Below are 57,671 nucleotides of genomic sequence, written 5' to 3'. Positions count from 1 at the left end.
CCGGGCACGAACCGCTGCACGCCGGGTTCGTCGGCCGCGGCATGCTCGACGTCGCCGTCCCCGGTGCCGTGTTCGCCAGCCCCACCGCCCTGCAGGTCCACGAGGGCACGCTGGCCGCCGACAGCGGCCGTGGCGTGGTCCAGATCGTGAAGAACTACACCGGTGACGTCCTGAACTTCACCATCGCCGGCGAACTGGCCGGCGACCACGCCGTCGACACCGAGATGGTGCTGGTCGACGACGACCTCGCCACCGACACCGACACCGACGGCGACGCCGACGGACCGGGCCGCCGCGGCACCGCGGCGGTGGTCGCGGTGGAGAAGATCGCCGGAGCCCGCGCCGAACTCGGCGGATCACTGACCGAGGTGGCCGACGCCGCCCGCCGCGTCGCCCGCACGTCCCGGACGATGAGCCTGGCCCTGCAGGCGGGAACCCACCCCGGCGAGGACCGCCCGGCGTTCGACCTGGCCGCCGACGAGGTCGAACTCGGCGTGGGTATCCACGGCGAACGCGGCATCTCCCGCGCCCGGTACGCCTCCGCCGACGAACTGAGCGAAATGCTGGTCACCCCGCTGGTCCGGGATCTGGGGCTGGGGCGCGGCTCCGCCGTCCTGGCCATCGTCAACGGGCTCGGCGGCGCCTACCCGCTGGAGTTGTCGATCGCCGCCCGCGCCGTGCACCGGCTCCTGGGCGCGCAGGGCATCACCGTCGCACGCACTCTGGTGGGCACCTACGTGACCTCCCTCGACATGCACGGTTTCTCGGTCACCCTGACCCTCGTCGACGCCGACCTACTGAAACTGTGGGACGCCCCTGTACGGACCCCCGCGCTGAATTGGTAAGGAGCCCAACACATGAACTCGACGACCGCAACGGCACTGCCGACCACCTTCGCGCCCCGCTGGGTGGCCGCGATGCTGACCACGGTGCTGGGCACCTCCACCGGTGGCGGCGCGGCCACCGCCCTCGGTGAACTCGACCGCCAGGCCGGGGACGGCGACTTCGGCACCAACCTCACCTCCGCGTTCACCCGGGTCCAGGACGAGATCGCCGCGACGTCGCCGCAGACGTTCACCGCGTGGCTCACCGCCGTCTCGCGCGGGTTCCTCGGCACCGGCGGCACCAGCGGCCCGCTGTTCGGAATGTTCTTCCGGGACATCGCCCGCTGCGCGACCGGGGACACCCCGACCCTGACCGAACTCGCCGACGGACTGGCCGCGGCGGTGGCGACCGTGCAGCGGTACGGGAAGGCGCAGGTCGGGCACAAGACGATGGTCGACGCCCTGGTTCCCGCCGCACAGGCACTGAGCGAGCAGGCGGCCGCCGACGCGGACCCGGTCCGCGCGCTGGACGTTGCCGCCGAGGCCGCGCGAGTGGGCGCCCTGACCACCCGCGACATCGTGGCCCGCCGCGGCCGCGCGTCGTACGTCGGCGAGGTCGCCCGCGGCGTGCTCGACCCCGGCGCCGTCGCCGTCGCCCTCTTGATCCAGTGCGCGGCGGCCGCGGTGGGCGGTCACGACGGACCGGTCGACGCAGCCTGGACGCACTAGCCGCTTTGTACCTGAAAACCATTCGAACAAACCCACGAAGGAAAGTGAACCGAAAATGAGCATGGAATACCGGATGCGCCGCACACTGCCGAACGACCGGGCGGCGATCATCATGCCGGTCGATCACGGACTGATCTTCGACCGCATCAAGGGCCTCGAAACCCCCTCCGCACCGTTCGCCGCCTGGGCCGACACCGACGTCACCGGATTCATGATGACCCCCGGACAGGTCAAACAAACCGAAAAATTCTTCGCCGAACACCCACACCTGAGCCGCGTACTCACCATCGACACCTACTACGACGTCACCACCCTCGACGGCGGCGGCTCCCACGAACTGATCACCACCGTCGAAGAAGCCGTCCGCATGGGCGTCGACGCCGTCAAAATGCTCTTCCCCTGGAACATCTCCCGCAGCGAACGCGCCACCATGTGCGCCCGCGTCGGCAAGATCGTCACCGCCTGCGACGCCTGGGACATCCCCCTCGTCCTCGAGCCGGTCATCATGGGCGCACCCCGCACCGACGACGTCGTCGTCGAAGAGGAGAAGGTCGCCCGCATCGCCTACGACCTCGGCGCCCACATCATCAAGATCGCCTTCCCCGGCGAGGAACGCACCGCCCGCCTCGTCGACGAACTCCGCGTCCCCCTCGTCATCGCCGGCGGACCCCTCGCCGGCGACGTCAACGACACCGTCGACGCCATCGGGCAGACCCTGCGCGCCGGCGCCCGCGGAATCATCGTCGGCCGCAACATCTGGCAACGCGAACGCAGCGAAGGCGAACGCGTGCTCAAGGAGATCGGCACCCTGACCCGGAAGGTGAGTTTCCCCGCCTGAGCGGGTACTCCAACGGCAGACGACGAGGACAGTACAGATGACACGAGACCGCAGCGGGCGCTCACCGGTGGTGTGCGGAGTCGATATCGGGAGCACGAACACGAAGGTCGTGGCGCTCACACCTCAGGGGGCGGTCGTCGCCAGGCGTCGGCGCACCACTCCCCGAGGTGCGGTCGACCTGTCCGTCGACGCACAGCATCTGCTGTTCGCGATCGAGGAGATGATCCTCGACATCTGCTCGGACACGTACCGGGTGCACGCGGTGAGCGTGGCCGGGGTCGGCGAGGACGGTGTGCTCGTCGACGACGCCCTGACCCCGCTCACCCCGGCACTGGCCTGGTTCGACACCCGGCGCGCCGACGTGTTCGCCGACCTGGCCCCGCGGCTCCGGCCGGACGCGGCACTCTGCGCCGCCGACGACGCCGCACGCACCCTCGTCGGATGGCGTTGGGCAACAGACCAACCCGGCGCCTCGCAGGCCCGGTCGTGGGTCGCGCTCACCGACTATCCGTCGAGTGTGTGGACCGGCACCCCGTTCTTCAGCGACACCCTCGCCGCCCGCACCGCCGCGTGGGACGGTCACAGCCGGCGGTGGATCGACGACCGGGTGGCCGCCGGTATCGGCACGGCCGCCCTACTGCCACCGGTGCGCCGGGCCGGTGACGTCATCGGCGGGTTCCTCTCCGACCGCCTCGTCACCGCGGGTGTCATCGACCCCGACGCCGTCGTCGTCGCCGGCGGCCACGATCACCCGATCGGCGGCTGGGGAGTGCATGCGATGGACCCCGGTGCCGTCCTCGACTCGATGGGCACCGCCGAGGTCGTCGTCGCCCAGGCTCCCGAGGCAGGCATACCCCGCAGCGACGACCTCGATGTCGCACCCGGAATCCTTTCTGCCGGAACCACTGTGCTGTCCGTGGAGGAACTCGCCCGCAACGTCGAATGGGCCTCCCAGGACGCCGCCGTCGGTGCCCGCCTGCAGGAGATGATCTCCGGCGACACCCCACCCGACGACTACCTGCACGCGCCGGTGTTCGTCCCCGGCAGCCGAGGCGGCGCGCTGCCCCGTTACACCCCCGACGCCCCCACGTCACCGCTCTCCCGTGCCTCCGCGGTTCTCGGCGCCCTCGCGCGGATCGGTGCCCGCGCACAGGACGCAGTCGCGGCATGCCTACCCGGGCAGCCTGCCGTCTACGCCGCAGGTGGTTGGTCCCGATCCCCCGGATGGGTCGAGACCAAGAAGGCGGTCACCGGCCGCGACCTTACCGTGATCCCCGAACCCCAGGTCACCGCGACCGCGGCAGCACTGCTCGCGGCGACCGCCATCGGATGGGATACCGATCCCGCCACCGCGATGGGCATGACGGCGCACCTCGACCACGTCGGCGCACACGCGTAGGCGTCGACGAAGTCCCGCTTCGTGCCTCAGTCGCGGTGCGCCGACAGCAGCCACGCCGGCAGCATGGCCCGGCCCTTGTCGTCGCGCTGCCAGTTCGCGGCCTCCTCCGGCCCGAGCAGCGCGTGAATGAAGGCCGGGCGGAGGTCGTCGATGATCCAGTATTCGGCGACAGCCTCCCGCAGTTCGTCGTCGGTCACCGGGTTCGGTCCCTGCCCCTCGGGGAAGGCGCCCTTCGCGAACACCAAGATGTAATAGGACGCGCCGGGTGCGGCCGCCCGGGCCACAGCCTGCAGGTAGTCGCGCCGCCGGTCCACGGGCAGCGAATGGAAGAGGGTGCTGTCCACGATCGTGGCGAATCGGCCGTCGAAACCCGTGAACGAGCTGATGTCCGCCACCTGGTACGTGGCCGTCGTCAGGCCACGATCGGCCGCTGCCGCCTGAGCTGCCGCGATGGCAGTCGGCGACAGGTCCAGACCGACCACTGTGTACCCCTGCGCCGCCAGCTGCAGGGACGTTTCAGCGTGTCCGCACCCCGCGTCCAGTACGTCGCTGCGGAATTTGCCTTCCGCGATCAGCGCGGCGATCTCGGGCTGCGGCTCACCGATGTTCCACGGCACCGGCCCCGAAAATTCCTTCGCATCGCCTCGGTAGATGTCGTCCCACGGCGCAACCTGGTTGTCCTCGGTCATGACCTCGACCGTACGCCCGCGGCGCCTGTCGCCACCACGCATCCGCACGCCGTTCCATCCGGTGTAACGATCCGGGCACTTCCGGACACTGTGGCAATAGCCGCAGACGCTGGGTCGGCGGGACTCAGGAGGCACTCCCGTGAAGGAATCGAAACGAACGATGGACTGTCAGGAACTCGTCGAACTCGTCACCGTCTACCTCGAGGATGCGTTCGCCGCGCAGACCAAGGCCAGGTTCGAGACGCACGTGGGCGAATGCGGCGGCTGCGCCCACTACGTCGACCAGATGAAACAGACGGTGCACACCCTCGGCGAACTGTCGATCGAAGAACTCGATCCGGCACTGCGGGACCGCATCCTCACCGACTTCCGGCGACAATGCTGAAACCTCACGGGAAACCGTTTCGTGACAGACGAATTCACCGATTCCGGGATGCGTCCTCTCGGCGGCTCACGACGGACGGCGGCATGCCGAACTCGTGACTGAACGCGTACGAGAAACATGCGAGGCGCACCCGAGGGTCGACAGCTCGAACAGCAGCAGCGCCGCGATGGCGTCGTCGCGCCGCGGCGACCCACAACGTCATGCCCCGCAGCTCCTAGTCCTGCGTTCGCTCGACGACCCAGGCCGCGACCTGGGTGCGGGAGGTGAAGCCCAGCTTCGCCAGGATGTGCTCCACATGTCCTTGCGCGGTGCGGGGTGAGGTCACCAGGCGGTCGGCGATGGCCTGATTGGTCAGGCCTTCGGCGATCAGGCCGGCGACCTGGCGTTCCCTCTTCGTCAGTCGTGCCGGCGCGTCGGCCAGCTCGTCGGCGGCCCTCAGCAGCACAGCGGCCCGGTGTGAGCCTCCCCATTTAGACAACTAAATTGATCAATTGGGTTGTACGCTTCGCTCATGATCACCGATCAGTCCACCGCGCAGGTTCTTCGCGAAGCCCTACGCCCGATCTGGCGACAACTCACCGCGGGCAGGACGATCTCCGTCGGCAAGATAGGTGTGCTCGCGTATCTGTCGAAGCACGGACGGACGTCGGCCTCGACGCTCGCGTCGGCCGAGAGGATCACTCCGCAGGCAATTGCGACGGCCGTGCGCGAACTCGAAGGTCTCGGCCTGGTGGCGCGCACCCCCGACGAGCAAGACCGGCGCCGGATCTGGATCGAACTCACCGATGCCGGTCGCGAGAGGCTGGCGCAGGAGCGGTCGAAGGGCCTGGAGTGGCTGGAACACGCCATCGCGGAGCGGTTGACGGCGGAGGAGAAAACGACTCTGGACTCTCTGGTCCCGATTCTGCGCAAGTTGGTGGACGATGCACCCACCGACTGACTCCGCGACACGTCCCCGGTTACTGCCTGCCCTCGCCTATGCCGCCCTGACCACCGCGGTCGTCAGTTCCCTCGGCATGCTGCTGGTGCCCACGATCTCCGAGGACATGCACGTCGAGGTGAGCACGGGACAGTGGATGCTCACCGTCAACCTCCTGGTCGGGGCGATCGCCACGCCGATCATGGGCCGGCTGAGCGACGGACCCCACAAGAAGCGCCTGCTCCTGTGCTCCCTGGCGACGATCCTCGTCGGCTCGATCATCGCCGCGTCGGCTCCCAACTTCACCGTCTTCCTGATCGGACGCGCTCTGCAGGGACTCACGTACGGGATCGTTCCGGTGACGATCGCGCTCGCCCGCCGCTACCTCCCCGACAGCGAGGCCCGCGTCGGCATCTCCAGCCTGTCGGTGACGGTGACCACCGGCCTCGGGCTCGGATACCCCCTGACCGGCATCCTCGCCGACCTTCTCGGGTTCCGCTTCGCATTCTGGTTCGCCGCTCTGTTCCTGATCACCACCATCGTCGTCGTCTGGCGGGTGATTCCCGCGGGACCGGACGAGCGGGCACCTCGGTGCACTCTCGACGTCCCCGGCGCGCTGCTGGTCGGAACGGGTCTCGCGTCACTGCTCGTCGGCGTCAGCGAGGGATCGCGGTGGGGATGGGCCTCTCCGTGGACCGTCGGATTCTTCGCCGCGGCAGCGATTCTGCTGACGCTGTGGTGCGTCGTGGAACTGCGCACCGCGAATCCGCTGATCAACCTTCGGGTGCTGCGCAATGGCGACGTACTGGTCGCGAACAGCACTGCGATCGGTCTCGGCGCCACGATGTATATCGGACTCTCGATCGGCAGCCTCATCGCGCAGGCGCCCGCCTCCACCGGATACGGCATCGCGCTGCCGCTGTTCTGGGCCGGATTCGTGATGCTTCCGCTGTCGGTGGCGAGTTTCGGCGCGAACCGACTCGTGCGCGCGCTCTCGCAGCGGGTGCGCATGCGGACGCTGCTGCTCTCCGGCGCGGGCCTCGTGACGGCCTCGAGCGTGCTCCTGTGGTTCGCCCACGACGAACTGTGGGAAATCCTGACCGGCATGTTCGGGTTCGGGATGGGCATGGGCATGACGTACGCGGCGATGCCCGCCCTGATCGCCCGTAGCGTCGCGGACACCGAACTCGGCAGCGCCGCAAGCTTCAACCAGGTGCTGCGCACCGTGGGTGGTTCGTTCGGCAGCGCCGTCGCGGGTGCGGTGCTCGCCGCGAACCTGGCACCGGACCTGCACCCCACCGAGGGTGGGATCAAGACGGCTCTCGCCGTCGGCGCCATCGGGTGCGCGGTGGTCTTCGCGGCGCTGCTCGTCAACAACGTGATGTCGCGTCCACCGGCCCCGGCATCGGAGCCGGCGGACGCCCGGGCCGGTCGGGGCTAGACACCCTCGACGACGGCGGCCATTCCCTGCCCACCGCCGATGCACATCGTGACGAGCGCCTTGCCGCCGCCCCGCCGCTTCAACTCGTGCAGCGCGGTGGTCGTCATCCGTGCACCCGTGGCGCCGATCGGGTGTCCGAGCGAGATGCCGGACCCGTTGACGTTGAGGCGGTCCCGGTCCTCGAAACCCCACTCCTTCAGGACCCCGAGCACCTGGCAGGCGAACGCCTCGTTCAGCTCGATCAGCGTGAAGTCGTCGAAACTCGCACCGGTGCGGCGGAACAGCTTCGACGCGGCCGCGACCGGGCCGAGTCCCATCAGTCCCGGTTCACACCCGGCGGCGGCCCACCCGGTGAGGAAACCCATCGGCTCGAGCCCGAGTTCGTCGAGTTTGTCCTCGGCGACGACGAGCATCGACGACGCCGCGTCGTTCTGCTGACTCGCGTTGCCCGCGGTGACGACACCGTCCTTGACGACACTGCGCAGCCGCGCCAGCGACTCGGCGGTGGTGTCCGGGCGGATGCCCTCGTCACGCGCCACCACGGAGACGTTGCCCTTGCGGTCGGTGATCTTCACTTCGATCACCTCGTCGTCGAACTTGCCTGCCTCCCAAGCGGCATGGGCCTTGGCGTGACTGTCGGCGGCGAACGCGTCGGATTCCTCGCGGCCGATTCCGCACCGTGCCGCGACGTTCTCGGCGGTCTCGATCATTCCGCTGATCTTCCCGAACCGCCATTCCGGCTGGGAGCGCTCCCGGCCGCGGTCCAGGCGGTCGTAGAGGTTCAGCGACCCGGCGCGGGTGCCCCACCGGGCCCCGGTGGTGTAGTGCTCGATGTTGCTCATCGACTCGACACCGCCGGCGAGGACGACGTCCGCGGCCCCGGTCTGCACCATCATCGACGCGGTCACGAGGGCCTGCAGCCCGGTGCCGCAGCGGCGGTCGGTCTGCAGTCCGGCGACGGAGATCGGCAGTCCCGCTTCGAGTGCGGCCCACCGTCCGATGCACGGGGCCTCGGAGTTGGCGTACGACTGCCCCATCGCGACGTCCTCGATGAGTTCTGGGTCGATGCCCGACCGCGCGACGGTCTCCTTGATGACGGCCGCCGCAAGGCTCTCCGCGGGTACGTCGCGCAGTCCGCCGCCGAAGCGGCCGACGGCGGTGCGGACGGGGGCGACCAGTGCTGCTCTTCGCATGTTGTTCCTCGTTTCAGGCGACCAGGACGCGGACGGTCTCGGCGACGCACGCCGGCTTGTCCTCGCCCTTGATCTCGATGGTGTACTTGACGACGACCTGCGCGCCCTGCTTCGTGTGCTCGAACCCCGCGATCTCACCGCCGACCCGGATCGACGCTCCCACCTTCACCGGCTTCGGGAAGCGAACCTTGTTGAGTCCGTAGTTGATCACCAGCTTGGTGCCCTCGACCCGCATCAGGTCGGCCCCGAGCTTCGGCAGCAACGACAGCGTGAGGTAGCCGTGGGCGATGGGGGCGCCGAACGGACCCTCGGCGGCCCGCTCGGGGTCGACGTGGATCCACTGGTGGTCGCCGGTGGCGTCGGCGAACACGTTCACGCGGTCCTGCGTGATCTCGAACCAGTCACTGTGGCCGAGATGTTCACCGACTGCGGCTTCGACGTCGTCGATGTTCTGAAATACGCGCATGAGCTCTCTTCGGGTCGGCCCGGTACCGGGCAGGGTGGAGACGGTCAGATGTTCACGTTCTCGAATACGGCCGCAATGCCCTGCCCACCGCCGATGCACATCGTCTCGATGCCGTAGCGGGCCTGGCGGCGGTCCAGTTCGCGGAGCAGGTTGGCCAGAATGCGGCCACCGGTGGCGCCGACGGGGTGACCGAGGGAGATGCCGGATCCGTTGACGTTGAACCGGTCTCGCATATCGGACTCGTCGAACTTCCACTCCCGTGCGCACGCCAGCACCTGCGCCGCGAACGCCTCGTTGATCTCGAGGAGATCGATGTCGTTCAGAGTGAGCTTCGCCCGGGTGAGGGCCTTGTCCACGGCCGGAACCGGGCCGATGCCCATCCGGTTCGGCTCCACGCCGGCGACGCCCCAGCTGACGAGCCGGGCGAACGGGCGCAGGCCGAGACGTTCCGCGTTCTCGGGGGTGGTGACGATCGCGGCCGCGGCAGCGTCGTTCTGGCCGCACGCGTTGCCCGCGGTGACGGTCGCCTCCGGGTCGACGCGCGACCGGATGGGCCGCAGCGCCGACAGCGATTCGACGGTGACGTCGCGACGCGCGTGCTCGTCGGTGGTGTGGACGACAGGGTCCTTGCCGCGCTTGCCGGGCACCGTCACCGGGATCGTCTCGGCGTCGAACAGACCGCCGTCCTGCGCGCGGATCGCACGCGCATGGGATTCGGCGGCGTACGCGTCCTGCTCCTCACGGCTGATCGAGTACTCGCGGCGGAGGTTCTCCGCGGTTTCGATCATGCCACCCTCGACGGGGAAGTTCACGCCGCCGGAGTTGGTGCGGGGCTTGGCCAACCGATCGTGGAACTCCACCGACGCTCCCTTGACGCCCCAGCGCATCCCGGTGCTGTAGAACTCGGTCTGGCTCATCGACTCGGCGCCGCCCGCGATCACCAGATCGCTCATCCCGGTCTGCACCTGCATGGCCGCGTAGATCACCGCCTGGAGTCCGGAGCCGCACCGGCGGTCGAGCTGGATGCCGGGCACGGTGACGTCGAGACCGGCGTCGAGCGCAGCGATCCGGCCGATGGCCGCCGCCTCACCGTTGGCGTAGCCCTGACCGAAGATGACGTCGTCGATGTCCTCGGACGTCAGCGACGTCCGCTCGATCAGGCCCTTCAGCACCGTCGACGCGAGGGTGGTGACGGGGATGTCGCGGTAGATGCCGCCGAATCCCCCGACGGGGGTGCGGACAGGTTCACAGATCACTGCGTGGTACATGGCTCAGAGTGCTTTCTTGGCTTCGCGGACGAGGCCGCCGCCGATGATCAGGCGCTGGATCTCGCTGGTGCCCTCGTACAGGCGCAGCAGCCGGACCTCACGGTAGATCCGTTCCACCGGAACGTCTCTCATGTACCCGGATCCGCCGTGGACCTGCACCGCCAGATCGGCGACCTTGCCGACCATTTCCGTGCAGTACAGCTTCGCGACGGACGGGGAGATCCGGCGGTCCTCGCCGCTGACGTACTTCTGCGCCGCGTCCCGGACCAGCGCGCGGCCCGTGGACACGCCCACCTGCTGGTCGGCGAGCATGGCCTGCACCAGCTGGAAGTCGCCGATCGGGGTGCCGCCCTGCTTCGTCACCGCCGCGAACGCGACGGACTCGTCGAGCGCACGCTGGGCGCTGCCCACCGCGAGCGCCGCGATGTGGACGCGGCCGCGGGCGAGCGACGTCATGGCGGCGCGGTAGCCGGCTTCCTCACTGCCGCCGACCAGCGCGGACTCGGCGACGACGACGTCGTCGAACGCCACCTCGGACGTCCAGGCACCCTCCTGGCCCATCTTCTTGTCCTTCGGCCCGACCACCACACCGGCGGTGTCGGCGGGGACGAGGAACACCGCGATGCCGGTGCCGGTCTCGTCGGCGGGACGGGTGCGCGCGAACACGACGAACAGATCGGCCAGCGGCGCGTTGGTGATGAACCGTTTGGTGCCGTTGATCGTCCACTTGCCGTCCTTCAGGACGGCGCGCGTGGTCAGGCCCGCCGGGTTCGATCCGGCCTCCGGCTCGGTCAGCGCGAACGAGGCGACCACGTCGCCGGACGCGATGCGCTCGAGCCATTCCGACTTCTGCTCGTCCGTACCGAAGTTCACCAGCACCTGGCCGGCGATCCCGTTGTTGGTGCCGAACATCGACCGCAACGCCAGGCTCGTGTACCCGAACTCCATCGCCATTTCCACGTCCTGCGTGAGGTCGAGCCCGAGCCCGCCCCACTGCTGCGGGATGGCGTACCCGAACAGACCCATCTCCGCCGCCTTGCGGCGAATGTCGTCCGGAATCAGATCCTTTTCCGCGATTTCATTTTCCCGGGGAATTACTTCCTTCTGAATAAAGGTCCTCGTCTGCGCGAGAATATCCTTGAAGTCTTCGTCACTCACTTCGCGTTCAGCCATGAGGTGAATATCCAGCAACCGGGCCGCGCTGTCAAGCGCGCCCTCCGAACGAGAACTCGCAGCGCAGAGGCTGTTTACGACCCATAGGAAGAAGGCAACTGTCGGTTTCCTTCCGCGTCTTTGACCACGGCGGTCCGAGGCACTTGAATAGATGTCGACCCGCCCGGATTTCAATTCGGGCATATTCGCGGACAAACAAACTCCCGGCGAGATGGAATTCGATATTCGACATGGTTGGCAGACCCGAGGATGCACTCCTCTACAAGGGCTACACCGTCGATCCGCAGGAACTCGAACAGTTGCTGCTGTCACGGCGGGGCGTTCACGACGCCGTGGTGGTCGGCCGCTCCGTCCCCGGGGTCGGGGAGATGCCGGTCGCGTTCGTGGTGGCCGACGCCGCGCACCCGACCGCCGAGGAACTGATCGAGTTCGTGGCTGCCGCGGTGCCGCCGTACAAGAAGGTGCGGGAAGTCGTGTTCGTCGACGAGTTGCCCCTGTCCCCGCGGGGTGCGGTCCTGCGGTCCGCGCTGCGCGACCGCCTGAACCCGCACGCCGAACACGTTCGTACAACTGAGGAAGGAACACACACATGACACTTCTCGAGGGACGGGTCGCCGTCGTCACGGGCGCAGCCCAGGGCATCGGTTTCGAGATGGCCAGGAAGTTCGCAAGCGAGGGCGCATCGGTCGTCCTCGGCGACATGCACGCCGACAACGTGAAGGGCGCCGCCGCCAAGCTCGAGGCCGACGGCTTCCAGGCCGTCGCCGTGGCCTGTGACGTGACCGACCCGGACCAGATGCAGAACCTGGGCAAGACGGCGCTCGACAGTTTCGGCGCGATGGATGTGTGGGTCAACAACGCCGGCATCACCCGCGACGCAACGCTGCGCAAGATGTCGCTCGCCGATTTCCGCTCCGTCATCGACGTGCACCTGCAGGGCGCGTGGCTGGGCACCCAGATCGCGTCGATCGCGATGCGGGAGGCAGGCAAGGGCTCGATCGTCAACATCTCGTCGATCTCCGGCAAGGTCGGCATGGTCGGGCAGACCAACTACAGCGCCGCGAAGGCCGGCATGGTGGGCCTGACCAAGGCCGCCGCGAAGGAGGTCGCCCACCTCGGCGTCCGGGTCAACGCGATCCAGCCCGGCGTGGTGAACACCGACATGATCCGGGCCCTGCGCGCCGACATCATCGAGGCGAAGCTCAAGGAGGTCCCGATGGGCCGCGGCGCCGAGCCCGAGGAGATCGCGAACGTTGCGCTGTTCCTCGCGTCCGACCTGTCCAGCTACATGACGGGCACCGTCCTCGAAGTCACCGGCGGACGTCACATCTGACAGCCGGCGCGACTTCACGCAGTAGTCTTCACTGGTGGAGTCGCGTCACGTGGAGTACTTTCTCGCCACCGTCGACAACGACGGCCTCGCGCTCGCGGCCGAGGCCCTGGGCGTCACGAAGCCGTCGTTGTCGAAGGGGCTGCGCAATCTCGAGCGTGACCTCGGTGTCGACCTGTTCCACCGCGTGGGCCGCGGCCTCGTGCTGAGCGCGGCGGGAAAGGCGTTCGTCGGTCCTGCGCGGCAGATCGTGCGAGACCTGGTGGCCGCCGAGAGCTCATTGGTCGATGTCTCGGGTCTGCCGCGCGGACGCCTCGACATCTGTGCGTCGGCGCACGTCGCGGAAGGCCCTGTCACGGAACTGATCGGGTCCTTCCGCAAGCAGTATCCGGGTGTCGTCGTCCGGCTCGCCGACCTGCGTCCGGTCGACGTCGTCGCATCGCTGATCCGGGACGGGCACTGCGAGATCGCCTTCAGTCATTTTCCTTTTTCCGCACCAGGATTGACGACCCGCGTCCTCGGAATCCACGAATACTGGCTGGTGGTTCCGCACGACGCCGAGATCGTGTGGCGGGATCCGTTCCCGCTCGACGACCTTCCGGACATTCCCGTGGTGGGGCTGCCCAAGGAATCGTCTTCGCGCACCGTCATCGAGAAGGCGCTGCAGGCCGCGGGGAGGCGGACCACCCTGTCGGCCGTCGTCGAGCAGCGGGAAGCAGTCGGCGCGTTCGTCGTCGAGGGTGTCGGAATGTCGTTCATGGAACGCACCCTTGCGGAGCGGGCCGCCGGCGGCGGAGCACGAATCTGCCCACTCGACCCGCCGATCACCGCCCCGTACGGGGTGATCTACGACGAGGCCAGGCTGTCGCCCGCCGGCCGCGCGTTCCTCGGCACGCTCGCGCCGTGAGTCTCGTCGAGCGCAGTGATGAACGCCGCCGCTGCGGGCGGAAGCGGATCCGGCCGGTGGACGATCCCGACGGTGCGCACCTCGGGCGGCGCGAGCGAGCGGACCACGACGCCCGGTAGTTCCTGCTCGGCGACGCGCCGCGGGAGCAGGGTCGCCCCCGCCCCCTGGACCACCAGTTCCCACATCGACTGGCGATGCGCACATTCGACGGCGATGTTGTTCACCGGCAGTCGTGGGCGCGACCCGATCTCGACGATCATCGGAATGTCGGCGAGCAGGCCGACGGGCACCGGATCGGGGAGTTCGATCGCCAGATCTGCGTGCAGTGCGAGCACGATCTCCTGGTCCCCCACCGTCCGGACCTCGAGGCCCTGCTGGTCGACGAGCAGTTCGGTGAGCCCGAGGTCGCACTCCCCCGACCGGACCGCGCGGCCGACGCCGTCGGGACCGTCCGCCGACACCGTGGACAGGACCACACTCGGAAACTGCCGGTGGAACCGGCCGACTAGGCGCGGAAGCGGATCGGCGGCAAGCGAATTGAGAACGGCGATCGTGAGCGTACCGGACCGCAGTTCGGCGACGTCGTGCACGACGGCTCGAGCCCGCGCGACGTCCGCGAGCACCTGCCGCGCCGCATGCGCGAACGACGCGCCCGCCGGGGTGATCCGCAGTTTCCGTCCCCCGCGATCGAACAGTTCGACACCCAGATCGCGTTCGAGAGTGCGGATCGCCTGCGACAGCGACGGCTGCGCGATGAACAGCGCCCGCGCAGCCTCGGTGACGCTGCCGTGATCGGCCACGGCGACCAGGTATTCGGCGTCCCGGATGTCCACCACCCGAGTCTAGCGACCACGCGGTCCGGGGCGCGCGCATGGGCGCCCCATCCGGCAGCACCTTCCGCCCTATCGACCTCGATGTGGGTCCGTTCAGCCGTCAACCGCCCGGACCGCCTGTTCGGCAGTGATGCGGGTATGTGCTCGCCAAATTTCGTATCTCGTCTTGCCCACAATTCGACGCGGGGAGGACTTGCCACAACCGCTCGATGAACCGGCGCTTCGTCATGCCGAAGTGCACAAGGATCTCCTCTTCGGTAGCGCCCCCGAATGGCACCCACATACCGGCGAACACGATGAGGTGCTCCGCCTCGGTGTCAGGATGGACGCGTACGCGGTTGGCTTGGCTCCGAGCGGCGCGACGTCGCCCGCGAAATTGGCGATACTCACGAGAGTTCATGGGAATTCACACATCTAATCGAGAGGGTTGAAGCGCGAAAGCTTCCGCGCTGGATCGTTCGTGTCGATCACTCCGGCCGGGACGACATCGTCAGCACTTGCGCGGCTAAGCTGGAATTTCCGTACCCAGCTTCATCGGCGATCTCCAGGTTCTGCTGTGCCGCAGCCATAATGCTGTCGCGCTGACCAGCGGCCAGCATGGTGCTTCGCCACTGTCGTACTGCGGCACGGTACACGGCAAGTGTCGCCTCTGACGTGGCGAAGTCTTCTTTGTCACCATAATCCACGAACTGCATCGCTTGCGCCTGAAGAGCTCGAACCAGTAGTCGAGCGCGACCTCGGGGCGTGTGGGGTCGATGTTGCCGTCCCGAAGGAACGCGAGCGCTTCACAGAACGCCCCCAGTCCGGCGGTGTAGAACGTGCCGGCGAGTGCGGGCGTACCCGACATCAGATTGATGACCGCTTTGCCGTCAAGTGCGGCGAAGTGACCGTCAAGGATCTTCAGGGCCGAGTCGAGATCCAAAACCGTGAGAACAACGGCGTCGCTGGCATCGAGTGCCGAGCCGACATCGGCGTGTACCGACACGCCGGCCTCCTCGAGTGGCTCTGCTCGGGAGATTGTTCGATTCCACACGGCCTGTTCCAAGGATGAGTAACGCATTCCACCTCCACCTAACTGATTCATTGCCGGCAGCGTGAGCAGCGTCACGAAGCATAGGGTCGACTCGTGCGCACCGGATATGCCCAGTGCGACAACAATTGGCGCTTGTCGATGAAGTCCTGCTGTCAGCGCCGCCATGGAAGCGTCCGCTCGCCGTGAACCGGCGCTATCGCGGCGACAATACGGTTTGACGCTGTTCACCCAGGTGGGTAATTCCCAATTCCATGACATCGCCCGGCTGTAGCCAGATCGGCGGAGTGAATCCCATACCGACGCCGGCCGGGGTACCCGTATTGATCAGGTCGCCCGGCTCCAGCACCATGAACTGGCTCAGATGATGAACGATATGGAATGGATCGAACACCATTCTTGACGTGGACCCGAACTGGCGGCGGGTATTATTGACGTCCAACCACATATCCAGGTTTTTCACGTCGGGGATCTCGTCCGGTGTCACCAACCACGGGCCCGCTGGGTTGAATGTCTCGGCAGATTTGCCTTTACTCCATTGACCACCTCGTTCCATCTGGAAGCCGCGTTCACTGACATCGTTGACCAGCACATAGCCGGCGATAGCGTCACAGGCGTCGTCGATCGAATCCAGGTAGCTGATGCGTTTTCCGATTACGACGCCGAGTTCCACTTCCCAGTCCAGCTTGGATGATCCACGAGGACTCCGGACGTGATCGTCAGGGCCGACGAGGGTGTTCGGGGCCTTGGTGAACAGAACAGGTTCTGACGGAACAGCATGGCCGGCCTCGGCTGCGTGGTCACTGTAATTCAGCCCAATGCAGAGGATCTGATGTGGTCTGGCTATCGGCGCCCCGATGCGTTCCCCTGCAAAACGGGTTAGTCGGTGGGTACGATTGTCGACGAGCGCTCGAAGCGTGGTTAGTCCGCCGTCTGCGAAGAATGCTTCGTTGAAATCCTCGACGACGTCGGAAACGTCGACGTAATGCTCGTCGTCGATGTGCACGACCGGACGTTCCTGCCCGATTGCACCAATTCTCATTAGGCGCATGAAGTCCTTTCCAATGGAACTGCCAGCACAGGCGGGGCATCGAGTCACCGTCCACCCGAATAGCCCGCAAGTCCCCCAATAGGAGGTCAGCCGCACAATTCGGCTATGCCGACATCCCTGAGCTTGGTCGAACAACCCCGTCGTGGCATTAGCCCTGGAGCACAAGTTCGACACTCAGCTTTGGTCCCCTGCGTAGACCACTACGCCTCCTCGAGCTCCTATGTTTGGTCCTATGGCTCCCGATCCACGACACGCCCCGCTCTTCGAGCCCATCCGCGTCGGCAACAAGTTGTTCCGCAACCGTTTCTACGTCGCGCCCCATTGCTCCGGTCTCGGGGTCGAGTACCCCGGCGCACAGGCCTACCTACGGGGAATGCGAGCCGAGGGAGGTTGGGCCGCGGTCAACACCGAGTACTGCGCCGTCGACGCCGAGAGCGACGATGCCCCCTGGGTGCAGGCGAGACTGATCGATCAGCGCGACCAAGCCAATCTCAGACTGATGGTCGAGCGGGTGCATCAGTTCAATGCACTCGCGGGTGTTCAGCTGGTCTACATGGGGGCCGACCACACGGGCTTCGTCACGCGACTTCCTGCTGGTGGACCATCACAGGTCACCAGCGCCATGTCCGGACATTCCTGTTACGCGCTGGACAAGCGCGACATTCGACGAATCCAGCGATCCTATGTCGATGCAGCGATCCGGGCACGTGATATCGGTTTCGATCTCGTGCAAATCGCAGCTCGCGAAGGATTCTCACTCCCCTTGCAATTTCTGTGGAAGTACTGGAACCACAGAACAGACGAATACGGTGGTTCGATCGAGAATCGCACACGATTCTGGCGTGAAACGATCGAGCAGGTGCGCGAAGCGGTCGGCGACGATTGCGCAATCGTCGCCGGATTCTGTCTCGATTCATTCAACGACGAATCCGACCGCGCATTCAAGGTAAGCGATGACGGCATTGCCGTCGTCGAACTTCTCGACGACATGGTGGACCTCTGGGACATGCAGGTGGGGCACCTCGAGGACGACGTGAGCTCCTCGCGATTCTTCGAGCCGTTCTGGCAGCGGTCATACATCGAGCAGGTAAGGCCGTACGCGAAAAAGCCAATCGCTGCCGTCGGACGATTCACGGATCCGGAACTGATGGCTAAGGCAATCAAGGATGGCGTCATCGACATCATCGGGGCCGCGCGGCCGGCGATTGCCGATCCCTTCATCCCGACAAAGATCTTCGAAGGTCGCGGTGACGATATCCGCGAATGCATCGGATGCAATATCTGCGTCTCGCGATTCAACAACGGCGGGGGCCGGATAGTCTGCACCCAGAATGCAACCGTCGGTGAGGAATACCGGCGAGGATGGCATCCCGAACGCTTCAACGAATCCGAGATGGCGGAGGAGCCGATCCTGATCATCGGCGCAGGACCGGCGGGAATGGAATGTGCCCGGGTTCTCGGTGAGCGAGGATTCGCGAACGTCCACTTGGTCGAACGCGACGACCACATCGGTGGACACGTCAACTGGATTTCTGAGCTCCCAGGACTGCGCACGTGGAGGCGCGTAGTCGAGTACCGCGAGTCCCAGCTTCGAAAGCTCGAGAACGTGGCAGTGTTGACCGGACGGAATCTGTCAGCCAACGATGTTCTCGACTACGGCGCATCAACGGTGATCGTGGCAACCGGCGCCGAGTGGGATCCACTCGGCGCGAACCTCATCACACATGCACCGATACCCGGAGCCGACGCCGACTTCGTCTATACACCTGAGCAGATCATGCTTGACGGTATCGAGGTACCCGGAGACCGTGTTCTGGTCTACGACTGCGACGGCTACTTCATGGGATCGAGCCTCGCGGAGAAACTTGCTTCCGAGGGAAAGACGGTCACACTGGTCTCGCCCAGTGACCAAATCGGCAGCTACCTGTTCTTCACCGATGAAGGTGGCCACGTCCACCACAATCTCCTGAAGTTGGACGTCGAATTGGTTCCGAGCCACGTCGTCACGTCGATCGAACGTGGACTGGTACGCGGGCACAACAGCTACCACTCGGGCAAGGTGAGCGAATGGCACGTAGACAGTATTGTCCTGGTTACGCAACGGCTCTCCCGCTCAACGCTTTATGATGAGCTGACCGTGAGTCCCGAGCTGCTCGAAGAGAACGGCATCACTCGCGTTCTGCGGATCGGTGACTGTCTCGAGCCCCGGGTGATCGCGGAATCCGTCTTTGACGGCCACCGGCTTGCACGCGAGATCGACACCAGCGACCCCGCGGTTCCCCTCCCCTTCATCCGCGAGCAACGAATACTCGGTTGGGACGCTGACGCGTACGACAGTGAACTCACGCACACATTGCCGCTCGAAGTTTCATCGCAGACCACCGCGACCGTGCAGAGCAGGCATGATCGTTGTGCCGACGCGTTCAACAGCATCAGGCACGGATAGCTGGGTAACGTCTCGCCGATGGGCTCCGTCGCCGGCGAGGCCCGCCGGGCCATCTCACACGTCGAAGACGATGAGAACACCGGAAGCTCCGCGCCGCCTGCATTTCCGGACCCTCGAGCGAGACTCTGCTGCACCGTATCTCGTCAACAACGACGAAGAGGACATCGGGGGTTCAAGGGTCCGATGGCACATCGAGGGCGGATCAAGCTTCGAAGCCAGGCATCCGACCTTGTTCATCGAGGGACAAGAACCGCGAGCGCTTTCTCAACTGATGTATATGGTGCAACGTCCCGCCGAGGCCGATAGTTGGACCACCGCACCCCAGCTACCCCGAACGGGAGATTAAATGACCGAGATGAATCCCGGAGATCACCCAGTCAATGAAGTGACAGGACTGGAAGAGGGAACCCTGAGCGGGAGAAAAGCTCTTGGGCTCGCAGTAGTTGTTTTCAGCCCGGTCTTGACTGCTGCGACTGTCGGGGCGTTCGTGATGAGCGTGTCAGGCTCGTCGGCGTGGCTCTCGGTCCTAGTCGGCGCAGTGATCATGGCGTGCGTCTCTGTGACTATCGCGCCGTTCGCATCCCGGTTCGTCGTATCCGGCGCCCTCTACTCGTACATTGGGCACGCGCTCGGCCCATTCCCGAAACTCGTCTCGGGCGCCTCGCTCGCGGTGGGCTATGTCGTCGGAATGATGGCCGCATTGGGTGCCCTCGCGTTGTACACCGGTAGCTTGCTCAGCACGTCGTTTGGAATTTCCGGCGCGAACGAACTGCCCGGACAGATCGTGATATTCGCGGTAGCTCTTCTTGGAGCGGCCGTTCTTGCCTATCGGGGACTGGACACCTCCGCGCGTCTGAGCATCGGTCTGATGGCCATCACCGCACCTGTCGTCGCGGTGATTCTGTTGGCTAACCTCTTCAGCGGCGACTTCGACTTGAAGATCCAATTCTCGTTCGACGACTTCACTTTCACCGGCTTCACGATGGGTGTGGTTCTGACCGCGACCTTCCTGGTGGGTATCGAGGCGAGCGCCGCGACCGCAGCCGAAACTGCAGATCCCAAACGAACCGTTCCGCGGGTCATCATTGCTGTTCCGCTGATCGTGGGTGGTATCGGCCTCGTTGCGACGGTTCTGTCGGTTCCGGCGCTCGCAACCGATGAGGTTCAGAGTGCCATGACGGCCGGCGAGTCGCCGATCGCCGCACTCGCCGATCATGCTGGGCTCAGTTTCCTCGGGGGCATCGCTGACCTTGCGCTGGTGTTGACATGTTTGGCTGTCCTCATCGGATTCATGAACTACGCGCCACGTGTGCTCGCGACTATGGCAACCGACGGGCTTCTTCCCAGCACCCTCGGCAAGGTGAGTCCGCGCACGCACACCCCCGTGACAGCGATCGTCGCCATCGCGGTCTTGACCTTCCTCTTCCCCACGATCCTGGCAGCTGTCACCGGTGGGAGCACACTCCAGATCTACACCGCGGTAGCCACGCTCTTCCCCTACATGTGGGTCCTTCCGTACATCTTGATCGCTGTCGGCGGCGCAATATTCCTGGCGAGGACAAAGGAATTGACCGTCGGAGTCATGTTTTCAGCGGCAGTCGGAGCTGCTGGTTTTACCTGGGTGTACGTGAACGCGATCGTCCATCCACAGCCGGGAGTGGCGATCTACATGACGTGGGCGGCTCCGATCTCGATCCTCATTGTGCTCGCGGGGATGGTCGTGTTCCGTTGGGCACGGACGGGGCGAAAGAGTAGTGGATCCGCGCGGCACGGCGCCGGCTTCGAGCGGGCAAGCTGAGTGCGGTAGTACAGAGGAAGCGACAATTCTGTTGCCGTGGTTCAGTGCCGGACGGATCAAGCAGGTCTTTGCGATCGTTCCACGCCCGGCAACAGAGCACCGTCGGCATTGCCGTCATCACTAGGACTTGGTGCGGGTCGACGAGGAAGCGTCGACCCGCACCATTGCTCGCGTGGCTTCATGGGCTTCCCGACCGGTCGGTCGCCCCCTCTGAGCCTCGTTCAATCCAGACAAAATCGGTTGACGACCGGCTTTCAACCGTCGGTAGTGTGCACTCATGAGCACATCTCAAAGATTCGTTCTCCGCCCGTGCGAGGGCGAGGCGGAGTGGCCGGCACTCGTACGCATCTGGCGAAGCGCCGTTGAGGCAACCCACGACTTTCTCACCCCGGAGGATGTTGCCTTCTACGAGTCACGGATGCTCAGCGACTATTTCCCCGCCGTCGAACTGACGGTCGCGGAGATCGAGGAGACGCCGGTGGCATTCTCGGGGCTGGCGGGGAACTCACTCGAGATGTTGTTCGTCGACAGTACCTACCGCGGGCATGGTGTCGGTTCGGCGCTTCTGTTGCGCGCGATCGAGTACCACCCCGATCTGCGCCTGGACGTCAACGAGCAGAACCCGCAGGCTGTCGGCTTCTACCAACACTACGGTTTCGTCGTTCTGAGTCGATCGGCGACTGATGGAGACGGGCGCCCGTTCCCGATCCTCCACATGGGGCGGTCGGCGGTCGGGGCTGCTGACACCTCGATCGGACTCAGCTAGAGCGCGTCTCCTGACCCGCGAGCTGTTTGAGCCAGATGCACACCAGTAGTCCGCCCGTGTGTGTGCATGGGTGTGCTACGCGGACAACGGCATCGCGAGGCGTTGCTCGAAGTCGTCACCCATTGTGCGCCATAACCGCTTTGCGAGTTGCCGTTTGAGGCATCGCATGGCCTCGCGTGAGGTCTTGCCCTCGGCCATCTTGCGCTGGCGGTAGGGGGTCGGTACCGATCACGATCACCGTGGCGTGTCTCCGTGGTGGAACGGGCCGGCTCACGTCGCTTCGAGATGTCGTCGCCTCCCCGACTTTCCGTCACCGGGCTAGCGCCCGATGACCCGGATTCGGAAGAACTGCACGCACTCTGGCATCTGCGCTACCGACCTTGCCGCCGGTATCGGAAACTCAACTCGACTCGCTGCATGCGGATCGCGGGCAACCACGGTCCGCATGCAGCAATTCGGTCGGAGCGAACCGAACCTTGTTTGCGGATACAGACTCCCAGTGCCGAACCCGTCACCAGGTCGATCCGCGGCGCGACCTACCCCCAGTCCGCAGCCTCGGCGAGCGGACCCGCCAGCAGGCCGCCGTCGATGACGAAGTCCGCGCCGGTGCAGTAGCTGCTCTCATCGGAAACGAGGAAGGCCACCAGCCGCGCGACCTCTTCCGGCTCCCCGATCCTGCCCATCGGCACCGTGGCGCCCGAATGCCCCTTGTTGAGCCGGAGGCTCTCTCGCTGATCCGCGCCCTGACCGCCCATCATCGTGTCGATGAACCCGGGCAGGACGGTGTTCACCCGGATGCCACTGTCGGCGAGCTCGCTCGCGGCTTGTCGGGTGATGCCGCGCACGGCCCACTTCGCCGCGCTGTACGCCCCGAGACATGGCTGCCCCACGGCACCCGCCACGGAGGAGATGTTGACGATCGAACCACCACCGGCAGACCGCATCGAGGGTGCGACGGCGCGGATCCCCAGCCAGACGCCGATCTGGTCGATGGCGATTACCCGGTCGTGGTCGGTCATCGGTGTGGACTCGATGGTTCCATCCAGCGCGATCCCAGCGCAGGAGACCAGGGCGGTCACGTTGCCGAACCGATCGATGACCGCATCCATCAGGGACGCCCAGTCGGCTTCGCTGCTGACGTCGAGGTGCCGATAGATGAGGTTGTGACCGAGCTCCGCCTCGAGCGCCTGTCCGGCGTCGTCCTGGACGTCCCCCACCACTACATGGGCACCCCGGGCGACGAGAAGCCGAGCGGTGGCACGCCCGATCCCGTGGGCGGAGGCTCCCCCGGTCACGACTGCGACCGTGCCCTTCAGCGACCCGACGGCTGCGTCCTCAGTCACTGGTCCTCCTCGTTGTCGGCTTCGGTCGCGATTCCGGCGTACACCTGCGGCCGGTTCACCTTGATCCAGATCCCGTAGATCACGCCGATGAACGCGATGCCGACCAGAACCCAGGGCAGCGCGTCGATGAGTGGCGAGGAGACGCCGGTGAGGGTGTCGAAGTTCTTGACGATCAGCACCACCAGCAGGGCCAGGCTCACAAATGCGGCGGCCGTCGCGGCGAGGGTGCCGACCAGTCGCTCCCCACGGCGCACGAAGTAGGCACCGATGGCCGCCGAGGCTGCAAGCTGGAGCAGCACGACGCCCAAGGTGCCGAGCCCGGTCATCGCCGTGACGACATCGAGGTAGGGATCCAACCCGCCGCTCACCGCGACGATCACGGCGATCAGGTTGACCGTCGTCTGCACCAAGCTGGCACGGGACGGTGTCCCGTGGGCAGGGTGCACGGTGCCGATCCAGCGCGGAAGCAGACCCTCGCGACCGGCCACAAACAGATAGCGGTTGGACGCATTGTGGAGGGCGAGGAGCGACGCCAACAGGCTCGTCAGGTAGGTGAACTCCAAGACGGTCGTGAGCGACGAGGAGGCGAAGGCGTCGCTGAGGTTGAAGAACGTGGTCACCAACTGCTCCGACGCGACCGCCTGGACGTGGTCCGGCCCGATGGCGCCGACAGCGATCCAGGACGACAGGAAGTAGAAGACCGAGATGACGGTGACGGAGAGGTACGTCGCGCGCGGCACCGTCTTCCTGGGGTCCCGGGTCTCCTCGCCGTAGAGAGCGGCGGACTCGAAACCGATGAAGGACAGCAGGGCGAACATGAGCCCGAGGCCGAGGGAACCGGTGTTGATCACGTTGTCGGGCGTGAAGATCGACAGCGGGAACGCATCGGCGCCCTTCTCGAACACAATCGCGACGTCGAGGATGACCACCATCGCGACCTCCGCGGCCAGCAGGAACACCAGGACGCGTGCAGCGATGTCGATTTCGCGGTAGCCGAGGAACCCGACCAGGACCACCGCGACCACGGAGAGGACCGCCCAATTGACCGTCCACCCGAAGGCCGAGTCCAGAAGGACGCTTCCGAAGTAGCCGATCCCGGCCACACAGGTCAGGGCCACGGCGTTGTACGCGACGATCGCGACGAACGACGCCGCGACCGCCGGCGGCTTGCCCAGCCCGCGAGCGATGTACTGGTAGAAGCCGCCTGCGCTGCTCATCCTCCTGCTCATCGCCGCGTAGCCGACCGAGAAGAGCAGCAGTACCACGCCCGCGATGACGAACGCAGCGGGCGTGGACGCACCGCTACCGATCGCGAAGCTGAGAGGGATGATCCCGGCGATGCAGGAGATCGGAGCTGCCGCAGCCACCACCATAACGGTGATCTTGGGGGTGGTGAGTGTGCCTCGGAGATCCCCGGATGGGGTGGGCAACGTTGTTTTCGACTTCGTCGGCGTCATCTGATCACGTACTTCCGTTGTTGGGGCGCACCTCGGTGCGTGCCTCCGACGCTCTTCGGCTGTCGTGTCCCGCACCGACGACGGTCACGTTCTGTGAGCCGCGTCATGATCTTGGTCCGCCGCGCCTCGACCCGGATATACCGATCGCAACAAAGACAGACTCCCGTTTGCCCTATTCCGATAGCTCTGATCGACTGGCATCCGCGACGGATTCGATCAACGTTGGATCCCTTCGAAATCCGAGCGTAGGAAAGCGAGCTGCTCGTCGCTCAACCTCAGCCGATAGGACATACTCGTGTCCCAAAGCTCCACCGCGGTGACTGCCTCGGCGATCACTCGCTGGGTGTTGCTGTTCTGCACGATCTCGCGCAGGACGGCACCGGTGCGGCCTGCCCGAAGTACGATGAAGCGCACTCGCACGCGGCGTTCGTCGGGCTGTAGCGCTGTCCGGTAGTCGATTTCGAGTCGGGTCGGAACGAACCGTCCTGACGACGCCGGAATCCGTTGCCCGAGCCACCGTGCACGTGCCTCGTCGAGGGTTGAGATCAGGGTTCCGTTCGGGGTGTGCGGAGCCTTCTGACCGTGGAGCGATCCGGTCACGACTTCTATCGATCCGAAGGAATCAGTCGGCCGGCCTACTCCGTGAATACTGCCTCCGACCGCACCGCGCCGAAATACCTCGAGTGCCTTCACACCCATGACGTCGGGTCCAGTTTGGTGATGGCTGTGGTGACGAGGTCGACCTGCTTACCCGAAGACCTGGCGTTGTCTGCGCGGGTCAGGGCGGCGCGTACCAATTGTCCGCCGACGAATCGGATCGGTTCGGGAGGAAGCCACCCGCGCGGGAGCCGGGTCAATCCCGATCGGCTCCACTCGTCGTCGGCTCCGAGGGCCAAGCTGGGCCAGGATCTTGCCGCCCAAGCAGGCGGGGCCGACACCGTCTCCCGAGTATCCGGCGCCCACGAAAACTCGTGGTTGACCAGAAACCGGCACGAAAAAGGGCAGCGAGTTGATCGAGTATTCGACGGGGGCCCGCCAGGTAGCGGCAATCGGGACATCGGCGAGGTCGGGGAAAGTCGCGCGAAACTGGCGTTCGAGGTCACGCGGTCTCGGCGCGGCTCCGTACAGCGAGCTGGCCCCGCGATGGCCGAAGCCCAGTCCGACTCCGCCCTTCCCGAAGAGGGCGGATCCGTCGCTCGTGGTGCGCCAGTAGTTCAGCAGTCGTCGCGAGTCGGACGTGCCGACCCCATCGGTTCCGAGGGCGGCCAGTTGCCCTTCTGCGAGTGGTGCCGTGATCAGGTTGTCACTGGCGGTGAGCACTAGCCGCCGACGGATCTCGGGGATCGCACTTGCCCAGGCGTTGATGGCGAGTACCGCGGATCGGGAGGTGACCTGTCCGTCGATCGTCTCGATGGATACTTCGCCACTGCTGCCGATTCCCGTTACTGGCGTGTTCTCGAAAACCCGGACACCCATTTCTATCGCGACACGTCTCAATCCTCGTGCCAGTGCCGCGGGCTGCAGCGTCGCAGCCGTGGGATCGAGCGCGCCTCCGCGGGCTGCGTGTCCTGACAGTTCGGTTGCCGCATCTGGATCGACAAGTCGCAGCGGGTTGCCCTGGGCGTCCGCGATTGCTTGCAACGTATCGTTCCACGCGCCGTCCTGATCCTCGGTTGTGGACGTCCATAACCATCCGATGCGGCTGATCTTCGCGTCGATGTGATGTTCGGAGCAGAAGGCAACGATGTGTTCGATCGCGTCGGAGGTAGCCTGCGCGATTCGGATGGCCTCGGCTCTGCCGACGTGCGCGACGAGTGCCGGGAATTTCGGCCACAGATTCATGAGGAAACCCGCGTTCGTTCCGCTCGCGCCGCTGCCACAGACACGGGCTTCGAGAAGTACGACGTCGAGTGAGGGGTCGCGGTGTTTGAGTTCGATCGCGGTCCACAGCCCGGTGTACCCGCCGCCCACGATGCAGACGTCAGCGGTTGTCGCCGACATCAGCGGTGCACTGAGGGAAGAATCGGCGGCCAGGGTGTGTGACAGCCAGGGGGAAGCCTGGCTGGCAGAGGTCGGTAAACTGTTCAGACGCATTGGTATTTGCCCTTCAGCGAGTTTCCAAGGGAATCTAGTTCTCCATTTTTCTCGGGGATCCATCTCACATCCGAATCGGCTGTGCGGGATGAATTCTGTTGCTTGTCAGAGCTAGTCGCTTTCCAGAGCCACCACGCATCATCTGAATGAGCTCGGCCATGATCGACACCGCGGTTTCCTCCGGTGTACTCGCTCCGAGGTCGAGTCCGATAGGGCTCGCGAGCCTGCCCATCTCATCATCGGTCAGTCCTGTTTCCGTCAAACTCACAACCCGTTGCTCGTGGGTTCGGCGTGATCCCATCGCTCCGATGTATCCGGCGGGACAGTCGCGAAGTGCCCGCCGGAGAAGGGGGATGTCGAATTTCGGATCGTGCGTGAGAACGCAGAGAGCGGTGCGACCGTCGATTCGCCCTGCGCGGATCTCGCCGTCGAGATAGCGGTGCGGCCAGTCGACGACGACCTCGGCGGCGGCCGGATACCGTTCTGTCGTGGCGAACAGCGGCCGGGCATCGCAGAGAGTGACGGAATACCTTTGTAGTCGAGCTTGATCGATCAGCGAGGACGCAAACGCATTGGCACCGAACACGACCATCCGTGGTGCGGGGGCAAAGACGGAAACGAAAATCCGCACGTCGTCTGCGTCGCACGAACCGTCGACACCGAACTCGAGCGTGGAGTTGCGCCCTGATGCCAAGAGGGCGCGGGCGTCGCGGGCGACCGCATGATCGAGCTGATCCGATCCGAGGCCTCCCTCCGTCGAATCGCCGCGTACAACGAGCTTCTTCCCCACCGCATGTGCGGCAGGGTGACTGATCGTGGTTGCTACGGCCACCGGCGCTCCGGCGCAGACATCGTCGTAGAGACCCGAGAATGCCGGGAAGGTATCCTGCGAGATGGCCTCGACGAAGACTTCGATGGTTCCACCGCAGGTCAGGCCGACGGCGAAGGCCGAGTCGTCGCTGACCCCGAACTCGGCAACGCCGGAACGGCGGGTCCCTATGGCATCGATGCAATAGTCGTAGACTGCGCCATCGATGCAGCCCCCGGAGACGGAACCTACGGCCTGACCCTGCATCGTCGTGAGCATCGCACTACCGGGAAGTCTCGGTGCAGAACGAAAGGTCGATATCACGGTCGCCAGACCAACGGATTGACCAGTGCGCCACACTCGCATGATGTCGTCGAGGATGTCCCGCATTCTCGCTTCTCCTGTCTCGACGGCGTCCGGCGCCGCGGCGGCCGTGGTCGCGATGTTTCCGCTATCGCAGCCGCCGGTCGGCGAGCACCGGGAAAGTGCGCCGCAACTCTCGCAAGCTTTCCAATTCCACTGTTGCGCTGATTATTTCCGCGGAATCTCCGGCGGAGGCGACGACGGTTCCATCGGGGGCCACGATCTGGCTGCGGCCGCCGAGCGTGACATCGCCGTCGACACCCGCCAAGTTGCACTGAACGACATACGTCTGGTTCTCGATCGCACGTGCACGACCGAGTGTCGTCCAGTGTTCGACTCGTGCTCTCGGCCACGCGGCGGGAATCACAAGCACCTCGGTACCGGTCCCGACGAGTTCCCGGTAGAGCTCGGGAAAACGAAGGTCGTAACACGTCGACAACCCCACGACTGTTTCCGCTCCCGCTGCGGTGGTGATGCCCATGCTGACGGATTCGGTTCCGGCCGTGAGCAGTCGTGGCTCTCCGTCGCTGAAGCCGAAGCGGTGAATCTTCCGATACGTCGCGCGGATCTCCCCGTCCGGATCGAGGACTATCGACGTATTCCACAACCGCGCACCGGCAGTGTCGTTCTCCCGCTCGATGATCGAGCCGGCGTGGAGCCAGATGCTGTTACGTTTCGCGGCGCGTGACATCGTATCGAGGAAGGTGCCGTCGAGCGGTTCGGCACGATCGGTCCAGGCGTCGTAGTCGAACCCGCCGTGCGCCCACAGTTCCGGCAGCACCACCAGGTCTGCGCCCGCCGTATCGTCGATGAGGCCGTCGACGCGGCGGATGCGTGAGCTGTTTGGCTCGGATCGGTCGTACTCGAGCTGGATCGCGACAACGTTGAGCGAATCCCGAGCGGGGTCGGGTCGGGAGCCGATCATTTGCTCTTGTTCTTCCCCGCCGCGTAGCCGGCCGCGAACACGCTGATAATCGCAGCGATGCCGGAGATGATCGCCGGGATCCATGCCGGCTGCACGAATCCGGCGGCCGGTGTGCTTCCACCTCGTGATTCGCGTGCCAGCTTCACGAGATCGAGGGCTTCGTCCTGGTTCGCGGGTGTACTGCGACTGACTGTCCGTGGCGCGGCGCCGTTGGTGGCTGCCCCACCTGTCGTCGCGGCGGCTTCGCCGGTGGCCTCGCCGCCGACCATCAGTTCGTTCAGACGCTCCGCGAACACCCCCAGCAGCGCGGCGGCAGCATCGTTGATGACACCACGACCGAACTGTGCGATCTTCCCGGAGATGTCCATCTCTGTGTCGACGAGGACCCGCGAGCCGCCCTCGTGTGCGACGAGGCGGAGTCCGATGTTCGCGGACACGTTCCCCTGGCCGCGTGCGTCCTTACCGGTGGCCCGCAGCGTAGCGCGGTGCCCTGCCTCGTCGCGTTCGACGAATCGGGCAGCTCCCTTGTACTCCGCGGTGATGGGGCCGACCTTGATCTTGGCCTTCCCTTCGAAATCGTCACCGTCGATGGCGGTGATCGTTGCGCCCGGGAGGCATGGAGCCACACGTTCGAGATCGAGAAGAACCGGCCACGCTTCGTCGGGGGGCAGGGGGACGATGAATTCATTCGAGATTTGCATCAGACTACCTATTCGCAGTGGTACGGATAACGAATCAATCTTATGGTTGGCCTGCGGAAACAGGTTCGCCGATTTTCGGGAGCCCGAACCGGAATGCGGGCTCCCCGGGTGGAAAATCGCCACCGGTTTGAAGTCGTCCAGCCATCTGACGAACCTTCGCCAGATATGCGCGTCCGACGGCGAGCTGGGTTCGCTCCCACTCGGCGAGCGACTCGACCCGGTGTCCCGGTTTCGAGGACAGAGCGTCCGCCAAGGTCCACGCGTCGTTGGCTGCCTTGGCGGCACCTGCTGCGGCGTGCGGACGGGGAGTGATGGCGGCGTCGCCGAGCAGGGCGATCCTGCCGTACACGGTCGCGTCGACGTCCGCGTCGCTCACAATCGTCACGAACGCGTTCTCCGCCGCATGGACAAGCTCGGCAAACGGCGGTGCCAGCTCGTCGGCGCGGGTGTCGAGAGTCTTGCGCTGCCGCACACACAGCTGGTGCGCATGCACGGAGGTCGGGAGGCGGATGCCGTTGCAGTCCGTCATGAGTTCGTCGAGTTGCGCTCCGTCGGGCACATTCCAGTACCACTGGAAGTTCAGGCGCCTCCCCTCGTCGCCATCGCGGGGAGGAATCGGGTAGGCGATCAGGTGCCCGTCCGACAACAGCCCGTAGGTGAACGCATCGTCGAAGTAGCCCCAGGTCGACTGGTCGAACGCCCCGGGTGAGACGAGGCCGCGCCATGTCACGTACCCGGCGTAGTCGGATTTTCGTCCAATGAGTCGCTGCCGAATGACCGAACTTCCACCGTCAGCGGCAACGACGAAGTCTGCGCCGGCATCGGTACCGTCTGCGAAACGCAGTTCCACGTGGTCGGCGGATTGACCGATACCCACCACGGTCTTGCCCAGGTGGTATCGCTCGTTCCCGAAGACTTCATGGAGTCGGCGGTAGATCCCGTCGTAGCTGGTGAATCGCCATGCGGCGTCGATGGTCCCGAGCTCGACACCGGTATGGGCGTCGGCGTAACGCATCTTGGAGGACGGGACGCTGATGGCGTCGAGTTCGGTGTCGGTCCGCTCGACGAGATACTTGACCAGTTCGGGTTGAACAACGATGCCCGTTCCGAATCCGGACAACGGCTTCGTCGAGCGTTCGTAGACGTCGACCTCGAAGCCCGCATCCCGCAACAGCAGAGCGGTTGTCAATCCGCCGATCGAGCCGCCGACGACGGCAATACGCGAGATCTCCACCTCGACTCCTCAGTTTCGCAAGGCCATGGCGATGGGGCGCATCGGGGCGCCGCTCGCTCCACGCAATCGGATCGGCGCCGCCATCAGACAGAATTCGTCGACCCCGTCTGCGGACAGTTCCTCGAGGTTGAGCAACTCGATCATGGGCACACCGGTTTCGGCCAGGAAGTGGCAGTGTCCGGGCAACCAATTGTCCTCGTGCTCGGAGGGACCGACCTCGACGCATTCCTGGTCGGAACCGACGGCCGCGATCTTCTGATCGGTCAGCCACCGTGCCGCGTCGAGGCTGAGTCCGGGGGGATTCCCCAGCGTTTTCGATCCGTCCGGCCAGTAGCGCATACGTCCGGTGCGGACGAACGGCACGTCACCCTCGTTCAGCTGGAGGCCAGCCGCGTCGAGCGCCCGCTGCAGATCGTCGACGGTGATGGGATACGAATCCGGGAGGCATTCGACACCATGCAGTTTCGCTACGTCGATGAGGACTCCGCGGGTGATGATCGGCGGAATCTGCTCAGCACCTCCCTTGGTCCAGGACCGGCTACCCAGGTTCTCCTCGACACCGAAATTGTTGTATATCTCGCCATCGACACCGAAATGATTCAGGGCATCGATGTGCGTGCCGGTGTGGGTGTACATGAAGACCACGTCACCCGAGTAGCAGACGTGGCGGTTGACCGTGTCGCCGGCGCCGTTGAGGTTGTCGACCAGGGTTCCCTGCGGGGTGTGGCTGAGGAAGATCTGGTATCCGGGGTCACCGGCGCCCTGGAAGCTCGGCATTCCGACAAAGTAGTCAACGCTAAGGTCGTAAAGGGTGGAGGCGTCCGCCCGCGCGAGCATGTCCACCCGCACGTCCTCTTTGAGGTAGTTCAGCGCACCCAGCTGGTCGTCCGGCCCCCACGGGCTGGTGCCGACCGTAATTCCCGCCCGGGGGGAGGGTTTGGTGTCGATGTCCTGGCTCATCTACTTGCCCTCGATTTCGAAGTCGACGACCGCACGCTCCGAGAACATCGGCATCAGTGTGGCCACCACGTCGAGGTGGTAGGGATCGGTGGAGTACTTCTCCAGGTCTTCCCAGGTGGCGAAGTCGGTGATCAGGGCACCGTCCCACGGCGCTCCGTTCTCGCCCGGGTCACCCTGATGGCTACCGACACTCCAGTACTCGATGAACGAGAGCCGTTCGGGAAGGGTGTCGAGGATCTTGACGATCTCCTGCTGGGAGCTTCCCTCGGCGACGCGCCAGAGAAACACGTGACGAACCTGCGACATGGGTGTCCTTTCGTTGAGCGGTCCCGGCGAGGCTGCGCTTTCACGGCTGCCATCTGCGGGGTGTGCTCCAAGTCTCGTGGTTCGCCGTGGTGGTTCCTATTGTGTTGACACACAATTCAGTCGGCAGATTTGTTCCTCGACCGACAGCGTTCGAAGATCCGCTGCGGGGTCACCGGGATCCGATCAGTGTGGAGTCCGTCGCCGATTGCGTCATCGAGTGCTGCCGCAACTGCAGCGCCGACCGCGATGATGCCGACCTCTCCCAATCCTTTGGCTTTCAGAGGGTTATCGGGTGAAGGCGCGTCCTCGGTGACGAAGATGTCGACCTCCGGCATCTCCTGAGCGGCAGGCAGGAGATAGTCCATGAACGAGGTCGCGATGGGCGTTCCGTCTTCCTCGTACGCGAACTCCTCGTACAGCGCTCCACCAATGCCTTGGACGGCGGCGCCGATGATCTGCCCGCGCGTCGTCATCGGGTTGATCATTCGACCGGCCTCGGTGGTGGTGAAGAACCGCCGGAAAGTATGTCCGCCGGTCGCCGGATCGACCTCGATCTGGACGATGGTGACCCCGTACGGATAGTTCATCTCGTTGTTGCGATAGACCGCGTGAGCGGCAAGGCCGGGTTCGTCATCCTCGAGACGCGCCGTGTACGGGTCTCGGCGGCCCGCGATCTCGTAGAGACTGATCGATGCTTCGGACTCCGAATCGGCGATGGCACCATCGACGAGTCGGAGCCGTTCTTCGGGGACGTCCAGCATCGTGCTCGCGAGGCGTTTGGCTTTCGCGACGACGGCGAGGGCGGCTTCACGTACTGCCCCGCCGGCGAGCACAGTCGACCGGCTCGACCACGACCCGACGCCGTCCGGTACGAGGTCGGTGTCGCTGTGTACGACGTCAATTCGTTCCGGATTGATCTGCAGGTGTTCGGCGGCGATTTGTGAGAGCACAGTTTCGATACCCTGACCCACCGACGACGCGCCGGTCAGGACGCGAACGCGTCCCACTGCGCTGACTTCCACGGCACCGGTTTCGTACAGTCCCAGGCCGGCCTTGTCCATCAGGACTCCGACGCCGATGCCGACGCTCTTCCCTTCACGGCGTAGCTGCTCGGTCTCGGTCACCCAGGTGTCCCAACCAATATGGGTGAGGGCTTTTTCCAAGTGTTCGGCGGGGTCGCCGGAGACGAAGTGATACGGCTCGTGCACCATCTCGATGCCAGGATTCCACGGCAAGTCGGACGCGGTGAGGAGGTTGCGACGACGGATCTCGATGGTGCTGATTCCCACCCTCTGCGACGCGAGATCGAGTAGGCGTTCACGCGCGAACGTCGATTCATACCGTCCAGGGCCGCGATACGCCGCGACCGGTGTCTTGTTCGTCAGCACTGCGTGCAGGGTCACCGAGTACGAGGGGATTCGATATGGTCCGACGACGATGACCGAGGTGATATCGCTGACCAGCGGTTCCGCTTGGCGAAAATATGCACCGTGATTGTGGAAGATCTCATCCCGCAGTCCCAGGATGCGGCCGTCCGCATCGAGTGCGGCCTCGAGGCGGTGGACTTGTTCGCGTGCGTGAGAGGTCGCAACCATGTGCTCGGATCGGTCCTCGACCCATTTCACAGGTCTGCCGAGGTGCCGCGCCGCCCAGGCCGCTACGACATACTCCGGGAAAATGTCACCTTTGACTCCGAAGTTTCCGCCGATCTCGCTGTGTCGCATCCGCACGCTGGTGTCGGGCATACCGAGAATCCGGGCGAGAACCTTTTGGGAGTCGTGCACATGGACGATCCCCGACACGAAGAGCACGTCGCGGCCAGGGTCTGGCTGTACTACACAGTTACGGGTTTCCATCGGCACCCCGGAGTGCCTGCCAGTGCGGTACTCGTGAGAGACGATGTGTGCCGCGTTCTGGAAGGCGGCGTCGACGTCGCCATATCCCTTTTCGATCCGAACACCCTCGTTGCCGACCCCCGGGAAGAGTTCGACGTCGGTATCGAGGGCGTCCACCGGATCGAGCACCGCGGGGAGCACTTCGTAGTCAACGGTGACGAGTTCGGCAGCATCTTCGGCAACGTATGGATCGTCCGCTAACACGGCGGCTACCGGCTGGCCCACGTACAACACTCGATCTGTTGCCAGTGGAGGCTGGGTGAAGGTCTCGATTTGGGGATAGTCCTCGTGGTAGCCCAGGTCTTGCAGTGGGATCGTGCCGAGATGTGCAAGATCGTCGCCAGTGAGCACGAGCCGCACTCCAGGATGCCGCTTCGCGTCCGCCACGTCGACAGCGAGGACGCGTGCATGGGCGTAGGTCGACCGCACGATACGTAGATGCAGCTGGCGTGGGAGATCGATGTCAGCCGCGAACAACGCCTTGCCGGTGAGCAGGCGCTCGTCCTCGCGGCGCCGGATGGATTCACCGATCCAGCTCTTGTTGCGAGTTGACACCGCGGGCTCAGTTAAGTTCGTCATCACTCTTCCTTGGTCGCGCGTGAGCTTCAGTATCGCGCAGGGGTTGGGGTGTTTCGATCTACCGAAATGGACAAATCTGTGTCTCTGATCGGTCTCTCATGCACACGACTTGTGGCCGACGGACGCCGACAATTACTGATCGAGCGCTGATGCGCGAATCGACGAAATTTGATTATGAGGAGGAAATTTTGTCCTCGCAGCCTCCGGTACTTACGCCGGAACACGAGATGCTGAACTGGGGCCGTTTGATCCTGGATGGTGTTCCCTATGCCGACATCGTCGGTGCTCGCGATCGGCCATCGGACCAGGGTTGGTTCGAATATTGGATGTCGCGGGCGGACGACTACGAGAGCCTCGGAGAGGAGTGCGTACGCGCCGCGCACACCCTCTCTGCGGGCGAGCACTACTACCTCGCTGCCATCTGCGTGCAGTATGCGCAATTCTTATGGTTCGACGACAAGCGCGCACATGGTCAACGGCGGAAGGTCGAGCTCTACAGGAAAGCGGCACCGTACCTGACGCCGGCAGCCGAGCTGGTCGAGTTGTCGGTGGACGGGACGCCGATGCCGGTGTTTCTCCGCGTGCCGGAAGGCGCCGGTCCGCACCCGGTGGTGGTGTTGTTGGGCGGCCTCGAGAGCACAAAGGAGGAGAGCCGCCTGATGGAAGACCTCCTGCTCGCACGCGGAATGGCAACCGCAACGTTCGATGGGCCCGGGCAAGGGGAAATGTTCGTCCACCGAGAGCTTTCCGGCGATTTCGAACGCTACACCTCCACAGTCATCGACTATCTCGTCTCGCGGGACGACCTGCGATCCGACGCGGTCGGTGTCCTTGGGCGCAGTTTGGGCGGAAACTACGCTCTCAAGTCCGCGGCATGTGATCAGCGTGTCGCCGCATGCGTGTGCTGGGGCGGTTTCGCGGACATGGATTCGTGGGACACCGAGACACCCATGACGATGGAGAGTTGGCGCTACGTCAGCAAGGTAAAGACCCTGGACGAGGCCCAGGTGCATGTTCACCAGGCCTTGGAGACTCGGGACGTCCTCGACCGGTTGACCTGTCCGACCTACATACTTCACGGGATGCTCGACGAGATTCCTTCGAGCTTCCTCGAGACCCTGCGTGAGCACGCCGTCAACGCCCCGCTGACGATCGTGGTCGAGGACGAAGGTGACCACTGCTGTCACAATCTCGGTCCGCGCCCCCGGTTCCAGATGGCCGACTGGCTTGCCGATCATCTGGTCACTACTGACGATTCGCCGGCAAAGGAGCACACAGATGGGTGAGATCAAGGTTGTCTCAGCGGCTTCCGCTCCGTTGGAGAAATGGCAGCCGGAGGGAGTCACTATCCATCAGGGTGACCCGGACGGCCACGGCTTCACTCTGAACGAAGGCGAATCCCGGGGCGCATTCGGGACGGGCGTCTTCTCCTGCGAGCCGTCACAAACGTCGTACGAACTGACCTCGAACGAGATCATCTACGTCCTGGAAGGGTCGGTCAGCATTGCGCTCGAGGACACCGAGCCAGTCCTGATCCGCACCGGTGATCTGGCGTTCCTCCCCAAGGGACACACCTCGCACTGGACATTCCACAGCACCTTCAAAGAGGTGTGGTTCTTGGTGGACTGACGATGCGGTAGCACGGGGCCGGCTGTCCACTGGATGGTCGGCCCCGAGGCCTGTCACAGCGCCGGCGTGGGGAGTCCGGGGTTGGTCTCCGGACCGACGTCCTCACGCGGCAGGGCCGAGACGAGTCGGCCGAGCCGAAGTGCCACGGCGAACTCGCCGCGCCGGAGGCGCTCGGCGCCCAGTTTCGACTCGGCCGACCTCAGCCGGTAGGCAACCGTGCGCGGATGCACATCCAGCTTCTGCGCGGTGAGCACCGCGTTCTCGCCGTTTGTGAAGTACACCCGCAACGTTTCGATCAGAACGTTGCTCGGGTCGTCGATGTCGCCGAGGGGCTCGAGTTCTTCGTGAACGAAAGCACGGGCCGCGGCAGTGTCATGCAACGCCAGAGCCTCGAGCGAGGTGTCCTCATACCAGGTTATGGAGAGCTCGAGGGCCTTCCCGACATTGTGAGCCTCATTGGCTTGGCGGTGGCTGACCCGGAAACCCTCCAGTCCCTCGTTGACGGTTCCGAAGGCGACGTGAGCACCTTCGGCAACGGACATGTCCCCCAGTTCGTCCTTGGGCGGCCCGGATCTGCGGGGCCACGGAATCCACAGAAAGCCCATCCCGTTCGGCGTCGACGCAACAAGCGGTCTCAACGACATCTTCATGTGCTGACCGATGGTGCGCGCGACCGATTCCGGGCTCGTTCCCGACACTATCGCCGCCAAGTGCTGACCGCGCAGGGAGTAGTCGAGAACCGCTGTATCGACAGGGAGTCCGGCAAGAAGCGAGTTCAGGGTCGCCATCTTCCGGCGCTCGTGGCTCTGAAGCGCATATGCGGCGCTCTGCTGCTGAAACGCCTCGACGATCGCCGAGGAGACCGCGTCGTTCCATGCGAACTGACGCGCGCTGGCATGCCTGAGCACGGCCGCTCGCTCCTGCGTATCCGGAATACTCCGATATGCCTCGTCCAGGAGAAACGACCACGTCACCGACTGACCGATTCGGGACGCATGGAGCAGATCGTGCAATCCCACTCCCGCCTGGACTGAAACGCGGACCTCGCGGAGCGCCTCATTCGACGCCCTGGTGAGGGGGCTGTTCGGGTCGGAGATGTGGGTGAGGACATCGTTCAACGAGGCAAGGATCGTATCGGACTCAGCGGAGGACAGCTGCGGGTTGTCCGGGGCGCCTTCCGTATGTGCCTCCGCACGCAGCCTGCGACGAATCTCTTCATAGATTTCGGGGATTCTCTCGCGTGTGGCATCCGTGAGCTGCCGCAGACCCTGCTCGATGAACACCACGCCATGCTACCGGGCCAGACAGCACCGACTCGGTCATCTACAGTTTTGTTCGTGGTCGACAGGATGGCACTCGAGGGGGTAACTCACTCGCTGCGGAGCCGGATCGGGGAGCTGACGGATCTGGTTCGCCGGCGTCTGCGATCCGATGTCCCGGAGTTCACTGCGGATGTCGACCCGGCGCTTGCGGTCAGCGAGACGGAGCGAATCGCGGCCGCACTTCGATCGATCATCGATGGACTCGAGGGCGCGGCGGAGCCGAGTAGCGCTCCGTTGGACGAAGCGACGGCGGAGGCGCGTGCTGTCGCACAAGCCGGTATCGACCTGAACTTGCTCATTCGGACGTATCGGGTCGCGCAAGCGGCGATGCTGGATGTCTTGCTCTCCGAGACAACCGACCTCATCGACGATCCTCAGACTCAACTAGCGATTCAGCAACAGATCTCCCGCTTCCAGTTCGACTGGAACGACGCTGTCCTGGAAGCGGTGATCCGGGCATACCAAGACTCGCAATACTCGTTCTTCTTCCATTCCCGGGACCGTCAACTACGGACGAGCCTGCGCGAACTGATCGCGGGACGAACAGATAATCCTCCGCCACTCGATTATCCCTTCGCCGAAAACCATCTCGCCGCGGTCGTGTGGGGAGACCGCCGTGACCACTTGGTCGATCAGGTTGCGGCATTGCTCGGTTCTGCCAAGAGGGTGAATTTGGCGGGCACATCGGGCACCGTGCTGGTGTGGTACTCACTACGCAACCCCGACGAGGACGTGCATCGCCTCAAAGTCGAGCTCGATCGGCAGGAAGGGGCGTTCTACGCGTTCGGTAACCCCGGGAGTGGGATCGCGGGATTCCGTACCAGTCACCAGCAGGCCTGGCGCGCCTACCGGGTCGGCCGCTGGTCGAACACCCCGGTGACCTGGTACGCCGATATCGCCTTGGAATCGTTGTTCATGAAAGACATCCAGGCGGCCCGCGACTTCGTCACCCAGCAGCTCGGAGCGCTCGATCCGGCCGACCCTCGCACGGATGTGCTGTTCGAGACGCTTCGCGCCTACTTCGCGGCAGGGTGCAATGCGGTGCGCGCAGCGAGCGAACTGGCCGTCCACGAACGCACCGTGTCCTATCGTCTGCGTTCGGTGGAGGAGCAACTGGGAATCAGCGTTCTGGGCAAACGTGACGAACTGGTGGTCGCACTGCGCCTGCATGCTGCCCTCCGCGCCATCACCGCCGCGAACGCGCTCACCGACCTTCCTCGGAGTCCCTGAAGCGGAAGTTGTGTGAGTCTGACAATCTCCGCCACCCCAATTGTCGATCGCTGCGCAGCGCCGAGGCTCCCCGGGGAGAGATAGTGAATCAATGATTCCTCTTCACGTCGGGTCCTGTTCACGATGAAGCCCCCTCCATTCGACTACGAAGTCGCCGCGAGCATCGACGATGCCTTGACCCGACTGCGTAACGGCGGCGACGACGCCAAGCTGCTCGCCGGCGGGCAAAGCTTGATGCCACTGATGAACTACCGGCTCGCACGCCCGTCCGTCCTCATCGACATCAACCGTATCCCCCGGTTGGCCGACATCACCGTCGGAAATGACCAGATCACGCTCGGAGCGCTGGTACGCCACCACAAGCTCGAAACCTCCCCCACCATTGCCGAGCAGTTGCCTCTCCTGCGCGAGGCCGCCGGCTGGATCGCGCACCCGCAGATCCGTACCCGCGGGACCACGGGCGGTTCACTCGCTCACTCCGACGCCTCGGCGGAACTCCCTGTTGCGCTCATGGCCCTCGACGCCGAAGTACTCGTGCGATCACTTCGCGGCGAGCGGACCCTGGCGATCCAAGATCTCGTCGTCGGACATTTCGTCAGCTCACTCGCACCCGACGAGATGATCACAGAGATTCGCGTGCCACGACTGCCCGCGGGCACGGGTACGGCGTTCGCGGAATTCGCTCGCCGCCACGGTGACTACGCCATCGGCGGCGCTGCCGCGGTCCTGACCCTCGACGAGGGGGGCGTATGCACCCGCGCTCGGATCACGGTCCTCGGTGGCGGCCCCACCGCTCTCAGATGCCACGAGGCGGAGGCCCTCGTCACGGGCGAACCAGTCGAAGACCCGATCATCGCCGAAACGGCACTTGCGGCAATCACGGGGTTGACCCCGATGCCCAACCTGCACGGCGACTCCAACTACCGCCGGCAAGTCATCGCAACCATGGTTTCGCGCACCGTCACCGAGGCTGCGCGACGTGCAAGGAGTAACTCGTGAGCACACACCGCGTCACTGTCGAAGTCAATGGTGAGACGCACACCCGAGAAGTCGACGCGAGGCTTCTGTTGTCCGATTTCCTGCGTCACCAACTCGGGCTCCGCGGTACGCGGGTGGGGTGCGAGCACGGCGTGTGCGGTTCGTGTACCGTCCTGCTCTCCGGTGAGCCGGTTCGCGCCTGCCTGACTCTCGCCGTGCAGACCGACGGCGAGATCGTCGACACGGTCGAGGGACTTGCCGATGACTCCGAACACATGCATCCCCTACAGGAGTCGTTTTCGGCATGCCACGGACTCCAGTGCGGATTCTGCACCTCGGGGTTCCTGATGTCACTCAAACCGCTCTACGACAGCGGAATCGAGATGAACGCGGCGGAAATCCGCGAGGCGATCTCCGGCAACATCTGCCGATGCACCGGCTACCAGCAGATTGTCGAAGCCGTCGACCGTGCCTTGCACATACGAGACTCGACCGACACCGACATATCCGAGTCCAGCGACGGGTAGAGCGGGGTGCGGGTCGGTCATCCCTGTACCGACGCTGCGCCGGGTGACGGCGGTGGGCGTTCGGACGCGAGAACGGCCTCGACCGCACGCTCGGCTGCTTCCAGCGCGCCTTCCATATATCCCGGATAGTTCAGAGCGACATCGGATCCCGCAAAATGGATGCGCCCGTGATCCGCACCGAGGCGTTCGTGCATGATCGTCGGCTGACCGACCCGAGCATGAGTACCCGACCCTCGGTACAGCGGATCGGCTGACCAGTCGTGATGGTCCACGCCCACGATCTCCGCGTCCGGCAGAGAGGACCGCACTGCGGCGCGCACGTGCTCCAGGTTCCTCGGGTCGATGACCATGCCGTCGGCGTAGCCAGTGAGGATCCGCCCTCCGCCAGAGTCCGCACCGGTATCGAAGAGGACAGGAATTGCGTCATCACCGAAGCGGAACAGCCCGTCCGGAACGTTTCGGGCATGGATGTGGAGCCGCACGCACCGGCACCCCCGACTGTCCATCACCATGTGCGCACGACGCGTGGGAAGTGCCGGATCGAAGTCGATGCCACGCCAGCTGTTCAGCGGTGTCGCCAACACGACGTGCCGGGCGGTCATCACCTCGTCGTCACCGACGCATACGTCGACGCCATCGTGGTGTTGGTGCAGGGCGGTGATCACACCGTCGGACCGGATCTCGTCCACGTCACCGGCCAAGGAACTCACAAGGGACGACGTCCCGGTCACGATCTCCGCACAGTGCGACAGGGCGGCCCCGGACACACAGTGTTGGTGCGCCGCAATCGGCATGAGGATGCCCAATGCCGACACGGCATTCAGTTCACTGCCGACAATCGTGCGGCACCACGCCTTCACCCACGGTTTCGTTGTCGGCGTGAGATCGAGAGCGTCGAGGTATTCCTGGGCCGGGATGTCTAGATCGTCGAGGCCTTGATACTCCAGTCCTACCCCGACGGTGATGCGGCGCGCGTCCCGGAGCACGGTGCGCACAGCAGCTCTCGTTGCCGCCTTCTCGTGCTCAGGGATTGACAGCCCGTTCTGTCGATCGCTTCGGCGCAAGGCCCGGCTCAGTGCTGCCGGTCGGGTCGACAGGCCGTACCGAGCGATTTCCGCGGCCATTCGTTTGTGGTGACGTGGCGCAAAGTATGCACCCCCGACTTCGACATCTACCGCCGGATCGATCGCCGACGGTCGCCGATACAGCCGGCCGCCCAGTCGGCTGCCACCTTCGATCACCAAGACCGATCTCCCGGCGGCTCGAAGATCACGAGCCGCACGGAGCCCGGAAAGTCCCGCCCCTACGACGATGACGTCGCGTGTCATCCCGGCCTCCCTCTCGTTGAACTACGCGTCGTGCGTTTCGGGAAGATTCGCAATTTCACCGTTGGAGAACAACGGGTTTCGACGCGAAGCTATATAGAACCCGACGGTGACGGCAAAATAGATGCCGACCGCAATCCAGACCGACATCCCCAGAATGTCCGGTCTCGTGTTGGCGATCCCGGCGACCAGAATCCACACGATGATCACCGCGCCGAGCGCGATCGCCGGCAGTAGCAACCAAGGAAGGCGTCGTTCGCGGAGGACCAGCCGGGCGCCGGCCAGGCTGATCAGTAGATACGGCACCACCCAGAAGTAGGTGACCAGCGTGGTGACAACCACGTTCACTGTCAATGCCGATTCGTCGCTCGAGGCGAGGAAGGCCGACGGAAGCGCAGCCGAGACAACGGCCAAGGCGCCGATCGCGCGCGCAGGAGTCCGAAGTCGGGGATGGACGGCGGCAAGACCTCGAGGCAGAAGCCCCTCGTTGGCAATGGTCATTGCCACGCGTGGTGCGTAGTTGAAGAAGCCCACGATTGCGACGAAGAGACCGAGGGCGACAACGAGGTCGGCGACCTCCGCGAGAAAGTCGAACCCTGCCGCTCGTGCGAGTGCGGCGGGAGGAGATGCGTTGACGAGCGCCTCCGCGGGCAGGGCGTTCAGTGCCCCGTACTGAACGACCGTGGCCAGCGCGAAGATCGTGCCGAGACCGATCGGTACGGCCATGACGACCCGCGGGATGGTCTTTCGCGGTGCGCGTGTCTCGGCGGCGAGCGCGGCGCTGCTCTCGAACATGACGAGGAAGGCGGCAGCTGTCGCGACGCCCTGTGTGACTCCACCGAAGCTGGAGCCGCTGAGGGAGAGTTGCGATGTGAGGTCGATTCCGGTGTTCCTGATCGCCCCTACCACTACGACGACGGCGACCGGAACCGAGATCAGTGCGAGGCTCACACTCACGCGAACCGACGCATCCAGTCCCCGGATGGCGAACATCGCCGCGATGGCGGCGCTGATGACGTATGTGGCGATGTACACGCCGTCGCCGGCGTCTCCGACAATTCCTTCCGACACGAGGAAGCTGACGAGATAGGTTCCGGTCCCCGCGAGAAGCCCCGCAACCGCAAAGACGTATCCGACGACGACTCCAGAGGCCGTGACGATTCGCGCCCAGGGTTTGAAGCTCTCGCCTATGTACGAATACAGCGATCCGGTACCCACGGAGCGGCGGGCGAACAGCACAATCGAGATTCCGACGAGGCTGGTGCCCAGGACTGCGAGCAATACGGAGAGCCACGACCCGGACCCGGCCACCATCCAGGTGAACGCGGGGACGGTGACGATCCCGACTCCGGGGCCAAATGTCGCGACAGCTAGTCCGCCGGCCTGCAGTCCGGACAAATGCCCTTGGTCGAGGTGCCGCACTGGCGTGTCGGACGAAACAGTGGCCGGCAGAACGTCAGAGCGCGACTTGATCTGCGTTTCAGGGTTTTCCATGTGTCATCCTCAGTGGGGTCGTTGCGCTGACGTGCTCGTGACGTGCGGGAGACGGGACTGTGCTCGCAGTGGATCCACAGCCTCGCCCGGCGGGAGGTCCCGGCGATCACCCGAATGGGTTTCGTACCGAATCGATTACACGACGGTGGCGTCACCGGGGTCCGCGGCGGCGATGCCTGCCCGATCCCACAGTTGCCTCCACGGTTGGGGGTCCTCGGGTGTGGTGATGCCCTCGATTGCGTTGAAGACCCGCTCCGGAGTCGCCGGGAGTTCGTGAAGTGTGGCACCGAACGCGGACAGTGCGTCGTTGACCGCGTTGAGTACGGCGGCGGGGGCGGCGATCAACCCCGATTCTCCCATTCCCTTGATACCCGCGGCCGAGATCGCGGACGGTGTTTCCAGGTGCTGAATTTCGAAGGGTGGAGAGACATCCATCGTCGGTACCTGATAGTCGAGGAACGATGTCGTGGTGAGGTTACCGGCGTTGTCGTACACCAACTGTTCCAGAAGACTCAGGCCGATGCCCTGGACTACGCCGCCTCGAATCTGCCCTTCGACGATCATGGGATTGATCATGACTCCGCAATCTTCGACGGAGTACACCCGTTCGACATTGACGATACCGGTTTCGGGGTCGAGTTCGACGATCATCGCGTGTCCGCCGTTGGAGAACATGGGACGAGAAGTATCCCAGGCTCGTGTCGCTTCGAGGCGCGTGTCGAACCCGTCCGGCCACGCGTTGGAGTCGTAGTATGCAGCCATCGCCACATCGGCGATCTCCATCTTGGCCTCTGGATCGCTCCTGCTCGTGACTTGACCATCGGACAACTCGATGTCTTCTTTTGCAACGCCCAGCATGTGCGCCGCGACAGTGATCAACTGTTCTCTGACCTCGGCGGCGGCCCTATTCACGCAGCCGCCGGCGATGACCGCGCCACGGCTTCCGACAGTGCCACTGCCGTAGGCGCCTTTCGTGGAGGTGCCGGCATCGACGGTGATCGCCTCGAACGGAACTCCCAATACATCCGATGCGATCTGCGCGATGGTCGTCTCCTGGCCCTGCCCTTGAGAATTGATGCCGGTCGTCACCAGTACCGAGCCGGTCGGGTCCATCTTGACGGTGGCTGTGTCGTGATAGGTCTCGTTCATGCCGTGTGCCTGAATCATCCCGGTGCTCTCACCGCTACTCTCGACGAACACACTGATTCCGAGACCCAGGTACACCCCCCTCTCGCGCGCCTCCGCCTGCCGCTCGAGGAAAGCCGGATAGTCCACCATCTCTTCGAGCTTGTCGATGCAGCGCGCCCAGGACCCTTCCTCGTAGGCGATACCTTGCGGGTTGACCCAGGGGAAGTCGCGAACGACGTTGCGGCGACGAATCTCGAATGGGGACAGTCCCAGTGTGCGTGCGGCCTCATCGATCAAACATTCGCGCGCGAGTGTTCCCGCCATGTACCCCACGCCGCGGTAGGCCCCCACCGGGCACTTGTTCGTCACTGCCCCTTCGTAGACGTACTCGGCGGCGGGAATGTCGTACACGCCTGTCGGTGTGACGGCTGCCGTGCACCAGGCTTCGACCGCCATCGTCTGTGGCGGTGCATGATAGGCCCCGCCGTCGACCAGCGCGTGGGTTCGCACCGCAGAGATGCGACCGTCGGCATCGAGTGCGTAGGAGATCGTGACGTACTGCTCGTGAGCGTGCGCGCCCGCGAGGAGGTTCTCGCGGCGATCCTCGACCCACTTGACCGGGGTACCGAGTTCTCGGGACGCGAGGGGCATGATGAGTTCTTCAGGGTAGATGTGCGCTTTCTGTCCGAACCCGCCGCCCGTGTCGGGTGAGAGAACCTCGCACCTGGCCTCCGAGAAACCGAGATAGAGCCCGAGGCACAGCTTCACGTAGTGCGGCATCTGGGTCGAGGTCCACAGCTTCAGCTTCTGCGTCGACCAGTCGAACGAGGCCAGACAGCCGCGTGTCTCCATGGGCGACGCCGAGACCCGACCTGGGTGGAAGAGCGCCAATACGACGTGCTCGGCATTGTCGAATGCCGCGTCGACGTTGCCGAAGCTTGCTCTACCGCGGAGGCCGACGTTGTCCGGGCGCTCCCCGTTCGCGACGGGTCCTCCCTCGATGGACTTGCGGGGGTCCAGGACGACCTCGAGATCGTCGAAGTCGATGGATACGAGGTCACACGCATCTTCTGCTATCGCCCGCGAGTCTGCGATCACGACAGCGATCGGCTCGCCGACGTAGCGGACCACCTCGCGCGCCATCAGGGGCATCGTGATCAGTTCACAGCCTTCGGCTGTGAACTGAGCCTCGATCCCGGAACAGAATTCTTCGACGTGGCGGCCGGTCCACACGAGGTGCACACCCGGCACCGCCACCGCTTCGCTCAGATCGATAGCGGCGATACGCGCGTGCGCTGCCGGGGACCGGACAAATGCGGCGTGGAGCTGGCCGGGAAGCGAGATGTCCGCCAGATAGTGGCCCCGGCCGGTCACGAGCCGAACGTCCTCGCTGCGCAGTACTCGCTGTCCGATCAGTTTCCGGGTGATCGGCGGCGACTCGTGGTGCTGAAACTTCATGACTCTTCCTTGGGCGTGTTGCCGGCGACATCGAGAACGGCCTGCACGATCGTCTGATAGCCGGTGCAGCGGCAAATGTTTCCCGACAACGCCTCCACAACATCGTCCTCGGACGGATTCGGATTCTCCGCCAGCAGGGCGGTCGCTGACATCAGGAAGCCGGCGGTACAGAAACCACACTGAAGCCCGTGGTGTTTCCGGAACGACTGTTGCAGCTCGTTCAGGCGGTTGCCGGTGGCGAGTCCCTCAACGGTTCGCACCTCGCGCCCGTCCCCTTGCCCTGCGAGCATCAAGCAGGCCCGCGCAGGTTTGTCGTCCACCAGGATCGTGCACGCGCCGCACACTCCGTGCTCGCATCCGAGTTTCGTTCCCGTCAAACCGAGTTCGTCACGAAGATAGTCCGCGAGTGTCTCACGGGCTTTCGTCTGCCCGTCGGTTGATCGGCCGTTGACCGTCATGGAGACGGTGACGACGTCACTCGGTTGTTCGTTCGATGTCATCGGCGAGCTCCTGCCTCGATGAGAGCGCGTGTTACCAGTGTTTGAACGAGGTGTCCTCGGTAGTTGCTCGAGCCGTGGATGTCGGAGATGAAGCTCAACGACTCCCGCGCAGCTTCTCCCGCGCGGCGCGCAGTGTGCTCGTCCAGGGCATTCCCGACCACCGAGTCTTCGGCAGCCGGCACGCGCTGCACTGTTCCGGCCGCCGCGCCCACCGTGATGCGGGCCGCGGTGCACGTTCCGTCGGGACCGGTTTCCGTCGACACACCCACCAGCGCCAAACCATAGTCGCCGGCTCGGCGCGCGATCTCTTGGAAACTCCAGCCTTCGGTTTTCTTCGGGATCCACACGTCGGTGACGACCTCGTCGGGTGCGATCGACGTCATGTACGGGCCCACGAAGAGGTCATCGGACTCGATGGTGCGCCGACCACGAACGCTCTCGACCTCGACCATCGTGTCGAGCGTCAAGACCGTCAAGGGCCACTCCGCAGCCCCGTCGCCGTGGGCGATCGATCCGCCCAATGTCCCGCGCGAGCGGATCTGCGCGTGCGCGATGTGCGCACCCGCCTCCGCTACGAACGGCAGATGCTCACGGACGATCGGAGACGTGATGACCTGTTGGTGGGTGGTCATCGCCCGGATGTGCACGTACGAGCCGGCCTCGTCCACGCCCACCAGATCCGGTACGTGCGCTAGATCGATCAGGGTCGATGGCGAGGAAAGCCTGATCGCCAGCAACGGCATCAAGCTCTGTCCCCCCGCCAAGACCTTCGCATCTTCGTCGGCAGCCAGCAGATCACACGCCTGTGCAAGGGACCGCGGGGCCACATACTGTAACGGGGGAAGCTTCACTGCGCTCATCTCCTCCTTCAATCGTCCTCCCCCAGTACTGTGCCGAAACGTCGCCCTCCCGACTTGTGACGAGGACTGACAATCGCAACCGATTCTTTGTCGGGTCAGGTAGGTCGACCTGGCATCGACGCACGTCCGCGGGCGGCGGTGCGTACATTCAGCCGGACAGCCCGTCTTCGCGGGTACTTTTCACGAGCAGTTTCAGCTCGGCGCCGGCGGTGCAGGCGCGGGAGACGTCGACCACGCCGTCACGGCGGAGTTCGGCGATCATGCGGGTGAAGCGGCTGACGGCGTGGGCGACGCGGTCCTCCCACACGCGGACGTGGTCCTCGTCGTCGCTGTCGAGATCGAGGATCGCCCCGATCAGCGCATGATGCCGCTCGGCCAGATCGTCGCGCACGGTGGCTGCGGCCATCGCATCCCACCAGTTCGTGGTGACGTGGTCTTCGAGGCGGCTGGTCACCCAGTTCAGTTCCAGCATGGTGTCGACGCGGGTGTGAGCGGCCGCGACAGTCTCGACCGGGCAACCACGCCGACGGGCGGTCTCGATCAGGGCGAACGCCTCGGCGAGGAACCGAAGTCGCTCCGTCGTCTCCGCGATCGTGGTCGGGCGGGGACGACCGGCGACCAACTCGCGGACGCCGGGACGGTACCGAGCGATCTCCTCGATGACGTCGAGTGGCGCCGGCCGGTGGCGCAGAATCCAGGATGCGGTGTGCTCGATGAAGTGCTGGAGGGTGTGCAGAAGGTTCCAACGCTCGACTGGGGTGATGTCGGTGCGCCGTTCGGCGTCCGTCCACAGCTCGTCGATGTCGAAGACGGCCCGGACAACGGCGTAGGCCCGCGCGACCGCCGGCGTCTTGACGCCGAGGCGTTCCTCGAGTTGATAGATCAGGCCGGGACCGACATGGTTGATCAGGTCGTCGGCAATCTTCGTTGCCACGATTTCCCGCGCCAGCCGGTGGTGCCGGATCTCCTCGTGGAGGTGATGGCGGATCCGCGACGGGAAGTAAGAGGTCAACGCGGAGGCGAAGACCGGTTCGTCGGGAACAGCGGATTCGAGCAGGTCCTGTTGCACGACGTTCTTCGATTGGGCGAGAAGGACCGCGATCTCGGGGCGGGTGAGGCCGAGACCGGCCTGAGTCCGCGATACCAATTCCTTCTTGGTCGGCAGCACCTCGATAGTCCGGTTGACGCCGTTGTTGTGTTCGAGGTTGTCGATGAGTCGTTCGTGACGGTTCAGCAATCTCGGAGCCTGAGAGGCGGCGAGGCTGATTGCGAGCGTTTGGCTTTCGCCGTTGCGGAGCACCGCATCGGCGACATCCGGGCGGGAGACGGCCAGGAGGGTGTTGCGTTCGTCCTGGTCGATCCGTCCGGCGTGCACGGCGACGTCGAGTGCGATCTTGAGGTTGACCTCGAGGTCCGAGGTGGCGACGCCGGCGGCGTTGTCGATGAAGTCTGCATTGATTCGGCCGCCGCCGAGCGCGTATTCGATGCGCGCCCGCTGGGTCAGCCCGAGGTTGCCGCCTTCCCCGATCACCGCGCACTGCAGCTGCGCTGCATCCACTCGCACAGAATCGTTGGCCGGATCGGCGGCGTCGGCATGGGTTTCGGTCGATGCTTTGACATACGTGCCGACTCCACCGTTCCACAGCAGGTCGACGCGGGCGGTCAGGATTGCCTTGATCAGCTCGTTCGGTGAGCTCATGTGCTGCTGCACGCCGAGCAGTTCCCGGGCCTCGGTGGAGAGTGCGATCCTCTTGGCTGTGCGCGGCCAGATGCCGGCGCCGGCGGACAGGGTGGTGCGGTCGTAGTGATCCCAGGTGGATCCCGGAAGCGCGGACAGGCGTGTGCGTTCGGCGAACGAGATGACCGGATCGGGGTCGGGATCGATGAAGATGTGTCGATGGTCGAACGCAGCGACCAGCTTGATCGACTCGGACAACAGCATTCCGTTTCCGAACACGTCACCGGACATGTCGCCGATGCCGGCGACGGTGAACGGCTCGGTGTCGACGTCGACGCCGAGTTCGTCGAAGTGCCGGCGCACCGAGACCCACGCGCCGCGTGCGGTGATGCCCATGGCTTTGTGGTCGTATCCGCTCGAGCCGCCCGAAGCGAACGCGTCGCCGAGCCAGTACCCGGCGTCGACGGCTATCGTGTTCGCCAGGTCCGAGAACGACGCCGTCCCTTTGTCTGCGGCCACCACCAGGTAGGTGTCCGGGCCGTCGTACGTGACCGTCTGTCCCGGAGCGACGGTGCGACCGTCGACGATGTTGTCGGTGACGTCCAGCAGACCGCGAATGAACGTCGAATACGCTTCTGCAGGAGTGATATCCGGATTCTTCCGGACGAAGGCACCTTTAGCCCCTACTGGGACGATCGGGGAGTTCTTGACCGTCTGGGTCTTCATCAGGCCCAGGACCTCGGTGCGGTAGTCCTCGGGGCGGTCGGAGAACCGCAACCCACCCCGCGCGACGGCCCCGCTGCGCAGATGGATGCCCTCGACGTCGTTGGCGTAGACGTAGATCTCGCGATAGGGGACAACGGGTCCTGTGAGTGCGAGTTTGCTCGAGTCGAGTTTGAACGAGGCGTAGCGCTTCGGTGTGCCGGTGGCGTCGGGTTGGTACCAGTTCGTCCGTAGGCATGCGGTGACGAACGACTCCAGCGACCGCATGATCCGATCTTCGTCCAAGGTCGTTGCGGCATCCAGATGTTCACGCATGGTCGAAACAGCTTCCGCGACAGCCGCACCTCGGTCGTCGAGTTCGGGATCGAACCGCGCACCGAAGTAGCGCACAAGAGACTCGGCGAACTCGCTGTGCCGCAGGAGGGTGTCGATGACGTAGCTCTCGGACAACCCGAGCCCGGCCTGGCGGACGAACCGGCTCGCGGCACGGACGAGAACGATATCCCGCCAGGACAGCCCACCAGTGAGGATCAGCTTCGCATAGCCGTCGATCTCGAAAGCATGCAGCGCATGCGCTTCGAACGCCTCCGACACCAAACTCACCGACCGACTGCGCCACGCCTGCGGCGTCTGGAAAGTGAACCTGTGCAATGTCCCGCGGGCGGACAGATCTTCGGGAAGCGGAATCGTGTCCCGATCAGCGACACGCAATCCGAAGTGCTCGAACACCATGGCGACATCGGCCAGCAACGGACTCGTCCCGGGCCAGAGGATTATCGCCTCAACACGGTCGCTCGTCGTTCCGGACAGAAATTTCATGCGCGGGACGTCCACGCCGTGTGCGTTGGCGAGGACCAGCCGAATCACGGCGTCGTCCAGGTCCAGAGCTGATGGTGATGACATGTGGTCTGTCGGTGCGGCGCTCTTGCCCATCGCAGCTTCCTCCCGAGTGGTCCTGGTCAACAAGTGTGTGCGGAACCGCGAAGAAACGAGTTAGACGAACCGGCCATAGATTTGTCATCTCTTGTACCTCAGTGCCATATATGTGGCGATCCGAAGCTCATACAGTCCTCGGTGACCCGACTGGAGGACACGACATGACTGCTGTGCACACACCCGTCGGCGGACCGCAGCTCGAGCAGGTACGCCGCATCGTCACCGAGGTACCCGGACCCCGCTCCCAGGAACTCGCGGCCCGCCGATCCGCCGCACTTCCGGCGGGGTTGACCAGCGGCGCGGGCATCTACACCGCGGCCGCCGGTGGCGGAGTCCTCGTCGACGTCGACGGCAACTCGTTCATCGACTTCGGCAGCGGCATCGCCGTCACCACCGTCGGCAACGCCGCCCCGCGGGTGGTCGAGCGGGCTTCCCGCCAGCTGGCGAAGTACACGCACACCTGTTTCCTCGCCACCCCGTACGAGCCGTACATCGCGGTGGCCGAGGCGCTCAACCGGCTCACCCCCGGTAATCACGAGAAGCGCACCGCGCTGTTCAACACCGGCAGCGAGGCGGTGGAGAACGCCGTCAAGTACGCGCGGGCGGCGACCGGACGGCCCTCGGTGGTCACCTTCGATCACGCCTTCCACGGGCGCACCCTGATGACGATGACGATGACGGCGAAGAACCAGCCCTACAAGAGCACCTTCGGCCCCTTCGCCCCCGAGGTGTACCGCGCACCGATGGCATACCCCTACCGGTGGCCTAGCGGCGCCGAGAATGCGGCCGACGAGGCTTTCGCCCAGTTCGAGATGCTCGTCGATTCCCAGATCGGCGCCGACGCGGTGGCCTGCGTCGTGGTCGAACCGATCCAGGGCGAGGGCGGATTCATCGTCCCGGCCGAGGGCTTCCTGCGCCGCATCGCCGACTTCTGCCGGGACCGCGGCATCGTATTCGTCGCCGACGAGGTGCAGGCCGGCATCGCGCGCACCGGGACGTGGTTCGCCTCCGAGTACGAGGGCGTCGTGCCCGACCTGATCGTGACCGCGAAAGGACTGGCCGGCGGGATGCCGCTCGCCGCGGTCACCGGTCGCGCCGACATCATGGACACCGCGCACGCAGGCGGGATCGGCGGCACCTACAGCGGCAACCCCGCCGCCTGCGAGGCGGCGCTCGGGGTGTTCGAGACCATCGAGAAAGACGGCTTGCTCGAGCGGGCACAGACCATCGGCGACATCATGTTCCGCGAACTGCGCGACATCGCCGCCACGACCGACATCATCGGAGACATCCGCGGGCGCGGCGCCATGGTAGCGATCGAACTCGTCCAGCCCGGCACCAAGACTCCCAACCGCGAGGCCCTCGCCGCGATCAACCGCTACTGCCTGACGCACGGCCTGCTCACGCTGACCGCGGGCACCTTCGGCAACGTCCTGCGCTTCCTTCCCCCGCTGTCGATCTCGGACAAACTCCTCCGCGAAGGCTTCTCGGTTCTCCGGGAAGCGTTCGCCGCTCTGTAGCACCCCGCACCCGAAGAAGGACGGCCCCCACATGACCACACCCGGACACCTGCACCATCTCGTCGACGGACAATGGCTCGCCGGCGCCGGCGATACCGTCGTCAGCACCAGCCCGGCCGAGCCGGACGTCGTCGTCGCCCAGGGACGACTGGCCGACACTGCGGCACTCGACGGGGCCGTCGCGGCAGCTCAACGGGTCAAGCGTGAGTGGGCGCGTACACCCGCGCACGAGCGTGGCGCGATCCTCGTCCGTGCCGCGGGAACCGTGGAGAACGCAGCCCAGGAGTGGGGCACCGAACTCGCCCGCGAAGAAGGAAAAACCAGGCCCGAAGGCATCGGCGAGGTATTGCGCGCAGCCCAGATCCTGCGCTACTACGGCAACGACGCCGACCGCGACGCAGGCGAGGTCTTCTCCTCGCCGCGACGAGGTGAACGCATCCTGGTCACCCGCAAACCCATTGGCGTGGTGGGTGTGATCACCCCCTTCAACTTCCCGATCGCCATCCCGGCGTGGAAGATCGCCCCGGCCCTGACCTACGGCAACACCGTGGTCTGGAAACCGGCCAGCACCGTGCCGTTGCTGGCGATGCGCCTGGCGCAGGCCCTCACCGACGCGGGCCTGCCCAGCGGTGTGCTGAACCTCGTGATCGGTGACCGGACCATCGGCAACGGTCTCGTCGAACATCCGGGCATCGACGCGATCACGTTCACCGGTTCCACCGGGGTCGGCCGCAGGATCGCCGCGGCCGGCGCCGCCCGCGGCGTGCCGGTGCAGGCGGAGATGGGCGGCAAGAACGCTGCCGTCGTCCTCGGCGATGCCGACCTCGAGCTGGCCGCCGAGCAGGTGCTGCTCGGCGCGTTCCGCTCGACCGGGCAGAAGTGCACCGCGACCTCCCGGCTGATCGTCACCGACGACATCGCCGAGGACTTCCTCGCCGAACTCGGCAAGCGCGCCGACGCGCTGAATGTCGGTAACCCCGTTCAGGACGGCACCGAGATGGGGCCGGTGGTCGACGCCGCCGCCCGCACCTCGATCCGGGCCGGCATCGATCGCGCCATCGAGCAGGGCGCGCGCCCCATCGCCGGCGGCCACGAATACTCCGAGGGCGCCTTGGCAACAGGGTATTTCGTCCCGCCGACGATCCTCGAGCTACCCTCGCAGGCCCCCGATGTCTGGCGTGAGGAACTGTTCGGCCCTGTACTGGCGGTCCGGCGAGCAGGAAGCGTCGACGACGCCTTCGCCCTGGCGAACGACAGCGAATTCGGTCTCTCCGCCGCCATCTTCACCCAGGACCTCACCCGCACACTGGACGCCATCGCCGACATCGACGTCGGCATCCTGCACATCAACTCCGAATCCGCCGGCGCGGACCCCCACGTCCCGTTCGGCGGCGCGAAGAAGAGCGGATACGGTCCGAAGGAGCAGGGCCGCTCGGCACGCGAATTCTTCACCCACACCACCACGGTGTACCTGCGGGGCGGGCAGGCAACGATATGAGAATTGGCATCCTTGGCGTCCATGCCGTTGAGCATGCCAACGCATGGATGACGGTGCTGCAGCGTCATATTCCGGACACGAGTTCGTGAGGGACGAAACTCCTTTTACTTCGTCGAACATTTAACGGAGCATGCTTCGACGAATCCGGATATGCACCGCCGAACCGAAAGTCCGGCACAACCGGATCCCCCTGGTGGTCCGGGCGCGGCTCGATCAGCACGCCCGGACCACACGTGCTCTGTTCCAGCCGGTAGCTGCCGGCAGCCCGATCAGTCTTCTTCAGTCGCAGTGTTCTGGACCACCTCGAACCACGTGGAATCCGTCTGGCCGGCTTCAAGTCCCACGAGCTCTTCACGAGTCGAGCGGAAGGCTTCGTCATGATGCCAGGCCGACCAGTCTTCGCTCGTCTCCCAGACGCCGACAATTGCCCGCTCGAGTGGCTCATCGACCCCTTTCAGAAGCTGCGCCGATATCCACCCTGGCTTGTCGCGCGCCGCAGCAACGCGCTCGTGCATTGCGCGGTCCCATCGCTCGGCACCCTCCTCGCGAAGCACAACTCTCGTGATGATTGTCATCATTCTGACTCTCCTTTCCGGCCCTCCTCAGAATGAACCCGTGGGTCGACAAACTCCAGGGTGTGGCAGCACGCCGCGGAAATGACGTACCGGAGTGTCATCGGGAGTCGGATCAATGGGCCGCAACCCTCCTGCACGGGAAAGGTACTCACGGTTCCGGACCACGGGACCTGCGTTGACGGCGGCCGAAACCATCGCACCTGGCGGTCCCCTGACGTTGCGGAACGCCCAACGGATGTTCAAGGCTGTAGTGGTCAGACCCAGTACTCCGACGGCGATGCACTACCTGCACGCCGCGCATCCACACCGCTGGCGCCCACCGATTGAACCTTCTGGCCGCGGCATCTCATGCCTTGTCTGGTTGTGGAAGACCAGGGGTGATGTCCGGGCCTGGGCCCGCGTGGCGCGGGGATGCAGACCTTCGTCGAGGATACCGGGTTTCGTCAGTCGTACTGGTTGTTGCTCATCTGTATAGTGGCGGTGAGAAGAGAAGAGGTGGGTATGGAGCCCTTGGTTGATCCACGTGCCAGCGATGCGGACCTGACGGCGAAGGCCCGCATTCGTAATGCGGCGCTCGATCTGTATTCCCGTGACGGGGAGGATCGGGTGTCGATGCGGGCGGTTGCCGCGGCCGCGGGGGTCACGGTGGGGCTGGTGCAGCACCATTTCAAGACCAAGGCGGGTATCCGAGATGCCGTCGAGCAGTTGGTCATCGACTATTTCGCGACCGCGATCGCGGGAGCCGCGAGCACGGGGTCGCCGGCGGAGGTGGCGTCGGCACGCGACGAGGCGGTCGGCCGGATGCTGGAGGCGAATCCGACTGTCGTGAACTATATTCGGCGCGCACTGCTCGATCCGGGCCCGAGGGGTCGTCTCCTCGAGCGTCTGACCGACCTCACGTACGCGGAGATCACGAAGTTACGGGACTCCGGTGTCGCCTCGACGAAGAAACGCGACAGCGTGCAGGTGATCGAGGTTCTGGTGCGCCAGCTCGGGCAGCTGTTTCTCGCGCCGATGATCAACACGATGTGGGAGCAGTTGGCCGGCCCGGACGCGCCGGTGGAGGATCGGCCGGTTCTGGTGGTGGGGATGGAGGATCCCGATCCGGCTTCGTGACCTCGGCCGGGCCCGCCGGTCACGCGATTACGGCAGACATCAGTGCGGGTGCACCCTCGGGGTGCACCCGCACTGTCGTTCCGGCCGGGGGGACCTCAGCCGAGCCGTTCGATGATGGTGACGTTCGCCTGGCCGCCGCCCTCACACATGGCCTGGAGTCCGTACCGCCCGCCGGTGCATTCGAGTTCGTGCAGCAGGGTGGTCATCAGCCGGGTGCCGGTCGCTCCGATCGGGTGGCCGAGGGCGATCGCGCCGCCGTGGGGATTGAGCCGTTCGGGATCTGCTCCGATGTCGTGGAGCCAGGCCATCGCGACGGGCGCGAAGGCCTCGTTGACCTCGTAGGCGTCGATCTGGTCGATGGACAGGCCGCATCGGTCCAGGGCCCGGCGGGTCGCCGGGATGGGGGCGGTGAGCATCATGATCGGATCCGCTCCCAGCACGCTCATGTGGTGCACGCGGGCGCGCGGTGTGAGGCCGAATCTGTTCACCGCCGACTCGGAGGCGATGAGCATGCCCGAGGCACCGTCGCTGATCTGGCTGGATACCGCGGCGGTCAGCCGGCCCTGCGGGGTCAGGGTGGGCAGTGCTGCCATCTTCGCCGCCGTAGTGGCCGGGCGTGGGCACTCGTCCACGGCCACGCCGTCGAAGGGTTCGATTTCGGCGTCGAAGTATCCCTGCTCGAGGGCGTGCACGGCCCGGCGGTGGCTTTCGAGGGCGTAGGCCTCCATCGCGGAGCGGTCGAAGTTCCATCGCCGGGCGATCAGTTCGGCGCCCCGGAACTGGGAGATCTCTTCGCCGCCGTACCGGGCGGTCCACGTCTTCGAACCCGAGTACGGATCGGTGGCACCGTACGGTTCGCCGGCCGTGACGGACGACATCAGCGGGATCTGACTCATGTTCTGGACGCCGCCGGCCACGACGATGTCCGCGGTCCCGCTCATCACGGCCTGCGCCGCGAAGTGCACCGCCTGCTGGGAGGACCCGCATTGCCGGTCCACGGTGACCCCGGGCACCGACTCCGGCAGTCCGGCCCCGAGCGCCGCGATCCTGGCGATGTCGCCGGACTGTGCCCCGATGGTGTCCAGGCACCCCAGGATCACATCGTCCACCATGGCTGGGTCGAAATCGTTGCGCCCGATCAGGGTTCGGATGACATGCGCCGCGAGGTCGACCGGGTGCGCGCCGGCGAGGCCACCCCCGCGTCGGCCGACGGGGGTCCGAACCGCGTCCACGATGTATGCCTGTGACACGTGCTGCTCCTTCGTTGCCGGGGCGTCGTTACCGCGGTGCCATGCGGATGGCGCCGTCGAGGCGGATGGTTTCGCCGTTGAGCATCGGGTTGGTGACGATCGCCTCGACGAGCTGGGCGTATTCGCTGGGATCCCCGAGTCGGCTGGGGTGCGGGACCTGGGCGCCGAGGGACTGCTGCGCCTTCTCCGGGAGGGTGGCGAGCAGCGGGGTCTTGAACAGGCCGGGGGCGATGGTGTTCACCCGGATCTGCAGTGACGCCAGATCGCGGGCGATGGGCAGGGTGGCCCCGACGACGCCGCCCTTCGATGCGGAGTAGGCGGCCTGCCCGATCTGCCCGTCGAACGCGGCGACCGAGGCGGTGTTCACGATGACTCCGCGTTCACCTGCGACCGGCTCGTTCTGCGCCATCGCGTGGGCGGCGAGGCGGATGACGTTGAAGGTTCCGGTGAGGTTGACCTTGATGACGCGCTCGAACGCGTCCAGTGGGAACGGTCCGTCCTTGCTTACGGTCTTGATGGCGTTGCCGATTCCGGCGCAGTTCACCACGATCCGCAGTCCGCGATCGATATTGGCCAGCGCGACGGCGTCGGTGACCGCGGCGTCGTCGGTGACGTCGGCGGGCACGAATTGCACGGACTCCCCCAGCGCGGTGAGGTCGGCGGGGTCGGCGGACGGCAGGTCGAGCGCGATCACGCGGGCGCCGGACTTCGCCAGCGTGGTGACGGTGGCCAGACCGAGGCCGGATGCGCCGCCGGTGACGAGGGCGGTGGTGCCGGAAATGTTCATGGGTGTACTCCTGTGAAGTGATGCGGGGACGAACGACTGGGGTGGGTCAGAGGGTGCGGGCGATGAGGTCTTTCATGACCTCGTTGGTGCCGCCGTAGATCTTCTGCACGCGTGCCGCGGTGTACATCTGGGCGATCGGGTATTCCATCATGTAGCCGTAGCCGCCGAAGATCTGCAGGCAGCGGTCGACGATCTCGCACTGCTTCTCCGATCCCCACAGCTTGGCCATCGATGCGGTCGCGGCGTCGAGGGTGCCGTCGATGGCCCGTTGGATGCAGTGGTCGATCAGTGTCTTGCCGGCCAGGACCTCCGTCTTGCATTCGGCCAGCACGAATTTGGTGTTCTGGTAGTCGAGGACCGACTTGCCGAACACGGAGCGGTCCTTGGCGTAGCGGATGGCCTCGGTGACGGCGGCTTCGGCCATGGCGACGCCGGTGATGCCGATGCTCAGCCGTTCCCGTGGGAGTTGCTGCATCAACTGGTAGAAGCCCTGGCCCTCGACGCCGCCGAGGAGGTTGCCGACGGGGACACGCATGTCGGTGAAGAACAGTTCGCGGGTGTCCTGTCCGTGCTGACCGATCTTCTGCAGGACGCGACCGCGTTCGAAGCCGGGCAGGCTGTCGGTTTCGGCGACGAGCAGCGAGATGCCCTTCGCTCCGAGGGAGGCGTCGGTCTTGGCGACGATGATCAGCAGATCGCAATGCGAGCCATTGGAGATGAACGTCTTCGACCCGTTGATCACGTAGTCGTCGCCGTTGCGGATGGCGGTGGTCCGCACCGACTGTAGATCCGATCCGGTGCCGGGTTCGGTCATCGCGATGGCGAGGACCAGCTCACCGGTGACCAGTTTCGGCAGCCACCGCGCCCGCTGCTCGTCGGTGCCGAATGCGGAGATGTAGTGGGCGGCGATCGTGGAATGCACCCCGAACCCGAACGCGGAATCGTGGGCGAACGTCAACTCCTGCTGGACGACGGCCTCATGGCCGA

General features: G+C 65.0%; 52 protein-coding genes and 1 pseudogene (2 of these 53 only partly in view). 21 read left to right on the top strand and 32 right to left on the bottom strand.

Annotated features, from left to right (window positions below; genetic code table 11):
- The 4 genes in view from CJ179_RS13125 to CJ179_RS13110 are tightly spaced (at most 55 nt apart) and all read left to right on the top strand, a layout consistent with a single transcriptional unit that may run on beyond the window.
- Positions 1–845: the 3' portion of a dihydroxyacetone kinase subunit DhaK gene (locus tag CJ179_RS13125; protein ID WP_095861819.1), read on the top strand. Its footprint begins 163 nt before the window's first position; only the last 845 of its 1,008 coding nucleotides appear in the window; the start codon falls outside the window, past its left edge; the stop codon is at positions 843–845.
- Between the two features lie 12 nt (positions 846–857).
- Positions 858–1,553 (top strand): dihydroxyacetone kinase subunit DhaL, encoded by a 696-nt coding sequence (dhaL, locus tag CJ179_RS13120; RefSeq protein ID WP_218834812.1) that lies wholly within the window; start codon positions 858–860, stop codon positions 1,551–1,553.
- 55 nt (positions 1,554–1,608) lie between these two features.
- On the top strand, positions 1,609–2,391 hold the full coding sequence (locus CJ179_RS13115; RefSeq protein WP_095861818.1) for a class I fructose-bisphosphate aldolase: 783 nt from the start codon (positions 1,609–1,611) through the stop codon (positions 2,389–2,391).
- Positions 2,392–2,428: 37 nt separating this feature from the next.
- Positions 2,429–3,790 (top strand): FGGY family carbohydrate kinase, encoded by a 1,362-nt coding sequence (locus tag CJ179_RS13110; RefSeq protein ID WP_095861817.1) that lies wholly within the window; start codon positions 2,429–2,431, stop codon positions 3,788–3,790.
- 26 nt (positions 3,791–3,816) lie between these two features.
- Here CJ179_RS13110 and CJ179_RS13105 read toward each other — a convergent pair whose 3' ends face one another.
- Entirely contained in the window at positions 3,817–4,479 is a 663-nt protein-coding gene (locus CJ179_RS13105; RefSeq protein ID WP_072944622.1) for a class I SAM-dependent methyltransferase, read from the bottom strand.
- Positions 4,480–4,639: 160 nt separating this feature from the next.
- Between CJ179_RS13105 and CJ179_RS13100 the strand changes: the two genes are divergently transcribed.
- A complete protein-coding gene (locus CJ179_RS13100; protein ID WP_072944583.1) occupies positions 4,640–4,864 on the top strand; it encodes an anti-sigma factor in 225 nt (74 codons plus the stop codon).
- Between the two features lie 214 nt (positions 4,865–5,078).
- Here the strand turns inward: CJ179_RS13100 and CJ179_RS13095 are convergent.
- Positions 5,079–5,279, bottom strand: a pseudogene (locus CJ179_RS13095) (response regulator transcription factor); the annotation flags it as partial.
- A gap of 96 nt (positions 5,280–5,375) precedes the next feature.
- On the opposite strand from CJ179_RS13095, the gene CJ179_RS13090 reads away from it, so the two are divergent.
- Together CJ179_RS13090 and CJ179_RS13085 are read left to right on the top strand one after the other, a co-directional pair.
- A complete protein-coding gene (locus tag CJ179_RS13090; protein WP_095861816.1) occupies positions 5,376–5,804 on the top strand; it encodes a MarR family winged helix-turn-helix transcriptional regulator in 429 nt (142 codons plus the stop codon).
- The gene (locus tag CJ179_RS13085) at positions 5,788–7,224 is read left to right on the top strand and encodes an MFS transporter (RefSeq protein ID WP_095861815.1); all 1,437 of its coding nucleotides are present in this window, start codon (positions 5,788–5,790) and stop codon (positions 7,222–7,224) included. The genes CJ179_RS13090 and CJ179_RS13085 overlap by 17 nt, the downstream gene beginning before the upstream one ends.
- On the opposite strand, the gene CJ179_RS13080 is transcribed toward CJ179_RS13085, so the two are convergent.
- From CJ179_RS13080 to CJ179_RS13065, 4 genes are read right to left on the bottom strand one after another with little or no spacing between them, the layout of a single operon-like run.
- Positions 7,221–8,417, bottom strand: a complete 1,197-nt coding sequence (locus CJ179_RS13080; protein ID WP_072944577.1) for an acetyl-CoA C-acetyltransferase — start codon at positions 8,415–8,417, stop codon at positions 7,221–7,223. The two genes, CJ179_RS13085 and CJ179_RS13080, sit on opposite strands and share 4 nt — an antisense overlap.
- A gap of 13 nt (positions 8,418–8,430) precedes the next feature.
- Positions 8,431–8,883: a MaoC family dehydratase gene (locus CJ179_RS13075; protein WP_072944575.1), complete on the bottom strand. Its 453-nt coding sequence runs from the start codon at positions 8,881–8,883 to the stop codon at positions 8,431–8,433.
- A gap of 44 nt (positions 8,884–8,927) precedes the next feature.
- Entirely contained in the window at positions 8,928–10,151 is a 1,224-nt protein-coding gene (locus tag CJ179_RS13070; protein WP_095861814.1) for an acetyl-CoA C-acetyltransferase, read from the bottom strand.
- Positions 10,152–10,154: 3 nt separating this feature from the next.
- Positions 10,155–11,324, bottom strand: a complete 1,170-nt coding sequence (locus CJ179_RS13065) for an acyl-CoA dehydrogenase family protein (RefSeq protein ID WP_095861813.1) — start codon at positions 11,322–11,324, stop codon at positions 10,155–10,157.
- A gap of 230 nt (positions 11,325–11,554) precedes the next feature.
- Between CJ179_RS13065 and CJ179_RS13060 the strand changes: the two genes are divergently transcribed.
- The 3 genes from CJ179_RS13060 to CJ179_RS13050 are packed head-to-tail and all read left to right on the top strand — an operon-like array spanning position 11,555 to position 13,561.
- Complete coding sequence (locus tag CJ179_RS13060) at positions 11,555–11,917, top strand: 4-coumarate--CoA ligase (RefSeq protein WP_095861812.1); 363 nt, start codon at positions 11,555–11,557, stop codon at positions 11,915–11,917.
- On the top strand, positions 11,914–12,657 hold the full coding sequence (fabG, locus tag CJ179_RS13055) for a 3-oxoacyl-ACP reductase FabG (protein WP_072944568.1): 744 nt from the start codon (positions 11,914–11,916) through the stop codon (positions 12,655–12,657). The genes CJ179_RS13060 and fabG overlap by 4 nt, the downstream gene beginning before the upstream one ends.
- 34 nt (positions 12,658–12,691) lie before the next feature.
- On the top strand, positions 12,692–13,561 hold the full coding sequence (locus CJ179_RS13050) for a LysR family transcriptional regulator (RefSeq protein ID WP_095861811.1): 870 nt from the start codon (positions 12,692–12,694) through the stop codon (positions 13,559–13,561).
- On the opposite strand, the gene CJ179_RS13045 is transcribed toward CJ179_RS13050, so the two are convergent.
- The 4 genes from CJ179_RS13045 to CJ179_RS13030 form a co-directional block, all read right to left on the bottom strand.
- Positions 13,501–14,394 (bottom strand): LysR family transcriptional regulator, encoded by an 894-nt coding sequence (locus tag CJ179_RS13045; RefSeq protein WP_095862654.1) that lies wholly within the window; start codon positions 14,392–14,394, stop codon positions 13,501–13,503. The genes CJ179_RS13050 and CJ179_RS13045 overlap by 61 nt on opposite strands.
- Before the next feature lie 100 nt (positions 14,395–14,494).
- On the bottom strand, positions 14,495–14,794 hold the full coding sequence (locus CJ179_RS53990; protein ID WP_095861810.1) for a hypothetical protein: 300 nt from the start codon (positions 14,792–14,794) through the stop codon (positions 14,495–14,497).
- A 105-nt stretch (positions 14,795–14,899) separates the two neighbouring features.
- Positions 14,900–15,592: a hypothetical protein gene (locus CJ179_RS13035; protein ID WP_257015471.1), complete on the bottom strand. Its 693-nt coding sequence runs from the start codon at positions 15,590–15,592 to the stop codon at positions 14,900–14,902.
- 28 nt (positions 15,593–15,620) lie between these two features.
- A complete protein-coding gene (locus CJ179_RS13030) occupies positions 15,621–16,430 on the bottom strand; it encodes a fumarylacetoacetate hydrolase family protein (RefSeq protein ID WP_257015469.1) in 810 nt (269 codons plus the stop codon).
- Positions 16,431–16,707: 277 nt separating this feature from the next.
- Here CJ179_RS13030 and CJ179_RS13025 point away from each other — a divergent pair, with 277 nt between their 5' ends.
- The 3 genes from CJ179_RS13025 to CJ179_RS13015 all read left to right on the top strand — a co-directional run bounded on the left by CJ179_RS13025 (position 16,708) and on the right by CJ179_RS13015 (position 21,485).
- Positions 16,708–18,921: an NAD(P)-binding protein gene (locus tag CJ179_RS13025; RefSeq protein ID WP_095861808.1), complete on the top strand. Its 2,214-nt coding sequence runs from the start codon at positions 16,708–16,710 to the stop codon at positions 18,919–18,921.
- A gap of 346 nt (positions 18,922–19,267) precedes the next feature.
- Complete coding sequence (locus CJ179_RS13020) at positions 19,268–20,719, top strand: APC family permease (protein ID WP_095861807.1); 1,452 nt, start codon at positions 19,268–19,270, stop codon at positions 20,717–20,719.
- Between the two features lie 277 nt (positions 20,720–20,996).
- The gene (locus CJ179_RS13015) at positions 20,997–21,485 is read left to right on the top strand and encodes an acetyltransferase (RefSeq protein WP_095861806.1); all 489 of its coding nucleotides are present in this window, start codon (positions 20,997–20,999) and stop codon (positions 21,483–21,485) included.
- Between the two features lie 536 nt (positions 21,486–22,021).
- Here CJ179_RS13015 and CJ179_RS13005 read toward each other — a convergent pair.
- From CJ179_RS13005 to CJ179_RS12955, 11 genes are all read right to left on the bottom strand, one after another.
- Complete coding sequence (locus tag CJ179_RS13005; RefSeq protein WP_095861805.1) at positions 22,022–22,828, bottom strand: SDR family oxidoreductase; 807 nt, start codon at positions 22,826–22,828, stop codon at positions 22,022–22,024.
- Positions 22,825–24,285, bottom strand: coding sequence for an APC family permease (locus tag CJ179_RS13000; protein ID WP_095861804.1), 1,461 nt, complete (start codon positions 24,283–24,285; stop codon positions 22,825–22,827). Before CJ179_RS13000 ends, CJ179_RS13005 begins: the two co-directional genes overlap by 4 nt.
- Before the next feature lie 216 nt (positions 24,286–24,501).
- Complete coding sequence (locus CJ179_RS12995; protein ID WP_095861803.1) at positions 24,502–24,885, bottom strand: hotdog domain-containing protein; 384 nt, start codon at positions 24,883–24,885, stop codon at positions 24,502–24,504.
- A gap of 147 nt (positions 24,886–25,032) precedes the next feature.
- Complete coding sequence (locus tag CJ179_RS12990; protein WP_257015467.1) at positions 25,033–26,442, bottom strand: FAD-binding oxidoreductase; 1,410 nt, start codon at positions 26,440–26,442, stop codon at positions 25,033–25,035.
- 1 nt (position 26,443) lies between these two features.
- Complete coding sequence (locus CJ179_RS12985; RefSeq protein ID WP_095861802.1) at positions 26,444–27,577, bottom strand: XdhC/CoxI family protein; 1,134 nt, start codon at positions 27,575–27,577, stop codon at positions 26,444–26,446.
- A 61-nt stretch (positions 27,578–27,638) separates the two neighbouring features.
- On the bottom strand, positions 27,639–28,475 hold the full coding sequence (locus tag CJ179_RS12980; protein WP_095861801.1) for a carbon-nitrogen family hydrolase: 837 nt from the start codon (positions 28,473–28,475) through the stop codon (positions 27,639–27,641).
- On the bottom strand, positions 28,472–29,176 hold the full coding sequence (locus CJ179_RS12975) for an SRPBCC family protein (RefSeq protein WP_095861800.1): 705 nt from the start codon (positions 29,174–29,176) through the stop codon (positions 28,472–28,474). Before CJ179_RS12975 ends, CJ179_RS12980 begins: the two co-directional genes overlap by 4 nt.
- Positions 29,177–29,216: 40 nt before the next feature.
- Positions 29,217–30,410: an FAD binding domain-containing protein gene (locus tag CJ179_RS12970; protein ID WP_095861799.1), complete on the bottom strand. Its 1,194-nt coding sequence runs from the start codon at positions 30,408–30,410 to the stop codon at positions 29,217–29,219.
- 9 nt (positions 30,411–30,419) lie between these two features.
- Positions 30,420–31,370: a cyclase family protein gene (locus CJ179_RS12965; RefSeq protein ID WP_095861798.1), complete on the bottom strand. Its 951-nt coding sequence runs from the start codon at positions 31,368–31,370 to the stop codon at positions 30,420–30,422.
- Positions 31,371–31,676: a Dabb family protein gene (locus CJ179_RS12960; protein WP_095861797.1), complete on the bottom strand. Its 306-nt coding sequence runs from the start codon at positions 31,674–31,676 to the stop codon at positions 31,371–31,373.
- A gap of 116 nt (positions 31,677–31,792) precedes the next feature.
- A complete protein-coding gene (locus CJ179_RS12955; protein ID WP_257015466.1) occupies positions 31,793–34,150 on the bottom strand; it encodes a xanthine dehydrogenase family protein molybdopterin-binding subunit in 2,358 nt (785 codons plus the stop codon).
- A gap of 149 nt (positions 34,151–34,299) precedes the next feature.
- On the opposite strand from CJ179_RS12955, the gene CJ179_RS12950 reads away from it, so the two are divergent.
- The gene (locus tag CJ179_RS12950; RefSeq protein WP_218834811.1) at positions 34,300–35,436 is read left to right on the top strand and encodes a S9 family peptidase; all 1,137 of its coding nucleotides are present in this window, start codon (positions 34,300–34,302) and stop codon (positions 35,434–35,436) included.
- Positions 35,429–35,779, top strand: a complete 351-nt coding sequence (locus tag CJ179_RS12945; protein ID WP_095861795.1) for a cupin domain-containing protein — start codon at positions 35,429–35,431, stop codon at positions 35,777–35,779. Before CJ179_RS12950 ends, CJ179_RS12945 begins: the two co-directional genes overlap by 8 nt.
- Before the next feature lie 53 nt (positions 35,780–35,832).
- Here CJ179_RS12945 and CJ179_RS12940 read toward each other — a convergent pair whose 3' ends face one another.
- A complete protein-coding gene (locus CJ179_RS12940; RefSeq protein ID WP_257015465.1) occupies positions 35,833–37,062 on the bottom strand; it encodes a CdaR family transcriptional regulator in 1,230 nt (409 codons plus the stop codon).
- A 54-nt stretch (positions 37,063–37,116) separates the two neighbouring features.
- Between CJ179_RS12940 and CJ179_RS12935 the strand changes: the two genes are divergently transcribed.
- The 3 genes from CJ179_RS12935 to CJ179_RS12925 all read left to right on the top strand — a co-directional run bounded on the left by CJ179_RS12935 (position 37,117) and on the right by CJ179_RS12925 (position 39,836).
- Positions 37,117–38,331 carry a CdaR family transcriptional regulator gene (locus CJ179_RS12935; protein WP_257015464.1) on the top strand — a complete coding sequence of 405 codons (1,215 nt, stop codon included), beginning with the start codon at positions 37,117–37,119 and terminating at the stop codon, positions 38,329–38,331.
- A 123-nt stretch (positions 38,332–38,454) separates the two neighbouring features.
- Positions 38,455–39,330 carry a xanthine dehydrogenase family protein subunit M gene (locus CJ179_RS12930; protein ID WP_095861792.1) on the top strand — a complete coding sequence of 292 codons (876 nt, stop codon included), beginning with the start codon at positions 38,455–38,457 and terminating at the stop codon, positions 39,328–39,330.
- Positions 39,327–39,836, top strand: a complete 510-nt coding sequence (locus CJ179_RS12925; RefSeq protein WP_095861791.1) for a (2Fe-2S)-binding protein — start codon at positions 39,327–39,329, stop codon at positions 39,834–39,836. Before CJ179_RS12930 ends, CJ179_RS12925 begins: the two co-directional genes overlap by 4 nt.
- A gap of 17 nt (positions 39,837–39,853) precedes the next feature.
- Here CJ179_RS12925 and CJ179_RS12920 read toward each other — a convergent pair whose 3' ends face one another.
- From CJ179_RS12920 to CJ179_RS12895, 6 genes are all read right to left on the bottom strand, one after another.
- Positions 39,854–41,164 (bottom strand): NAD(P)/FAD-dependent oxidoreductase, encoded by a 1,311-nt coding sequence (locus tag CJ179_RS12920; protein WP_095861790.1) that lies wholly within the window; start codon positions 41,162–41,164, stop codon positions 39,854–39,856.
- A 21-nt stretch (positions 41,165–41,185) separates the two neighbouring features.
- The gene (locus CJ179_RS12915; RefSeq protein ID WP_095861789.1) at positions 41,186–42,655 is read right to left on the bottom strand and encodes an APC family permease; all 1,470 of its coding nucleotides are present in this window, start codon (positions 42,653–42,655) and stop codon (positions 41,186–41,188) included.
- A gap of 135 nt (positions 42,656–42,790) precedes the next feature.
- Positions 42,791–45,241 (bottom strand): xanthine dehydrogenase family protein molybdopterin-binding subunit, encoded by a 2,451-nt coding sequence (locus tag CJ179_RS12910; protein ID WP_095861788.1) that lies wholly within the window; start codon positions 45,239–45,241, stop codon positions 42,791–42,793.
- Positions 45,238–45,741, bottom strand: coding sequence for a (2Fe-2S)-binding protein (locus CJ179_RS12905; RefSeq protein WP_095861787.1), 504 nt, complete (start codon positions 45,739–45,741; stop codon positions 45,238–45,240). The genes CJ179_RS12910 and CJ179_RS12905 overlap by 4 nt, the downstream gene beginning before the upstream one ends.
- Positions 45,738–46,601: a xanthine dehydrogenase family protein subunit M gene (locus tag CJ179_RS12900; protein WP_257015463.1), complete on the bottom strand. Its 864-nt coding sequence runs from the start codon at positions 46,599–46,601 to the stop codon at positions 45,738–45,740. Before CJ179_RS12900 ends, CJ179_RS12905 begins: the two co-directional genes overlap by 4 nt.
- A 148-nt stretch (positions 46,602–46,749) precedes the next feature.
- Positions 46,750–49,935 carry an NAD-glutamate dehydrogenase domain-containing protein gene (locus tag CJ179_RS12895; protein WP_095861786.1) on the bottom strand — a complete coding sequence of 1,062 codons (3,186 nt, stop codon included), beginning with the start codon at positions 49,933–49,935 and terminating at the stop codon, positions 46,750–46,752.
- Between the two features lie 164 nt (positions 49,936–50,099).
- Between CJ179_RS12895 and gabT the strand changes: the two genes are divergently transcribed.
- Both gabT and CJ179_RS12885 read left to right on the top strand, forming a co-directional pair.
- Entirely contained in the window at positions 50,100–51,458 is a 1,359-nt protein-coding gene (gene gabT, locus CJ179_RS12890) for a 4-aminobutyrate--2-oxoglutarate transaminase (RefSeq protein WP_095861785.1), read from the top strand.
- Between the two features lie 31 nt (positions 51,459–51,489).
- A complete protein-coding gene (locus tag CJ179_RS12885; protein ID WP_095861784.1) occupies positions 51,490–52,956 on the top strand; it encodes an aldehyde dehydrogenase family protein in 1,467 nt (488 codons plus the stop codon).
- A gap of 269 nt (positions 52,957–53,225) precedes the next feature.
- Here CJ179_RS12885 and CJ179_RS12880 read toward each other — a convergent pair whose 3' ends face one another.
- Positions 53,226–53,534, bottom strand: coding sequence for an antibiotic biosynthesis monooxygenase (locus tag CJ179_RS12880; RefSeq protein ID WP_095861783.1), 309 nt, complete (start codon positions 53,532–53,534; stop codon positions 53,226–53,228).
- Positions 53,535–54,032: 498 nt separating this feature from the next.
- Here CJ179_RS12880 and CJ179_RS12875 point away from each other — a divergent pair, with 498 nt between their 5' ends.
- Entirely contained in the window at positions 54,033–54,647 is a 615-nt protein-coding gene (locus CJ179_RS12875; RefSeq protein WP_095861782.1) for a TetR/AcrR family transcriptional regulator, read from the top strand.
- Positions 54,648–54,742: 95 nt separating this feature from the next.
- On the opposite strand, the gene CJ179_RS12870 is transcribed toward CJ179_RS12875, so the two are convergent.
- The 3 genes in view from CJ179_RS12870 to CJ179_RS12860 are tightly spaced (at most 46 nt apart) and all read right to left on the bottom strand, a layout consistent with a single transcriptional unit that may run on beyond the window.
- Complete coding sequence (locus CJ179_RS12870) at positions 54,743–55,897, bottom strand: acetyl-CoA C-acetyltransferase (RefSeq protein ID WP_095861781.1); 1,155 nt, start codon at positions 55,895–55,897, stop codon at positions 54,743–54,745.
- A gap of 28 nt (positions 55,898–55,925) precedes the next feature.
- A complete protein-coding gene (locus CJ179_RS12865) occupies positions 55,926–56,684 on the bottom strand; it encodes a 3-hydroxyacyl-CoA dehydrogenase (RefSeq protein WP_095861780.1) in 759 nt (252 codons plus the stop codon).
- Between the two features lie 46 nt (positions 56,685–56,730).
- Positions 56,731–57,671 carry the 3' portion of an acyl-CoA dehydrogenase family protein gene (locus CJ179_RS12860; protein ID WP_095861779.1) on the bottom strand. 220 nt of this gene lie beyond the right edge of the window, so only the last 941 of its 1,161 coding nucleotides appear in the window; its start codon lies off the right edge, out of view; its stop codon occupies positions 56,731–56,733.

The organism is Rhodococcus sp. ACS1 (assembly GCF_002300155.1).
Taxonomy (GTDB): Bacteria; Actinomycetota; Actinomycetes; order Mycobacteriales; family Mycobacteriaceae; genus Rhodococcus_F; species Rhodococcus_F koreensis.
Note: the sequence above shows the minus strand (reverse complement) of the source record. Positions and strands in the feature narration are given on the sequence as shown.

Bases quoted from the DNA above. Each gene is read 5' to 3' on its own strand.
- dhaL (WP_218834812.1), top strand. From the start codon at position 858: ATGAACTCGACGACCGCAACGGCACTGCCGACCACCTTCGCGCCCCGC.
- CJ179_RS13115 (WP_095861818.1), top strand. From the start codon at position 1,609: ATGAGCATGGAATACCGGATGCGCCGCACACTGCCGAACGACCGGGCG.
- CJ179_RS13110 (WP_095861817.1), top strand. From the start codon at position 2,429: ATGACACGAGACCGCAGCGGGCGCTCACCGGTGGTGTGCGGAGTCGAT.
- CJ179_RS13105 (WP_072944622.1), bottom strand. From the start codon at position 4,479: ATGACCGAGGACAACCAGGTTGCGCCGTGGGACGACATCTACCGAGGC.
- CJ179_RS13100 (WP_072944583.1), top strand. From the start codon at position 4,640: ATGGACTGTCAGGAACTCGTCGAACTCGTCACCGTCTACCTCGAGGAT.
- CJ179_RS13090 (WP_095861816.1), top strand. From the start codon at position 5,376: ATGATCACCGATCAGTCCACCGCGCAGGTTCTTCGCGAAGCCCTACGC.
- CJ179_RS13085 (WP_095861815.1), top strand. From the start codon at position 5,788: ATGCACCCACCGACTGACTCCGCGACACGTCCCCGGTTACTGCCTGCC.
- CJ179_RS13080 (WP_072944577.1), bottom strand. From the start codon at position 8,417: ATGCGAAGAGCAGCACTGGTCGCCCCCGTCCGCACCGCCGTCGGCCGC.
- CJ179_RS13075 (WP_072944575.1), bottom strand. From the start codon at position 8,883: ATGCGCGTATTTCAGAACATCGACGACGTCGAAGCCGCAGTCGGTGAA.
- CJ179_RS13070 (WP_095861814.1), bottom strand. From the start codon at position 10,151: ATGTACCACGCAGTGATCTGTGAACCTGTCCGCACCCCCGTCGGGGGA.
- CJ179_RS13065 (WP_095861813.1), bottom strand. From the start codon at position 11,324: ATGGCTGAACGCGAAGTGAGTGACGAAGACTTCAAGGATATTCTCGCG.
- CJ179_RS13060 (WP_095861812.1), top strand. From the start codon at position 11,555: ATGGTTGGCAGACCCGAGGATGCACTCCTCTACAAGGGCTACACCGTC.
- fabG (WP_072944568.1), top strand. From the start codon at position 11,914: ATGACACTTCTCGAGGGACGGGTCGCCGTCGTCACGGGCGCAGCCCAG.
- CJ179_RS53990 (WP_095861810.1), bottom strand. From the start codon at position 14,794: ATGAACTCTCGTGAGTATCGCCAATTTCGCGGGCGACGTCGCGCCGCT.
- CJ179_RS13035 (WP_257015471.1), bottom strand. From the start codon at position 15,592: ATGGCGGCGCTGACAGCAGGACTTCATCGACAAGCGCCAATTGTTGTC.
- CJ179_RS13025 (WP_095861808.1), top strand. From the start codon at position 16,708: ATGGCTCCCGATCCACGACACGCCCCGCTCTTCGAGCCCATCCGCGTC.
- CJ179_RS13020 (WP_095861807.1), top strand. From the start codon at position 19,268: ATGACCGAGATGAATCCCGGAGATCACCCAGTCAATGAAGTGACAGGA.
- CJ179_RS13015 (WP_095861806.1), top strand. From the start codon at position 20,997: ATGAGCACATCTCAAAGATTCGTTCTCCGCCCGTGCGAGGGCGAGGCG.
- CJ179_RS13000 (WP_095861804.1), bottom strand. From the start codon at position 24,285: ATGACGCCGACGAAGTCGAAAACAACGTTGCCCACCCCATCCGGGGAT.
- CJ179_RS12990 (WP_257015467.1), bottom strand. From the start codon at position 26,442: ATGGATCCCCGAGAAAAATGGAGAACTAGATTCCCTTGGAAACTCGCT.
- CJ179_RS12985 (WP_095861802.1), bottom strand. From the start codon at position 27,577: ATGCGGGACATCCTCGACGACATCATGCGAGTGTGGCGCACTGGTCAA.
- CJ179_RS12980 (WP_095861801.1), bottom strand. From the start codon at position 28,475: ATGATCGGCTCCCGACCCGACCCCGCTCGGGATTCGCTCAACGTTGTC.
- CJ179_RS12975 (WP_095861800.1), bottom strand. From the start codon at position 29,176: ATGCAAATCTCGAATGAATTCATCGTCCCCCTGCCCCCCGACGAAGCG.
- CJ179_RS12965 (WP_095861798.1), bottom strand. From the start codon at position 31,370: ATGAGCCAGGACATCGACACCAAACCCTCCCCCCGGGCGGGAATTACG.
- CJ179_RS12960 (WP_095861797.1), bottom strand. From the start codon at position 31,676: ATGTCGCAGGTTCGTCACGTGTTTCTCTGGCGCGTCGCCGAGGGAAGC.
- CJ179_RS12955 (WP_257015466.1), bottom strand. From the start codon at position 34,150: ATGACGAACTTAACTGAGCCCGCGGTGTCAACTCGCAACAAGAGCTGG.
- CJ179_RS12950 (WP_218834811.1), top strand. From the start codon at position 34,300: ATGCGCGAATCGACGAAATTTGATTATGAGGAGGAAATTTTGTCCTCG.
- CJ179_RS12945 (WP_095861795.1), top strand. From the start codon at position 35,429: ATGGGTGAGATCAAGGTTGTCTCAGCGGCTTCCGCTCCGTTGGAGAAA.
- CJ179_RS12930 (WP_095861792.1), top strand. From the start codon at position 38,455: ATGAAGCCCCCTCCATTCGACTACGAAGTCGCCGCGAGCATCGACGAT.
- CJ179_RS12920 (WP_095861790.1), bottom strand. From the start codon at position 41,164: ATGACACGCGACGTCATCGTCGTAGGGGCGGGACTTTCCGGGCTCCGT.
- CJ179_RS12915 (WP_095861789.1), bottom strand. From the start codon at position 42,655: ATGGAAAACCCTGAAACGCAGATCAAGTCGCGCTCTGACGTTCTGCCG.
- CJ179_RS12910 (WP_095861788.1), bottom strand. From the start codon at position 45,241: ATGAAGTTTCAGCACCACGAGTCGCCGCCGATCACCCGGAAACTGATC.
- CJ179_RS12905 (WP_095861787.1), bottom strand. From the start codon at position 45,741: ATGACATCGAACGAACAACCGAGTGACGTCGTCACCGTCTCCATGACG.
- CJ179_RS12900 (WP_257015463.1), bottom strand. From the start codon at position 46,601: ATGAGCGCAGTGAAGCTTCCCCCGTTACAGTATGTGGCCCCGCGGTCC.
- CJ179_RS12895 (WP_095861786.1), bottom strand. From the start codon at position 49,935: ATGGGCAAGAGCGCCGCACCGACAGACCACATGTCATCACCATCAGCT.
- gabT (WP_095861785.1), top strand. From the start codon at position 50,100: ATGACTGCTGTGCACACACCCGTCGGCGGACCGCAGCTCGAGCAGGTA.
- CJ179_RS12885 (WP_095861784.1), top strand. From the start codon at position 51,490: ATGACCACACCCGGACACCTGCACCATCTCGTCGACGGACAATGGCTC.
- CJ179_RS12880 (WP_095861783.1), bottom strand. From the start codon at position 53,534: ATGATGACAATCATCACGAGAGTTGTGCTTCGCGAGGAGGGTGCCGAG.
- CJ179_RS12875 (WP_095861782.1), top strand. From the start codon at position 54,033: ATGGAGCCCTTGGTTGATCCACGTGCCAGCGATGCGGACCTGACGGCG.
- CJ179_RS12865 (WP_095861780.1), bottom strand. From the start codon at position 56,684: ATGAACATTTCCGGCACCACCGCCCTCGTCACCGGCGGCGCATCCGGC.